The organism is Streptomyces sp. NPDC088812 (assembly GCF_044750285.1).
GTDB lineage: Bacteria > Actinomycetota > Actinomycetes > Streptomycetales > Streptomycetaceae > Streptomyces.
On the sequence record NZ_JBIVJP010000003.1, the window covers coordinates 232854 to 290245 of the forward strand.

Annotated in this window: 47 protein-coding genes, 1 tRNA gene and 1 pseudogene; 21 read left to right on the top strand and 28 right to left on the bottom strand. The window is 71.6% G+C overall.

Translation table 11 applies throughout. The features are described 5' to 3' along the window. The first annotated feature begins 129 nt into the window (after positions 1-129). Positions 130-369, top strand: coding sequence for a hypothetical protein (locus tag ACIP67_RS07210; protein ID WP_401688635.1), 240 nt, complete (start codon positions 130-132; stop codon positions 367-369). A gap of 72 nt (positions 370-441) precedes the next feature. Here ACIP67_RS07210 and ACIP67_RS07215 read toward each other — a convergent pair whose 3' ends face one another. The 4 genes from ACIP67_RS07215 to ACIP67_RS07230 form a co-directional block, all read right to left on the bottom strand. Further along, the gene (locus ACIP67_RS07215; RefSeq protein ID WP_401688638.1) at positions 442-1878 is read right to left on the bottom strand and encodes a GH1 family beta-glucosidase; all 1437 of its coding nucleotides are present in this window, start codon (positions 1876-1878) and stop codon (positions 442-444) included. Positions 1879-2014: 136 nt separating this feature from the next. Then, entirely contained in the window at positions 2015-2917 is a 903-nt protein-coding gene (locus ACIP67_RS07220) for a carbohydrate ABC transporter permease (RefSeq protein ID WP_401688640.1), read from the bottom strand. Positions 2918-2927: 10 nt separating this feature from the next. After that, positions 2928-3944, bottom strand: coding sequence for a carbohydrate ABC transporter permease (locus ACIP67_RS07225; RefSeq protein WP_401688643.1), 1017 nt, complete (start codon positions 3942-3944; stop codon positions 2928-2930). A gap of 5 nt (positions 3945-3949) precedes the next feature. Next, positions 3950-5278 (bottom strand): ABC transporter substrate-binding protein, encoded by a 1329-nt coding sequence (locus tag ACIP67_RS07230; RefSeq protein WP_401688646.1) that lies wholly within the window; start codon positions 5276-5278, stop codon positions 3950-3952. 459 nt (positions 5279-5737) lie between these two features. On the opposite strand from ACIP67_RS07230, the gene ACIP67_RS07235 reads away from it, so the two are divergent. After that, on the top strand, positions 5738-6793 hold the full coding sequence (locus tag ACIP67_RS07235; protein WP_401688649.1) for a LacI family DNA-binding transcriptional regulator: 1056 nt from the start codon (positions 5738-5740) through the stop codon (positions 6791-6793). 195 nt (positions 6794-6988) lie between these two features. Here the strand turns inward: ACIP67_RS07235 and ACIP67_RS07240 are convergent. The 3 genes from ACIP67_RS07240 to ACIP67_RS07250 form a co-directional block, all read right to left on the bottom strand. Beyond that, a tRNA-His gene (locus tag ACIP67_RS07240) sits at positions 6989-7061 on the bottom strand. A 106-nt stretch (positions 7062-7167) separates the two neighbouring features. Then, complete coding sequence (orn, locus tag ACIP67_RS07245) at positions 7168-7770, bottom strand: oligoribonuclease (protein ID WP_389512727.1); 603 nt, start codon at positions 7768-7770, stop codon at positions 7168-7170. A 362-nt stretch (positions 7771-8132) separates the two neighbouring features. Beyond that, positions 8133-9404, bottom strand: coding sequence for a helix-turn-helix domain-containing protein (locus ACIP67_RS07250; protein ID WP_401688653.1), 1272 nt, complete (start codon positions 9402-9404; stop codon positions 8133-8135). 1173 nt (positions 9405-10577) lie between these two features. Here ACIP67_RS07250 and ACIP67_RS07255 point away from each other — a divergent pair. Beyond that, on the top strand, positions 10578-11105 hold the full coding sequence (locus ACIP67_RS07255; RefSeq protein ID WP_401688656.1) for a universal stress protein: 528 nt from the start codon (positions 10578-10580) through the stop codon (positions 11103-11105). A gap of 167 nt (positions 11106-11272) precedes the next feature. After that, positions 11273-11836 carry a GPR1/FUN34/YaaH family transporter gene (locus ACIP67_RS07260; RefSeq protein WP_401688659.1) on the top strand — a complete coding sequence of 188 codons (564 nt, stop codon included), beginning with the start codon at positions 11273-11275 and terminating at the stop codon, positions 11834-11836. A 123-nt stretch (positions 11837-11959) separates the two neighbouring features. Here the strand turns inward: ACIP67_RS07260 and glmS are convergent, their stop codons facing one another. Both glmS and ACIP67_RS07270 read right to left on the bottom strand, forming a co-directional pair. After that, on the bottom strand, positions 11960-13777 hold the full coding sequence (glmS, locus tag ACIP67_RS07265; RefSeq protein WP_401688662.1) for a glutamine--fructose-6-phosphate transaminase (isomerizing): 1818 nt from the start codon (positions 13775-13777) through the stop codon (positions 11960-11962). A 76-nt stretch (positions 13778-13853) separates the two neighbouring features. Beyond that, entirely contained in the window at positions 13854-14111 is a 258-nt protein-coding gene (locus ACIP67_RS07270) for a hypothetical protein (protein WP_389512878.1), read from the bottom strand. Positions 14112-14297: 186 nt separating this feature from the next. Between ACIP67_RS07270 and ACIP67_RS07275 the strand changes: the two genes are divergently transcribed. Then, positions 14298-15860, top strand: a complete 1563-nt coding sequence (locus tag ACIP67_RS07275; RefSeq protein ID WP_401688664.1) for a purple acid phosphatase family protein — start codon at positions 14298-14300, stop codon at positions 15858-15860. Positions 15861-15915: 55 nt separating this feature from the next. Here ACIP67_RS07275 and ACIP67_RS07280 read toward each other — a convergent pair whose 3' ends face one another. From ACIP67_RS07280 to ACIP67_RS07305, 6 genes are all read right to left on the bottom strand, one after another. Then, positions 15916-17685, bottom strand: coding sequence for an IucA/IucC family protein (locus tag ACIP67_RS07280; protein WP_401688667.1), 1770 nt, complete (start codon positions 17683-17685; stop codon positions 15916-15918). Beyond that, positions 17682-18233 carry a GNAT family N-acetyltransferase gene (locus tag ACIP67_RS07285; protein WP_401688670.1) on the bottom strand — a complete coding sequence of 184 codons (552 nt, stop codon included), beginning with the start codon at positions 18231-18233 and terminating at the stop codon, positions 17682-17684. The genes ACIP67_RS07280 and ACIP67_RS07285 overlap by 4 nt, the downstream gene beginning before the upstream one ends. Continuing rightward, a complete protein-coding gene (locus tag ACIP67_RS07290) occupies positions 18230-19516 on the bottom strand; it encodes a lysine N(6)-hydroxylase/L-ornithine N(5)-oxygenase family protein (RefSeq protein WP_401688673.1) in 1287 nt (428 codons plus the stop codon). Before ACIP67_RS07290 ends, ACIP67_RS07285 begins: the two co-directional genes overlap by 4 nt. After that, positions 19500-20942, bottom strand: coding sequence for a lysine decarboxylase DesA (gene desA, locus ACIP67_RS07295; protein ID WP_401688676.1), 1443 nt, complete (start codon positions 20940-20942; stop codon positions 19500-19502). Before desA ends, ACIP67_RS07290 begins: the two co-directional genes overlap by 17 nt. Before the next feature lie 172 nt (positions 20943-21114). After that, entirely contained in the window at positions 21115-22032 is a 918-nt protein-coding gene (locus ACIP67_RS07300) for a siderophore-interacting protein (protein ID WP_401688679.1), read from the bottom strand. A 148-nt stretch (positions 22033-22180) separates the two neighbouring features. After that, positions 22181-23230, bottom strand: a complete 1050-nt coding sequence (locus tag ACIP67_RS07305) for an ABC transporter substrate-binding protein (RefSeq protein WP_401688681.1) — start codon at positions 23228-23230, stop codon at positions 22181-22183. A gap of 246 nt (positions 23231-23476) precedes the next feature. Between ACIP67_RS07305 and ACIP67_RS07310 the strand changes: the two genes are divergently transcribed. Further along, positions 23477-24067, top strand: coding sequence for a DUF6232 family protein (locus tag ACIP67_RS07310; RefSeq protein ID WP_401688684.1), 591 nt, complete (start codon positions 23477-23479; stop codon positions 24065-24067). Further along, the gene (locus ACIP67_RS07315; RefSeq protein ID WP_401688687.1) at positions 24064-24402 is read left to right on the top strand and encodes a hypothetical protein; all 339 of its coding nucleotides are present in this window, start codon (positions 24064-24066) and stop codon (positions 24400-24402) included. The genes ACIP67_RS07310 and ACIP67_RS07315 overlap by 4 nt, the downstream gene beginning before the upstream one ends. A gap of 138 nt (positions 24403-24540) precedes the next feature. Here the strand turns inward: ACIP67_RS07315 and ACIP67_RS07320 are convergent, their stop codons facing one another. Together ACIP67_RS07320 and ACIP67_RS07325 are read right to left on the bottom strand one after the other, a co-directional pair. Continuing rightward, positions 24541-25110, bottom strand: coding sequence for a peptide deformylase (locus ACIP67_RS07320; protein ID WP_401688690.1), 570 nt, complete (start codon positions 25108-25110; stop codon positions 24541-24543). Further along, positions 25107-26057: a multiprotein-bridging factor 1 family protein gene (locus ACIP67_RS07325; protein ID WP_401688693.1), complete on the bottom strand. Its 951-nt coding sequence runs from the start codon at positions 26055-26057 to the stop codon at positions 25107-25109. Before ACIP67_RS07325 ends, ACIP67_RS07320 begins: the two co-directional genes overlap by 4 nt. A 259-nt stretch (positions 26058-26316) precedes the next feature. Between ACIP67_RS07325 and ACIP67_RS07330 the strand changes: the two genes are divergently transcribed. The 3 genes from ACIP67_RS07330 to ACIP67_RS07340 are packed head-to-tail and all read left to right on the top strand — an operon-like array spanning position 26317 to position 30205. Further along, complete coding sequence (locus ACIP67_RS07330; protein ID WP_401688696.1) at positions 26317-27363, top strand: glycosyltransferase family 1 protein; 1047 nt, start codon at positions 26317-26319, stop codon at positions 27361-27363. Next, complete coding sequence (locus ACIP67_RS07335) at positions 27360-28067, top strand: hypothetical protein (protein WP_401688699.1); 708 nt, start codon at positions 27360-27362, stop codon at positions 28065-28067. Before ACIP67_RS07330 ends, ACIP67_RS07335 begins: the two co-directional genes overlap by 4 nt. Continuing rightward, positions 28064-30205 (top strand): glycosyltransferase family 2 protein, encoded by a 2142-nt coding sequence (locus ACIP67_RS07340; protein WP_401688701.1) that lies wholly within the window; start codon positions 28064-28066, stop codon positions 30203-30205. The genes ACIP67_RS07335 and ACIP67_RS07340 overlap by 4 nt, the downstream gene beginning before the upstream one ends. On the opposite strand, the gene ACIP67_RS07345 is transcribed toward ACIP67_RS07340, so the two are convergent. Then, positions 30142-30678, bottom strand: a complete 537-nt coding sequence (locus ACIP67_RS07345) for an ATP-binding protein (RefSeq protein WP_401688704.1) — start codon at positions 30676-30678, stop codon at positions 30142-30144. The two genes, ACIP67_RS07340 and ACIP67_RS07345, sit on opposite strands and share 64 nt — an antisense overlap. 241 nt (positions 30679-30919) lie before the next feature. On the opposite strand from ACIP67_RS07345, the gene ACIP67_RS07350 reads away from it, so the two are divergent. Next, positions 30920-31306, top strand: a complete 387-nt coding sequence (locus ACIP67_RS07350; RefSeq protein WP_401688707.1) for an FkbM family methyltransferase — start codon at positions 30920-30922, stop codon at positions 31304-31306. A 94-nt stretch (positions 31307-31400) separates the two neighbouring features. On the opposite strand, the gene ACIP67_RS07355 is transcribed toward ACIP67_RS07350, so the two are convergent. From ACIP67_RS07355 to ACIP67_RS07370, 4 genes are read right to left on the bottom strand one after another with little or no spacing between them, the layout of a single operon-like run. Continuing rightward, complete coding sequence (locus ACIP67_RS07355) at positions 31401-32561, bottom strand: acyl-CoA dehydrogenase family protein (protein WP_401688709.1); 1161 nt, start codon at positions 32559-32561, stop codon at positions 31401-31403. Between the two features lie 5 nt (positions 32562-32566). Further along, positions 32567-33523, bottom strand: coding sequence for a hydroxymethylglutaryl-CoA lyase (locus ACIP67_RS07360; RefSeq protein WP_401689271.1), 957 nt, complete (start codon positions 33521-33523; stop codon positions 32567-32569). 17 nt (positions 33524-33540) lie between these two features. Beyond that, complete coding sequence (locus ACIP67_RS07365; RefSeq protein WP_401688712.1) at positions 33541-35463, bottom strand: acetyl/propionyl/methylcrotonyl-CoA carboxylase subunit alpha; 1923 nt, start codon at positions 35461-35463, stop codon at positions 33541-33543. Positions 35464-35474: 11 nt separating this feature from the next. Next, the gene (locus ACIP67_RS07370; protein WP_401688715.1) at positions 35475-37127 is read right to left on the bottom strand and encodes a carboxyl transferase domain-containing protein; all 1653 of its coding nucleotides are present in this window, start codon (positions 37125-37127) and stop codon (positions 35475-35477) included. A gap of 87 nt (positions 37128-37214) precedes the next feature. On the opposite strand from ACIP67_RS07370, the gene ACIP67_RS07375 reads away from it, so the two are divergent. The 4 genes from ACIP67_RS07375 to ACIP67_RS07390 all read left to right on the top strand — a co-directional run bounded on the left by ACIP67_RS07375 (position 37215) and on the right by ACIP67_RS07390 (position 40909). Next, positions 37215-37817, top strand: coding sequence for a TetR/AcrR family transcriptional regulator (locus ACIP67_RS07375; protein WP_401688718.1), 603 nt, complete (start codon positions 37215-37217; stop codon positions 37815-37817). 344 nt (positions 37818-38161) lie between these two features. Further along, complete coding sequence (locus tag ACIP67_RS07380) at positions 38162-39319, top strand: acyl-CoA dehydrogenase family protein (RefSeq protein WP_401688720.1); 1158 nt, start codon at positions 38162-38164, stop codon at positions 39317-39319. A 35-nt stretch (positions 39320-39354) separates the two neighbouring features. After that, entirely contained in the window at positions 39355-40230 is an 876-nt protein-coding gene (locus ACIP67_RS07385; protein ID WP_401688723.1) for an acyl-CoA thioesterase, read from the top strand. A gap of 319 nt (positions 40231-40549) precedes the next feature. Continuing rightward, positions 40550-40909, top strand: a complete 360-nt coding sequence (locus ACIP67_RS07390; RefSeq protein ID WP_401688724.1) for a hypothetical protein — start codon at positions 40550-40552, stop codon at positions 40907-40909. 96 nt (positions 40910-41005) lie between these two features. Here ACIP67_RS07390 and ACIP67_RS07395 read toward each other — a convergent pair whose 3' ends face one another. Next, complete coding sequence (locus ACIP67_RS07395) at positions 41006-41794, bottom strand: phosphatase (protein ID WP_401688727.1); 789 nt, start codon at positions 41792-41794, stop codon at positions 41006-41008. Between the two features lie 635 nt (positions 41795-42429). Between ACIP67_RS07395 and ACIP67_RS07400 the strand changes: the two genes are divergently transcribed. Next, positions 42430-44106: a thiamine pyrophosphate-binding protein gene (locus tag ACIP67_RS07400; RefSeq protein ID WP_401688730.1), complete on the top strand. Its 1677-nt coding sequence runs from the start codon at positions 42430-42432 to the stop codon at positions 44104-44106. Positions 44107-44204: 98 nt separating this feature from the next. Here the strand turns inward: ACIP67_RS07400 and ACIP67_RS07405 are convergent. After that, positions 44205-44558, bottom strand: a pseudogene (locus ACIP67_RS07405) (ATP-binding protein); the annotation flags it as partial. A 192-nt stretch (positions 44559-44750) separates the two neighbouring features. Between ACIP67_RS07405 and ACIP67_RS07410 the strand changes: the two are divergent. Next, a complete protein-coding gene (locus ACIP67_RS07410) occupies positions 44751-45509 on the top strand; it encodes a GntR family transcriptional regulator (RefSeq protein WP_401688733.1) in 759 nt (252 codons plus the stop codon). A 148-nt stretch (positions 45510-45657) separates the two neighbouring features. Here ACIP67_RS07410 and ACIP67_RS07415 read toward each other — a convergent pair whose 3' ends face one another. The 4 genes from ACIP67_RS07415 to ACIP67_RS07430 form a co-directional block, all read right to left on the bottom strand. Beyond that, positions 45658-46098 (bottom strand): hypothetical protein, encoded by a 441-nt coding sequence (locus ACIP67_RS07415; protein WP_401688735.1) that lies wholly within the window; start codon positions 46096-46098, stop codon positions 45658-45660. Positions 46099-46183: 85 nt separating this feature from the next. After that, the gene (locus ACIP67_RS07420) at positions 46184-46786 is read right to left on the bottom strand and encodes a hypothetical protein (RefSeq protein ID WP_401688738.1); all 603 of its coding nucleotides are present in this window, start codon (positions 46784-46786) and stop codon (positions 46184-46186) included. Between the two features lie 230 nt (positions 46787-47016). Beyond that, the gene (locus tag ACIP67_RS07425; RefSeq protein ID WP_401688740.1) at positions 47017-47823 is read right to left on the bottom strand and encodes an endonuclease I family protein; all 807 of its coding nucleotides are present in this window, start codon (positions 47821-47823) and stop codon (positions 47017-47019) included. A 198-nt stretch (positions 47824-48021) separates the two neighbouring features. Continuing rightward, entirely contained in the window at positions 48022-50430 is a 2409-nt protein-coding gene (locus ACIP67_RS07430; RefSeq protein WP_401688743.1) for an ArnT family glycosyltransferase, read from the bottom strand. Between the two features lie 534 nt (positions 50431-50964). Here ACIP67_RS07430 and ACIP67_RS07435 point away from each other — a divergent pair. From ACIP67_RS07435 to ACIP67_RS07450, 4 genes are all read left to right on the top strand, one after another. Then, the gene (locus ACIP67_RS07435; RefSeq protein WP_401688746.1) at positions 50965-51816 is read left to right on the top strand and encodes a serine hydrolase; all 852 of its coding nucleotides are present in this window, start codon (positions 50965-50967) and stop codon (positions 51814-51816) included. A 75-nt stretch (positions 51817-51891) separates the two neighbouring features. Beyond that, positions 51892-52908: an esterase-like activity of phytase family protein gene (locus ACIP67_RS07440; RefSeq protein ID WP_401688749.1), complete on the top strand. Its 1017-nt coding sequence runs from the start codon at positions 51892-51894 to the stop codon at positions 52906-52908. A gap of 125 nt (positions 52909-53033) precedes the next feature. Next, positions 53034-56750 (top strand): ABC transporter ATP-binding protein, encoded by a 3717-nt coding sequence (locus ACIP67_RS07445; RefSeq protein WP_401688752.1) that lies wholly within the window; start codon positions 53034-53036, stop codon positions 56748-56750. 103 nt (positions 56751-56853) lie between these two features. Beyond that, the gene (locus ACIP67_RS07450) at positions 56854-57243 is read left to right on the top strand and encodes a hypothetical protein (RefSeq protein ID WP_401688755.1); all 390 of its coding nucleotides are present in this window, start codon (positions 56854-56856) and stop codon (positions 57241-57243) included. Positions 57244-57392: the final 149 nt, after the last annotated feature.

Sequence of the window (57392 nt, forward strand, 5' to 3'; positions counted from 1 at the left end):
CGGGTCGCCTCCTGCACGGACCTGGAGATGCTGGGCACCTGGCTCGACCGCTCCCTGACCGCGTCGACGGCCGAGGAGCTGTTCGACGAGTCGTAGCGACACCCGGCCCGTGCACTGTGGAGGCAACTGATGGCCACGTACACCCCCCGTTTCCCCGGCAGCGGCACCATCATCGAGGAAGCTTTCATCGAGGGTGAGGCCCGGGGTGAGGCCAAGGCCATCATCCGCGTCCTCGAGGTGCGCGGGATCGAGGTCCCCGATGCCGCTCGGGAGCGGGTCGCCTCCTGCACGGACCTGGAGATGCTGGGCACCTGGCTCGACCGCTCCCTGACCGCGTCGACGGCCGAGGAGCTGTTCGACGAGTCGTAACCCGCGCCCGCAGGGACAGCGGGGCGCGGCACGCTCCCACGACGTGCCGCGCCCCTTCCCCGTTCCCCCGCGTCAGGCGGTCTCGAGGGCCGGCAGCGTGCCCGACTTCGCCGCCTGGCCGTACCACAGCGCGCTCGACTTCGGCGTACGGGCGAGCGTGGCGTAGTCGACGTACACCGCGCCGAACCGCTTCTCGTAGCCGTACGCCCACTCGAAGTTGTCCAGCAGGGACCACAGGAAGTAGCCCCGCACGTCCGCGCCCTCGGTGATGGCGCGGTGGACGGCCCGGAGGTGGCCGTGCAGGTAGGAGATGCGGTCCGGGTCGTGGACGCGGCCGTCCGAGTCGGGCTTGTCGTCGTAGGCGGCGCCGTTCTCCGTGATGTAGAGCGGCAGGCCGGGCGCCTCCTTCGCATAGCGCGTGATCAGCTCGTGCAGACCGGTCGGGTCGACCGTCCAGCCCATCTCGGTGCGCTCACCCGGCGTCTGGTGGAAGGCGACGTCGTCCGCGCCCGGCCAGGGGCTGTGGTCACTGGTGCCGTGGCCGTCCGACCGCGGGCCCTTCGGGTCGGCGTCCGACGCCGAGACCAGGGTGGGCGTGTAGTAGTTCAGGCCCAGCGCGTCCAGCGGCTGGTGGATCGCCGCCAGGTCGCCGTCGAGGACGTACGACCAGTCGGTGAGGGAGGAGGTGGCGGCGAGGAGCGTCTCCGGGTACGCGCCGTGCAGCAGCGGTCCGTGGAAGACGCCGTTGGCGAGGTCGTCGATCTTCCGGGCCGCGACCAGGTCCCCCGGCGACTGCGACAGCGGCCGCACCACGGACGAGTTGAGGCTGATCCCGACCGAGTTGCGGGCCGGCATCACCGACCGGAGAGCCGTCGTGCCCAGCCCGTGCGCCAGGTTCAGGTGGTGGGCCGCCCGCAGGGACGCCACCGGGTCCGTGCGGCCCGGCGCGTGCACGCCGGACGCGTAACCGAGGAACGCGCTGCACCAGGGCTCGTTGAGCGTCATCCAGTGCTCCACCCGGTCGCCGAGCGCCTCCCCGACGATCTGCGCGTACTCGGCGAACCGGTACGCCGTGTCGCGCTCCGGCCAGCCGCCCGCGTCCTCCAGCTCCTGCGGGAGGTCCCAGTGGTAGAGGGTGACCGCCGGCTTGATGCCCTTCGACAGCAGCTCGTCGACCAGGCGGCGGTAGAAGTCCAGGCCCACCTGGACCGCCGGACCGCGGCCGGTCGGCTGGACCCGCGGCCAGGAGATGGAGAAGCGGTACGCCGACAGGCCGAGCTCCGCCATCAGCGCCACGTCGTCGCGGTAGCGGTGGTAGTGGTCGACAGCGATGTCACCGGTCTCGCCGCCGGCGGTCTTGCCCGGCGTATGGCTGAAGGTGTCCCAGATCGACGGGGTGCGGCCGTCCTCCCGCACCGCCCCCTCGATCTGGTACGCGGACGTCGCGGCGCCCCAGAGGAAGGCGGAAGGGAAGGACACCGGGTTGACCGGCTGTGCGGACTCGGACATGGAAGCGCTCCCATGGGTGGTCGTCGAGGTCGTCGAGACCGACGGAGGATGGGGGGAAGAAGTGCGGGTGCAGAAAAAGGGGGCCGAGGCGGCGCTGACCCGGCCCCCGGGAAGTCGCTGGGATCGGCGGCGGGCGTCAGCCCTTCACGGCACCCTGCATGATGCCGCCCACGATCTGCTTGCCGAAGATCGCGAAGACCAGCAGCAGCGGCAGCGTGCCCAGCAGCGCCCCCGCCATGATCAGGGACTGGTCGGGTGTGAACCCGCGGCCCAGGCCCGCGACCGCCACCTGCACGGTCGGGTTGCCGGTCTGGCTCAGCACCAGGAACGGCCACAGGAAGTCGTTCCACGTCTGGACGAACATCAGCATGCCGAGCACCGCCATCGCCGGACGCGCCGCGGGGAACACCACGTGCCACACCACGCGCCAGCTGCTCGCGCCGTCCACCCGGGCCGCCTCGATGATCTCGTCCGGCAGCGCCTGGATCAGGTACTGCCGCATGAAGAACACCCCGAAGGCGCTCACCAGCGACGGCAGGATCACCGACTGGAGCTGGTCGGTCCACTCCAGCTTGGCGACCATCATGTACAGCGGGATGATGCTCAGCTGCGGCGGCACCATCATCGTGCCGATGACGATCAGCATCAGCGCGCCGCGGCCCTTGAAGCGCAGCTTGGCGAAGGCGAACCCGGCGATCGTGGAGAGGAAGACGATCGTCACGGCCGACGTCCCCGCCACGAACGTCGTGTTGACGAAGGCGGTGCCGAGGTTGGCGTCGTTCCAGGCCAGGTCCAGATTGTTCATGAGGTTCGAGCCGAACCAGAACGGTGGCGGCGTCTGCGCCAGCCGGTTGCTGTCGCGGGAGGCGGCGATCGCCGTCCACACCAGCGGGAACAGCGAGCCGATGGTGAACAGCGCCAGGATCAGGTAGGCGACCGGCCCGGCGTGCAGCGTGCCGCCGGCGCGGGCCGACCTGGGCCGCCGCCCGCCCGGGGACTTCCGCGGGGTCGTGTCCGGCGGGGTCAGTGTCGTCGTCACGGCCGTACTCCTAACTACTGGCGCGCAGCCGGCGCGAGATGACGTAGTTGACGATGCCGATCACGATCAGGATCAGGAACATCGTCCAGGCGATCGCGGAGGCCCGGCCGAGGTGCTGGTTGACCCAGCCCTGCTCGTACAGGTACAGGCCCAGCGTCTGGAACTGGTGCTCCGCACCACCGGACGAGCCCTTGTTCGCGTCGAACAGCAGCGGCTCGCCGAACACCTGGCTGGCGCCGATCGTCGAGACGACGACCGTGAAGAGGATCGTCGGCCGCAGCGACGGCAGCGTCACGTGGAAGAACTGCTTCCAGCGGCTCGCGCCGTCCAGCGCCGCCGACTCGTACAGATCCTGCGGGATCGCCTGCATCGCGGCCAGGTAGATCAGCGCGTTGTAGCCGGTCCACCGCCAGATGATGATCGAGGAGACCGCGAACTGCGACGGCCACTTGTCCTCCTGCCAGTCGACCGCGTCGATCCCGACCAGGTCGAGCACCCAGTTGACCATGCCGTAGTCGCGCCCGAAGAGCAGCACGAAGACGAGCGAGGCGGCCGCGATCGACGTCGCGTACGGCGCGAGCATCACGACCCGGTAGAAGGTCGAGGCGCGCAGCTTGTAGTTGAGGATGTGGGCGAGCCCCATCGCCATCAGCAGCTGCGGCACCGTCGAGATGATGCCGATGGTCAGCGTGTTCTCCGCCGCGTTCCAGAAGAACTCGTCGTCGAAGATCCGCGTGTAGTTGTGCAGCCCCACCCAGGTCATGTCGGTGGGCGCGGTCATCTCCACCTGGTGCAGCGACGCCCAGCCCGTGTAGACCAGCGGGAACATGCCGAAGGCGAGGAACAGCAGGAAGAACGGGGAGACGAAGGCGTACGGGCTCCAGCGGATGTCGCGCTGCCAGCGGCGGGAGAGCCGGGCGCGCCGGCGCTGCTCCGCCTCCGCGGGCGCGGCGCCCTGTAGCGGGCGGCCCGGGGCCGCGCCCCCCTCCTTCACGGGGGGCGCGGCACTGTCGTGACGGGTGGTCATAGGAGTCACTGGTCCAGGCTGTTGTCGATGGTCTTGGTGGCCGTCTTCCAGGCCTCCTCCGCCGACTTGCCCTTCGTCACGAGGATGACGCCGTTGTCGGTCAGACCCTGCTGGATGATCTGGTCCTTCGGGCCGATCACCTGTTCCGGGGCGGCCTTCGCGGCCGCGGCGAAGATGGTGCCGATGGGGGCGTCACCGGTCATCTCGTTCTTGGCGCCGGTCACCTCGGGCATCGTGTACGCGCTCGGCGCGCTCGGGAAGGAGCCCTGCACCTTGAACAGCTTCGCCTGCTGCTCCGGCGCGGTCAGCCAGGCGACCAGCTTCTCGGCCTCCTTCACGTTCTTGCCGCTGGAGGGCACGGTGAGGAAGGAGCCGCCCCAGTTGCCGGACTTCGGGGCCACCGCGACGGCCCACTTGCCGACGGACTCCGGCTTCGACTTCCCCTTGAGGGTGCCGAGCATCCACGGCGGACACGCCACCGTGGCGAACTTGCTGTTCGCGATCGTCTGGTCCCACGCCGCCTGGAACTGCGTCGTGGACTGCACCAGGCCTTCCTCGGCGGCCTTCGCGGTCAGGTCGAAGGCGGCCTTGACGGCCGGGTTCGTCTTGTAGATGACCTCGCCGGAGGAGTCGTAGAACTTCTCCGTCTCACTGCTGAGAACGGCATTGATCAGACCACCGGGGGAGTCCATGAAGTACACGCCCTCGGGCGCCTTCTCCTTGAACTGCTCGCCGACCGACACGAACTTGTTCCAGTCGCCCGCCCACAGCTTGCCGACCTCCGCCGGGTCGGTGGGCAGACCTGCCTGCTCGAAGAGGTCCGTGCGGTAGCAGATGGCCATCGGGCCGATGTCGGTGCCGAGGCCGATCGTCTTGCCGTCCTTGGTCGTGGCCTGCGCCCACTTCCAGTCCACCCAGTTGCTCGCCTTCACGCCCGAAACCTTCGACAGGTCCTGGAGCTTGGCGCTCTGGGTCGACGTGATCTCGGCGATGTTGGCCACCTCGACGGCCTGCACGTCCTGCAGCCCGCTGTTGGTGGTGAGGTGGTTGAGGAGCGGCGGGTAGTAGTTCTCGTTCCGCTCGATGACCGTCTCGGCGATCTTTATGTTCGGGTTGAGCTTCTCGTACTCCGCGTAGAGCCCGGCCTCCTTGAAGCCCATCGTGCCGAAGAGTCCCAGCGTGATCGTGGTCTTGCCCTTGCCGTCTCCGGACGACGAACCATTGGAGTTCTCGTCGCCGCCGTCGTCGGCACAGCCGGCCAGCAGCCCGGCGCCCAGCGTCGCGACGGCCGCCAGGACCACCACCCGACGGGAGGTTCGGGTACGTGCTCGCATTACGTCCTCCTGTTGCCCTGACGTGCCGACCCCCCGGCCAACTGCATTGTTGGGCCCGTTAGTTTCTCGCTGCGGCTCGGGCGGGGAACGTGCGGGATGTGTATGTGTCAGGTACTGTGGGAGCGCTCCCACAGGTGATGTGTTGAAGAGTCGCCGGTTCGAGCGGGGGTGTCAAGGGCGGGGGTGCGGAGAGTTGCGTTCAGTTATCCGGCTGTTAGCTAACTCCCGGACAGCGATGCTTTTCGGCCGGGACGGCGGTCCCCCGGGGGTGGTCGTACGGCGTACGGCGGGCGCGGGTGGACGGCGTCCGGCGCGTGGGCGTGCGGGCGTCCGGGGCGGTGGGCGTGCGGCTTCCGGTGCGCGCCCGTGGGGGAGCGGACGCGGTGCCCGGCCGTGTGAACAGTGGGGACTGTTAGATTCCAGGCCAGCGTGATGACGAACGGCGGGAAGGCGGAGCCCATGGCAAGCCACGGAGCGCGGGGCCGGAGCGGTGGCCGGCCGACCCTCGAAGAGGTGGCCGCACGCGCCGGTGTGGGCCGGGGCACGGTCTCCCGGGTGATCAACGGCTCACCCCGGGTCAGCGACGCGACCCGCGCCGCCGTGGAGGCGGCGGTCGCCGAGCTCGGCTACGTCCCCAACACCGCCGCCCGCGCCCTCGCCGCCAACCGGACGGACGCCATCGCCCTCGTCGTCCCCGAGCCGGAGACGCGGTTCTTCGCCGAGCCGTACTTCTCGGACATGCTGCGGGGCGTCGGCGCGGAACTCTCCGACACGGAGATGCAGCTGCTGCTGATCTTCGCGGGCAGCGACCGGGAACGGCAGCGGCTGGCCCAGTACCTGGCGGCGCACCGGGTGGACGGCGTCCTGCTGGTCTCGGTCCACGCGGACGACCCGCTGCCGGACCTGCTCGCCCAGCTGGAGATCCCGGCCGTGATCAGCGGCCCCCGTTCCGCCGCGGAGACGCTTCCCTCGGTGGACTCCGACAACTACGGCGGCGCCCGTTCCGCCGTGGAGCACCTGCTGGGCCGGGGCCGCCGCCGCATCGCCCACATCACCGGCCGGCTGGACGTGTACGGCGCCCAGCGCCGCGTCGACGGCTACCGCGACGCCCTGCGCGACGCCGGGTGCGAGGTGGACGAGGGTCTGATCGAGCTGGGCGACTTCACCGAGGAGGGCGGCCGCCGCGCGATGGCCGACCTGCTCGCCCGTACGCCCTCGCTGGACGCGGTCTTCGCCGGTTCGGACGTCATGGCGGCCGGTGCCCGCCAGGTCCTGCGCGAGGCGGGCCGCCGCATCCCCGAGGACGTGGCCCTCGTCGGCTACGACGACTCCGCCATCGCCCGTCACATGGACCCGCCGCTGACCAGTGTCCGCCAGCCCATCGAGGAGATGGGCCGCAGGATGCTGGACCTGCTGCTCACGGAGATAGCGGATCGTCGTCCGGCGGTGTCGCGGGGGTTGGAGCGGCGTCAGGTGGTGCTGGCCACGGAGCTGGTGGACCGGGCGTCGTCGTAGTCGCCGTCGTGGCGGCGGAGGCCGTCGGCGGCCGGGCGGACGCCTTCGGGCGAGCCCGGCCGTCCCGGCCCGCCGGTACGGGAGAGCGGCGTGCCGGTATGGGAGAGGGGCGTGGGGGCGGCGGTGCTGCACCGCGGACGCCGGAAACGCATCAGCCGGTGACCTTCCTCGGAAGGTCACCGGCCGATGACTCAGGGTGAGTGACGGGACTCGAACCCGCGGCATCCTGGACCACAACCAGGTGCTCTACCAGCTGAGCTACACCCACCATGACCGGCGGTTCACTGGGTGGTTCACCGACCGGCCGAGAAAAAGTGTACAGGGTCCGAAGGGGTGCTCGCGCACGCCTTTCGCCGGGGCGGTTCGCGGGCCGTCTACCGGGCGGGCAGGACGTGCTTCGCGGCGATGGCCTTGGCGGTCTCCGAGTCCGGGCCGGGCTGCGGGACGAAGACGGCCTCGCGGTAGTAGCGCAGCTCGGCGATGGATTCGCGGATGTCGGCGAGGGCGCGGTGGTTGCCGTTCTTCTCCGGGCTGTTGAAGTAGGCCCGCGGGTACCAGCGCCGGGCGAGCTCCTTGATGCTGGAGACGTCGACGATCCGGTAGTGGAGGTAGTTCTCCAGCGTCGGCATGTCGCGCAGCAGGAAGCCGCGGTCGGTGCCGACCGAGTTCCCGCACAGGGGGGCCTTGCCGGGCTCCTTCACGTGCTGCCGCACGTACGCCAGCACCTGCTCCTCGGCGTCGGCCAGGGTCGTGCCGGCGGCGAGTTCGTCGAGCAGGCCGGACGCGGTGTGCATCTGACGCACCACCTCCGGCATCGTCTCCAGCGCCGCGTCGGGGGGCCGGATGACAATGTCCACACCTTCGCCGAGCACGTTCAGCTCGGAGTCGGTGACGAGGGCGGCAACCTCGATGAGCGCGTCGTCGGACAGCGAGAGGCCGGTCATCTCGCAGTCGATCCACACCATGCGATCGTTCATGCGACCACCCTAAGGCTGACGTCCCCCGATGGGCTGCCCCCGGTTCTGCCCGGACGAGGGGAGGACCGCCTCACGGCGTCTCCCGGTCGCCTCACGGAGGCTCCCGGCCGTCTCGCGGAGGCTCCCGGCCGTCTTACGGTCGCCTCATGGCGCCTCCCGGCCGTCTCACGGCAGCTGCCGGTCGCCTCATGGCGCCTCCCGGCCGTCTCATGGCGCCTCCCGGCCGTCTCATGGCGCCTCCCGGCCGTCTCATGGCGCCTCCCGGTCGCCTCACGGCGCCTCCCGGCCGCTTTCCCGCCAGGACGGCACGGCAGCGGGGGCGGCGAGGGCGTCGTCCGCCCCGCCGCCCCCGCCCGTCGGTCTCACATTCCGCTGCGCGGCCCCGGCAGCCCCGCCCGCGATCCCGCGTAGTCCCGCGGGTGCTCCGCCGGTCCGGCGGATCCGGCGCCGGTGGACGCCGACGCGGTGGAGCCCGCGGCCGCGCCCGCCGCCGTCCTGCGCACCTGGGGCGGCACACCGGGCTCGGGATGGAGGGCCGGTCCCGTCGTCAGTCCGCCGGCCGGGAGTGCCGCGACCGGCGCCGTCGGCTCGCTGTCGGCGGGCGGACGCTCGCTCTGTGGCCGGCGGGCCCGGTACGCCGCCCGGTAGGCGGCCGGCGAGGAGCCCAGCTGCCGGCGGAAGTGTCCCCGCAGGGCCACCGGCGAGCGGAAGCCGCACCGGCCGGCGACCTCGTCGACGGAGTAGTCCGAGGTCTCCAGCAGCCGCTGGGCCTGGAGCACCCGCTGGGTGATCAGCCACTGGAGCGGGGCGCTGCCGGTCAGCGACCGGAAGCGGCGGTCGAAGGTTCGCCGGCTCATGTAGGCGCGCGCGGCGAGCGTCTCCACGTCGAACTGCTCGTGGAGGTGCTCCAGCGCCCAGGCGACGACCTCGGCGAGCGGGTCGGCGCCGATCTCCTCGGGTAAAGACCGGTCGAGGTAGCGTTCCTGTCCGCCCGAGCGGCGCGGCGGGACCACCAGGCGCCGGGCGAGCGCGCCGGCCGCCTCGTTGCCGTGGTCCGTGCGCACGATGTGCAGGCACAGGTCGATCCCGGCAGCCGTGCCCGCCGACGTCAGGACGTCGCCGTCGTCGACGAACAGCTCCCTGGGGTCGACGTGCACCGACGGATAGCGTTTGGCCAGCGTCGGTGCGTACATCCAGTGCGTGGTGGCCGGACGGCCGTCCAGCAGGCCCGCAGCCGCCAGCACGAACGCGCCGGTGCACAGGCCCACGATGCGGGCGCCCTCCTCGTGCGCCCGGCGCAGCGCGTCGAGCGCCTCCGCCGGCGGCGGTGAGGTGATCGAGCGCCAGGCCGGCACGACGACCGTGCCCGCCCGCGAGATCGCCTCCAGGCCGTGTGGCGCGGTGAGTTCCAGGCCTCCCGTCGTCCGCAGCGGACCGTCCTCGCCGCCGCACACCAGCAGGCGGTAGCGCGGTACGCCGGCGTCCTGGCGGTCGATGCCGAAGACCGACAGCGGGATGGAACTCTCGAAGATGGGGCCGCCGCTGAACAGCAGCACGGCGACGATCTCCTTGCGGCGTCGCCCGGACAGCTTCCGGGCCGCGGCTTCCGGCGCGGCAGTGGAGTCGTGGCTCATCCTGCTAAGCCCCCCTCGGTGGTCGCGGCTCCTCGGTTGTGTCGCTCCTGCACGTTTCCCCTCGGTCCTGCACGAGTCCCCCGCCGTAGACAGTCAAGATCGAATCTACTGTGTCGTGTGATGCGGGAGTGGCCAGTTCAGCACCCGGCACATTGTCGACATGGCAACTTGGCGTGAAGCATTCGATCACGAAGGGTTGCACTCGTGGGGGGCGCAGGGAAGTGCGCCTCGTGGCGGTGGCCAATCTGCGTAGGGTGCACAGGGGCTCCGAGGCCCTTTCCGTGCAGGTGGAACGGTGCGTGGGGGGTGGTCGCGGCAAGGGATGCGCGGTATCCGGAAGTTGGCTGAAAAGATACGGGCGCGTGCGTGAAAACCGGTCAGCCGACCGGTGAGCTTCCGCCGTTGTGACGACCGCCACGGTGTGACCCCGTGCCACCGCGCCGACGTCGTCCCCCGGGGGCCGCGTGCGGGCGCCGGGTGCCCGGCGGGGCAGGTGATACGCCTGATGCCGGTGATCCATGAGACGCCTGTGAGACACCTGATGCGGAGCAGGAGGCGTCGGGCGACGGGACCCGCGCGCCTCGCAGGGCGCCCGGCGTCCCCGGGGCGCGGGAAGCGTGCGGTTCGTGCTCGTGCTCGTCCGCGGGCGCCCGCGCCGCGCACCGCTCGGACCGCCGCAGCAGCACCCGGCACACGGCCGTGACGGCGGCGAGCCCGAGGGCGGCGCCGGCGGCGCCGGCCGGGGAGGTGCCGTAGCAGAGGAGGACCGACGGGACCAGGACGCAGCTGAAGGCCGCCCAGCGGATGAGGACGGTGGTGCTGTCACCGCCGGGGCGGGTCCCGGGGGAGGGGCGGGACGAGGGCATGGGGCGGGCTCCTCCCTGGGCGATGGTCACCGCGTTCAACGCCTGTCCGGCCCGGTCGGTCACTCACACGGTGAACGGCGGACACATGAATCCTGTGCAAACCGCCTGTACGGGGCAGCAACCATTGCGTTACGGGCGCCCCCTCGTGCATGCTCCCTGGAACCCCCAGCGGACCACGCGCGGGATCTGGGCCGACGAGGCGTGCCGCCGTACCCTTGGGGGTATGGGGTCGGGAAGACGATTCCCGGACACACCTCCGCCGCCCCAGCTCGTCCCCTCGTCTAAGGATCGATACGCCGAGACAGCCATGGCCGGTCACGAATTCTTCGAACCCGCGGACCGCAAGCGGCCGGTCGCCGACCCCACGGCGGCCGATCCCCTGGCGGCGGAAGAGGCACGCCACACCTGCGATCCCGCCTTCAAGCACGGCGTCGTCGTCGGCTTCGACGGCTCCACCTCCAGTGAGCGCGCCCTCGCGTACGCCATCGGCATGGCCCATCGCTCCCGCGCGGGCCTGATCATCGTGCACGTCGCCAACCGGCTGCCCACCACGGTGTGGGCCGGCTGCGAGCCGCCGGTCTTCGTCGACGTGCCGGACCACCGCACCGAGGTGCTCGGCCTGGAGCTCGCCTGCGCCGAGTACCTCGCCGAGGTGCCGTGGATCCTGGTCGAGCGCGGCGGCGACATCTGCCACGAACTCGAAGAGGTGGGGCGGGAGTACGAGGCCGACGCGATCGTCGTCGGCTCCACGCACGGCATCGTCGGGCGGATCTTCGGCTCGGTCGCCGGGCGGCTCGCCAAGCGGGCGCAGCGGCCCGTCGTCGTCATCCCGTGACGCCCCTCTCGGCAACGCCCCGCCCTCCCGCGGGAGATGAGCCGGCGGCGCCCCGGGGAACCCCTTTGTGCACACGTGAACCTACTCGCGCGTAGAGGTGTTTGTGCTCTTGTGAAGGGCATATAACGCTCACCGCACAACTGCACAAAGGATGAAGGGAGCCCGCCGTGGACAACGACGTCTCTGCGGGAAGCACCACCACGATCGTCGGCCGACTCGCCCTGGGCATCACCCTGTTGGCACTCGGACTCGGGTACACCGACCTGATCGACGGCGTGACGGCGGCGGACGCCGTACCCCTCGCCCACTACGTCGGCGGCGTCGCGCTGTTCGTCGCCGGCCTCTTCGCCTTCCGGGACCGCGACACGGTCACCGGCACCTCCTACGCGGCCCTCGGCGCCCTCTGGTTCACCTGGGCGGTCTCCGCCGGGTCGCCGGTCTCCGACAACGCCGCCGGACTCTTCCTGCTCCTGTTCGCCCTCGTGGCGCTCTCCCTGACCGCCGCCGGGGGCGATCCCCTCGGCCGGGCCGCCTACGGGCTCCTCACCGTCGCCCTCGTCCTGCTCGCCGTCGCCCGCTTCGCGGACAGCGGCGCTCCGGCCCGGGCCGGCGGCTGGTTCGCCGTCGCCGCGGGAGCGGTCGCCTGGTACGCGGCGACCGCGGCCCTGGCCCACTGGCCGACCGCACTGCCCCGACGCGCTGCCGGCCGGGGAGTGACGGCCACCGGCTGATCGCAGCGGCGGGCCGGGGCGATCGGACTCCCCCCGGTCCCTACAGGGAACGACCCCCGTGGAGGTGGCCCACGGGGGTCGTTCACGTTCGGGCGGCCGGAAGTCCGCGTCGGACCGGTGGACCTACTCCACCGTCACCGACTTGGCGAGGTTGCGCGGCTTGTCGATGTCCCGGCCCAGGGCCTTCGCCGTGTAGTAGGCGAGCAGCTGGAGCGGGATGCCCATGAGGATCGGGTCGAGCTCGTCCTCGTTCTTCGGGACGACGATCGTCTGGTCGGCCTTCTCCTGCTCCTGGTGGGCGACCGCGAGGATCCTGCCGCTGCGGGCCTTGATCTCCTCCAGGGCGGCGCGGTTCTTCTCCAGCAGGTCGTCGTCGGGGACGATCGCGACCGTCGGCAGGGCCGGCTCGATCAGGGCCAGCGGGCCGTGCTTGAGCTCGGAGGCCGGGTAGGCCTCCGCGTGGATGTAGGAGACCTCCTTGAGCTTCAGGGAGGCCTCACGGGCCACCGGGTAGCCCCGGACACGGCCGATGAAGAGCATCGAGCGGGCCTCGGCGAACTGCTCGGCCAGCTTCTTGATGTCCTCCTCGCCCTTCAGGATCTCGGCGATCTGGGCGGGCAGCTTGCGCAGGCCCTCGATGATCCGCTTGCCGTCGCGCACGGACAGGTCGCGGGTGCGGCCCAGGTGCAGGGCGAGCAGCGCGAAGGCGACCGTGGTGTTGGTGAAGCACTTCGTGGAGACGACGCAGACCTCGGGGCCGGCGTGCACGTAGACGCCGCCGTCGGCCTCGCGGGCGATCGCCGAGCCGACCACGTTGACCACGCCGAGGACCCGGGCGCCCTTGCGCTTGAGCTCCTGCACGGCGGCCAGCACGTCGTAGGTCTCACCGGACTGCGAGACGGCGATGTACAGGGTGTCGGGGTCGACGACCGCGTTGCGGTAGCGGAACTCGGAGGCGGGCTCGGCGTCGGCGGGGATACGGGCCAGCTCCTCGATCATCTGGGCGCCGATCATGCCCGCGTGGTACGAGGTGCCGCAGCCGAGGATCTTCACGCGGCGGATCTGGCGTGCCGCGCGGGCGTCCAGGTTGAGGCCGCCGAGGTGCACGGTGGAGAAACGGTCGTCGATGCGGCCGCGCAGCACGCGGTCCACGGCGTCGGCCTGCTCGTGGATCTCCTTGTGCATGTAGGTGTCGTGGCCGCCCATGTCGTAGGAGGCGGCCTCCCACTCCACGAGGGTCGGCTCGGCGGTGGTGCGGGTGCCCTCGGTGGTGTAGGTGCGGAAGTCGTCGGCCTTGAGGGTGGCCATCTCGCCGTCGTCCAGCGTGACGATCTGACGGGTGTGGGCGACCAGGGCGGCTATGTCGGAGGCGACGAACATCTCCTTCTCGCCGATGCCGAGGACGACCGGGGAGCCGTTGCGGGCGACGACGATGCGGTCGGAGAAGTCGGCGTGCATCACGGCGATGCCGTAGGTGCCCTCGACGACGCGCAGCGCCTCGCGGACCTTGTCCTCCAGCTTCTCGGCCTCGGAGCGGGCGATCAGGTGGACGAGGACCTCGGTGTCGGTCTCGGAGAGGAACTCGACGCCGTCCGCCTCCAGCTTGCGGCGCAGGTCGGAGGCGTTGTCCACGATGCCGTTGTGGACGACGGCGACCTTGAGGTCGGCGGACATGTGCGGGTGGGCGTTGACGTCGGAGGGGGCGCCGTGGGTGGCCCAGCGGGTGTGGGCGATGCCGGTGGTGCCCTTGAAGCGGGCCGGGACCTTCGCCTCCAGGTCACGGACGCGGCCCTTGGCCTTGACCATCTTCAGGCCGGCCGTCTTCGGGGAGGTGACGACGATGCCCGCGGAGTCGTAGCCGCGGTACTCCAGGCGCTGGAGCCCCTCCAGGAGCAGGGGGGCGACGTCACGCTTCCCGATGTATCCGACGATTCCGCACATGTATACGTATTCCTCAAGTCCCGTTGGATGGTGCCGGCCGTGATGCCGACCGTGGTGGCGGCCCTGATGCCGGCCGTCAGCCGTAGACGATGCGCCGCAGCTGCCGGAGCGTGAGCTCGGGCGGGGCGACCGCTCGGTAGTGCAGGTCCGCCTCGATCCGTTCGAAGATCTCCGCGTTGACCAGGCCCTGGGTCTGGAGTTCGCGGTGGCGGCGACGGACGTAGTTCTCGGTCGTCTCGTCGAAGTAGGCGAGCACGTCCTGGATCACCCGCAGCGCCTCGCCCCTGTTCAGGGGGGAGGAGCGGGTCAGATGATCTACAAGTTCGTCGTGCACCCGGTAGATCCTGGGGTACCGCGGCGGCTTTCGCAAGATTCCTGCCCGAAATCGGGCAACCGCCTGTTAATGATCTTTGGGCGAACGTTGAAACTCTCATGAGGGTCTGTTCTTGAGCCGTCCATCCCCGCGCCTGCGACCCGTTGCTCGAGGAGACCAGTTTCAGACGCCATGGACATTCCTCGCATGGGCGTACCCGAGCAGCTCGCCGGACGCATGAACATGGCCGAGCAGCACGAGTACCTGCGCTCCCGCTTCTCCCGGCGCACGATGATCCGGGGCGGCGCGGTCACCCTGGGCGCCGTCACCGGTGGCGCGTTCGTGACGGGCGCCACCGCACAGGCCGCCCCCCGGACGGCCACGGCCACGAGCGCCGAGAAGGTCGACGGCGCCCTCGTCGCCCCCTTCGGCCGCCACCTCGCCTACGGCGCCGACGCGCGCACGGAGATGACGATCTCCTGGCAGGTGCCGGTCGCCGTGGACAAGCCGTTCGTCCGTATCGGCGCCCACCCCTGGGACCTCTCCCGCAAGATCGAGGCCGAGATCCGTACGCTGTACACCCCGGCCGGCGTCGGCGCGAGCGGCGACCACACCCAGTACTACGTCCACGCCAAGCTGGCCCGCCTCCAGCCCGGCCGTACGTACTACTACGGCGTCGGCCACGCCGGCTTCGACCCGGCCGCCCCGCACCTGCTCGGCACGCTCGGCACCTTCACCACCGCCCCCGCCAAGGCCGAGCCCTTCACCTTCACCGCCTTCGGCGACCAGGGCGTCAGCTACCACGCCCTCGCCAACGACGGCCTGATCCTCGGCCAGAACCCGGCCTTCCACCTGCACGCCGGCGACATCTGCTACGCCGACCCCTCCGGCGCGGGCAAGACCACCGACACCGGCTACGACTCGCGCACCTGGGACCTCTTCCTGGCGCAGACCGAGACGGTCGCCAAGCAGGTCCCGTGGATGGTCGCGTACGGCAACCACGACATGGAGGCCTGGTACTCGCCCAACGGCTACGGCGGCGAGGAGGCCCGCTGGGTCCTCCCCGACAACGGCCCCGACCAGGCGAACCTCCCCGGCGTCTACTCCTTCGTCCACGGCAACACCGCGGTCATCTCCCTCGACGCCAACGACGTCTCCTTCGAGATCCCGGCCAACCTCGGCATCTCCGGCGGCACCCAGACCACCTGGCTGGAGGCGCAGCTCAAGAAGTACCGGGCGGCGAAGGACATCGACTTCGTCGTCGTCTTCTTCCACCACTGCGCCTACTGCACCTCCACCGCCCACGCCTCCGAGGGCGGCGTGCGCCAGGAGTGGGTGCCGCTGTTCGAGAAGTACACCGTCGACCTCGTGATCAACGGCCACAACCACGTCTACGAGCGCACCGACGTCCTCAAGGGCGGCGAGGTCGTCAAGAAGCTGCCGATCGGCGGCACCGCCTACCCCGAGACCGAGGGCGTGGTCTACGTCACCGCGGGTGCGGCCGGACGCAGCCTGTACGCCTTCAGCGCCGACCAGTCCTACGAGGGCCACGAGAAGGACCTCGAGGCCGTCTCCTCCTACGTCGTCCAGAAGGGCGGCAAGCAGACCGAGACCGTCGCCTGGTCGCGGGTGCGCTACCTCGACTACTCGTTCCTGCGGGTCGACGTCACCCCCGCCGCGAAGGGCCGCTACGCCACCCTGAGCGTGAGCGGCATCGCCGAGACCGGCGAGCGGGTGGACCACTTCACGGTGGCGCGCCGGGCCAAGTAGCACAGCACGACGGGCGCCCCCGAGGACCGTACTCGGGGGCGCCCGTCCGTCCCTGTCAGAACCCCGCGATCGGGTTCTTCAGCGTGCCGACCAGCTGGAGGGCGCCCGACGGGTCCGCCAGGTCCACCATCTGCTTGTTGTTGCGCAGCTGGAGCCGGTTGAGGCAGGACAGCGCGAACTCGGGGGCGAACATGTCGTACTGCCGGAATTTGTCGGCGAGTTCGGGCGTCGCCTCCTGGTACGCGCGGGTGACCTCGGCGACCGTGCGCCAGAAGTCGTCCTCCTCCAGGATTCCCTCGGCGGCCAGGTTCGCCGCGAGGAAGCGGAAGAAGCAGTCGAAGACGTCCGTGAAGATCGACAGGAGTTTCTTGTCCTCCGGGACCTCCACGCGCAGCCGCTCGACCGTCGGCGGCAGCACCGCGTCCGGGTCCATGACCGCGATCTCCTCGGCGATGTCCTTGTACACCGCCCGCTGCACGGCCCCGTCCTTCAGCACCAGGATGGTGTTCTCGCCGTGCGGCATGAAGACCAGGTCATAGGCGTAGAAGCTGTGCAGCAGGGGCGTGTAGTACGCCTGGAGGTAGGCGCGCAGCCACTGGGTCGGGGACTGGCCGGACCGCTCGATCAGCGCGCCGGCCACCGACCTGCCCTCGTGGTCCAGGTGGACCAGCGAGGCCATCGTCGCGAGCGTCTCTCCCTCGCGCAGGGAGGGCACCGGGCTCTCCCGCCACAGCGCGGCCAGCATCTTGCGGTACGGCGAGTAGCGGTCCGTCGCCGCCTCGTACTCCAGGTGCCGGTAGCCCACGGCCGCCCGCTCCCGGATGATCGACAGGCCCGTCGACTTCAGCACCGGGTCGTTGTCGATGAGCTGCGCCAGCCAGTCGTTGATCGCCGGGGTCGCCTCCATGTACGCCGCCGACAGGCCGCGCATGAAGCCCATGTTGAGGACGGACAGGGCCGTCTTCACGTAGTGCTTCTCGGGGTGCGAGGTGTTGAAGAAGGTCCGGATGGACTGCTGGGCCAGGTACTCGTCGTCGCCCTCGCCCAGGCACACCAGGTTCCTCCGCGCGATCTCGGCGGCGAAGGTGACGGACAGCTTGTTCCACCACTGCCAGGGGTGGACGGGCATGAGGAGGTAGTCGGCCGGGTCGAGGCCCTGCTCGCGCAGGACGCCGTCGAACCGGTCGACCGTCGCCTCGCCCAGCTCCTGCCGGACGAACGACTCGTACGCGATGCCGACGCCCGCCGTGAACGCCGCCCGCGACCGGTGCGCGGCCAGCCACACCAGACGGACCGGGCTCGCGGTCTCCGGCGCGTACGACAGGTACTCGTGGATGCCGAAGCCGAGCCGCCCGTTGTTGGCGACGAAGCAGGGGTGGCCCTCGGTCATCCCCGTCTCGATCGCCTGGAAGTCCGCGCGGGCGAGCTCCGCCGAGGTCGCCTGCGGTTTGGTCAGCTTGTAGCAGGTGCCGGAGAGGGTGGAGGAGATCTCCTCCAGGTAGACCGGCAGGATCTCGTCGCTCAGCCCGAGCGCGGCGCGCAGCTCGATGAAGAAGTCCAGCGCCGCGACCGGCAGGTCGGCGCCGTCCCGGGTACGGGTGATCGAGCCGGCGTCGACCTGCCAGTGGTCCAGGGCGCGGCGCACGGCGGTGAAGCGGTAGGACGTCAGGCCGTCGTCGCTGCGCACGACGTACCCGTCGCCGTCCCGCTCGGGCGTGATCAGCCGCTCGTGGGCGAACTCGGCGAGGGCTTTGCGGACCAGGAGGCGGTTGGCCTTCTCCCAGCGTTCGGGGGTGAGGTGGGCCACGGCGTCGGCGAGGCTCACGGCTTCACCCCCGTGGCGGCGGTGAACCGCTCCCGCGTACAGAAGCTCAGCAGCGCTTTCTTCTCCGGCTTTTGGATCTCCCGCTCGGGGACGAAGCCGACGGCCTCGTTCAGGGCGTGGACGGCCTTGTTGGAGACGTCCGGCTCGACCACGACCCGCTCGACCGCCGGGTCGGCGAACAGGTGCGCCATCACGGCGGTGATCACCGCGCGGGTGAAGCCGTGCAGGGGCCGGTCGGTGGGGGCGACCAGGAAGTGCATGCCGACGTCGCCCGGCCGCGGCTCGTACAGGCCGACCAGCTCCCGGTGGGCCGGGTCGTAGTACTCCATCAGGAAGGCCGGCTCGCCGTCGTGGAGGCCGAGCAGGGCGTGGTGGTGCTCGTCCGCCGCGATCTCCATGTACGCGCGCTCGACGTCCTCCAGTTTCGCGTCCTGCATCATCCAGAAGGCCGCCTTGGGGTGGGTGACCCAGGCGTGCAGCACTTCGGCGTCCTCGATCGGGTCGAGGGGGCGCAGGGTGAGGGGGCCGATGGTCGTGGTGGTGGTCATACGGCGAACTCCTGGAAGGCGATCGTCTTCTCGACCGGGTAGTACTCGCCGCCGAGCAGCTCACGGATGATGCAGCTGTTGCGGTAGGCGCCCATGCCGAGGTCGGGGCTGGTGATGCTGTGCGTGTGCACGCCCGCGTTCTGCAGGAACACACCGCGGCCCGTGGTGTCGATGGCGTAGTTGCGGGCGACGTCGAAGTTGCCCCGGGAGTCGTAGCGCAGCCGGTCGCGGACCGGTGCGAGGAACTCGGGCTCGGCGTAGTGGTAGCCGGTGGCCAGGACCAGGCCCTCGGAGACCAGCTCGTAGTCCTTCTCCTGCTCCTCCTGGCGGAAGGACAGGGTGTAGGAGCCGTTGTCGTACGTGGCGCCGTTCAGGGACGAGTTGGTGAGCAGGCGGGTGGGGACCGGACCGCCGAGGTTCTTCTGGTACAGCAGGTCGAAGATCTCGTTGATCAGATCGCCGTCGATGCCCTTGAAGAGACCTTTCTGCTCCGCTGTGAGCCGGTAGCGGGTGGCCTCCGGCAGCGCGCGGAAGTAGTCGATGTACTCCGGCGAGGTCATCTCCAGCGTGAGCTTGGTGTACTCCAGCGGGAAGAAGCGCGGGGAGCGGGTGACCCAGTTCAGCCGGTAGCCGTGGACGTCGATCTCGGCGAGGAGGTCGTAGTAGATCTCGGCGGCGGACTGGCCGGAGCCGACGATCGTGATCGACCGCTTCCGCTGGAGCTCCGCCTTGTTCTGCACGTAGCGGGAGTTGTGGAAGAAGTCGCCGCCCAGGCCCTGGCAGGCCTGCGGGACGTGCGGCGAGGTGCCGGTGCCCAGGACCAGGTGCCGGGCGCGGTAGACGTCGCCGGCGGTGGTGCGCACGGAGTAGAGCTCGTCCTCGTAGGTCACCTCGGCGACCGTCGTGGAGAAGCGGACGCTGCTCAGTTTGTTCGCGGCCCAGCGGCAGTAGTCGTCGTACTCGACGCGCAGCGGGTAGAAGTTCTCCCGGATGTAGAACGAGTACAGCCGGCCCTTCTCCTTCAGGTAGTTGAGGAAGGAGTACGGCGACGTGGGGTCGGCGAGGGTGACCAGGTCCGACATGAACGGGGTCTGGAGGTGGGCGCCCTCGAGGAACATGCCGGCGTGCCACTCGAAGTCCGGCTTGGACTCCAGGAAGACGGCGTCGAGCTCCTCGATCGGTTCGGTCAGACAGGCCAGGCCGAGGTTGAAGGGGCCGAGCCCGATGCCCACGACGTCGTAGGCGTCTTTCGTGGTGTCGGTGGTCTCAGGAAGCGCGGTCAAGGGACTCTCCCAGGTACTGCTCGGCGTGGCCGGCGATCAGGTCGAGGACGGCGGCGATGTCGGCCGGCGTGGTCTCGGGGTTGAGCAGGGTGAACTTCAGGTACTGGCGGGCGCCGACCTTGGTGCCGGCGACGACCGCGTCACCGGAGGCGAACAGGGCCTTGCGGGCGTAGAGGTTGGCGCGGTCGATCTCGGCCGGGTCGGTGACGGCCTGCGGGATGTAGCGGAAGACCAGGGTGGACAGCGTCGGCTGGACGACGACGTCGAAGCGCGGGTCGGCGGCCAGCAGCTGCCAGCCCTCGACCGCGAGGTCGCACACCTCGTCGAAGAGCTGCCCGATGCCGTCGGCGCCCATCACGCGCAGGGTCATCCACAGCTTCAGCGCGTCGAAGCGGCGGGTGGTCTGGAGGGACTTGTCCACCTGGTTGGGGATACGTTCCTGCACCATCCGGCGCGGGTTCAGGTACTCGGCGTGGTAGGTGGCGTGGCGCAGCGTGGACGCGTCCCTGACCAGCACGGCGGAGGAACTCACGGGCTGGAAGAAGGACTTGTGGTAGTCCACGGTGACGGAGTCGGCGCGCTCGATGCCGTCGATGCGGTCGCGGTACTTCACCGAGGCGAGCAGTCCGCAGCCGTAGGCGGCGTCGACGTGCATCCACACGCCGTACTGGGCGCACAGCTCGGCGATCTCGGGCAGCGGGTCGATGGAGCCGAAGTCGGTGGTGCCCGCCGTGGCGACGACGGCCATGGGGATCAGGCCGTTGCGTGCGCAGCGCTCCAGCTCGTGGGCGAGGGCGACGGTCTGCATGCGCTTGTCGTGGTCGACGGGGATGGTCACCACGGCGTCCTGGCCGAGGCCGAGGAGTTTCGCCGACTTCTTCACGCTGAAGTGGCTGACCTCGGAGGCGAAGATGCGCAGTTTCGCCAGGGAGTCGCTCTTGGTCTCGTCGCGGGCGAGCAGCAGCGCCTGGAGGTTGGACTGGCTGCCGCCGGAGGTGAACACGCCGTCGGCCAAGGCGCCGAGGCCGATGCGGGCGGCCGTCCAGTCGATCAGTTTGCGCTCGATGAGCGTGCCGCCGGCCGACTGGTCCCAGGTGTCGAGGGAGGAGTTGACGGCGGAGAGCACCGCCTCGCCGAGCACGGCCGGGATGACGACCGGGCAGTTGAGGTGGGCGAGGTAGCGGGGGTGGTGGAAGTAGATGGCGTCGCGGAGGTAGACGTCCTCCAGCTCGTCCAGGACCGCCGCCGTGTCGTACAGCGGCTTGTCGAGGTCGATCTCCTCGATGCGGGGGGCGAGGGCGTCGACCGTGACGCCGGTGAACGGACGGTCGGTGGCGGCGAGTTTGGCGGCCACCCGCTCGACTCCTTCGGTCACGGAGCGGCGGTATTGCTCCGCGGTGGTGTCGTTGAGCAGGTGCGAGCGCATGGTGGGGGTCCTCCGATGGGGACGGTCCGCTGCGGTTACGGACTCAGGGGCGGAACCTCAGGTTCAACTTAGGTTAGCCTAACCTAAGTAATGTGATCGCAATCCAGCCGTGACGGTGACAGTGATCACGTTTGCACTCGGTGGTCGCGGGCCGGTGGGATCGCGGTGGTCGTCACCTCTGCTCGCGCAGCTGTTCCTCCGTCAGTCCCTGCCGCCAGTAGCCGACGAAGGTGACCCGGTGCCGGTCCATGCCGCGCTCGCCGACGAGATGCCGGCGCAGCTGCTTCACACAGGACGACTCGCCCGCGATCCAGGCGTACGGGGCCCCCGCGGGCGGGAGTTCGGCATCCCGCAGGACGCCCAGGGCGACGGGGGCGCCGTCCTCACCGGGTCCCTCGCGGCCGTCCTCGCCGGGCCCGTCGCGGCCGTCCTCGCGGACGAGCCAGGTGATCTCGGCGTCCGCGAGGGTCATCAGGTCCTGGACGTCCCCGGCGTCCCGCACCTCCAGCCACGCCCGCACGCGCAGGCCGGCCGGCAGTGACTCCAGGATCGACGAGATCGCCGGAAGGGCCGTCTCGTCGCCCCACAGCAGCACCAGATCGGTGTCCGCCGGCGGGCGGAAGCGGATGGCGCGGTTGTCGGCGACGGCCGGCCCCAGCAGCACGACCCGGTCCCCGGCCACCGCCCGGGCGGCCCAGGCGGAGGCCGGACCGGCCGGAGTGTGCAGCACGAAGTCGATGTCGATCCCGGTGGTCCGGCCCAGCGCGTCACGGCGCAGCGAGCGCAGCGTGTACGAACGCATCACCGCCCGTACGTCGGCGGGGAGTTCGCGCCAGGCCTGCCACCAGCCCCGCCCGCTCCCGGCTTCGCCCGAGCGAGGGGGCTCCCAGCCGAGCTCGTGGGGGATCTGCGGCTCGCGCTGCCCCGGGTGCGGCAGGAACAGCGACAGCGACTGGTCCTGCCCGTCGGAGAGGAAGTGCCTCAGGTCCTCCCCGGCGAAGCTCACCCGGACCAGGGACGGACCGAGCCGCCTCGTCGTCACGACCTGGAGGGAGAAGAAGCGGAACGGGGCGGCTACGGCCGTGGTCATGGGGGCTCCTGGGGCGTGGGGGAGGGGGCCGGCTCAGGGGCGCGGGGCGGTGCCGCCCCGCGGCCGGGTCCTGTCGTCGAACTCCCGTCGACGCCCGCGGGGCGGCCGGACCGCGGCCGGCCGGCGGCCCCTCAGCGCCCTCGGGGGGTCAGGCGACCTTCTTCGCGTTCTCGAGAGCCTCGGCGAGGGTCTCCAGCAGCGGCACGCACTTGTCGTACGACAGGATCGGCTCGGGCGAACGGGAGATGATCTGGTTCGCCTTCACGGCGGGGAGCTGCTTCCACGTCGCCTTGGTGATCGCGGAGGCCTGGAGGGCCGAGGAGCGGTCGTCCAGCATGATGATGTCCGCCGCGTACTTGTCGACGTTCTCCCAGCTCAGCGACTCGTACCAGCCGCCGCCCTCGGACTTGGCGCTCTCCGGCGGCTCGACGAAGTTCACGCCGAGGGCCTTGAAGTACTCCAGGTCGATGGAGAGGTTGGTGCCCGAGACGTAGAAGATCTGGTCGCTCGCGGAACCGGCGAGCACCTTGATGTCGGGCTTGGCCTTGGCGGCCGCGCGCAGCCGGGTGGCGGCCGTCTCGAACCGGGTCTTGGCGTCGGTGACCTCGGACGCCGTCATGTCCGCGCCCAGCGACTCGGCCAGCTCCCACATGCGCTCCAGCGGAGCGGTGAGCTGGCGGTCGTAGACGGAGACGCCGACGCTCGGGGCGAGCTTGGCGATCTTGTCCTTGGAGGCCTCGGGGACGTACCAGAGGGTGCCGGCGTCGTCGAACATGGTGGAGATCAGGACCTCGGGGGCGAGCGCCGCGTACTTCTCGACGTTGAACTCGTCCCAGACGTTGCCGAGGATCTCCACCTTGGTGATGTCCATGTCGCCGGCCTGGACGTCGGCCTTGCCGTCGGCGGTCTTGGTCGGGCCGAAGACGCCCTTGACCTGGATGCCGTAGTCGTACAGCGCGGCGGCGACACCCGTGAACGCGACGATGTTCGCGGGGATCTTGTCGAGCTTCACCGTGGTGCCGCGGTCGTCCTTGAACGTCCAGGCGCCGGACTTGGCGGAGGCGTTCGCCGACGCGTCCGAGCCACCGCTGCTCGCGTCGTCGTCGCCGCAGGCCGCGAGAACGGCACCGAGGCCGAGGGCGCCGCCGGCGGCGAGGATGCCGCGGCGGGTGAGGTGGGTGGCTCTGGCGTTGGGCATGAGTGTGGCTGCTTTCGAACGTGCGGATACCGCCTGACAATTCGAAGGTAGGTTAGCCTAACCTCAGGTCTTGTCCAGAGGTGTGGTGGTGTGATCCACATCTTGGGGGAAGCGTGTTTCGAGTCCCCCTTCGGCCAAAGTGTCCGAGTTCTCGGGTAGTTGACCGTAAACAGCCTCTCGCTGAGCCGCCCCCGGGTGCTAAATGGTCCTCATGTGCGCGCCGGTGCACATGCGACGGGGGGACTGGTGGAGACCCAGGGAACGCTCGGTTCGTCGCTGCCGGTACCACCGCCTCCGCGTGGCAGGACCGGCGTCGACCTGAAGGTCAGCAGACGGCTGCTGTGGGTCGGCGAGGCCGCCTACCCGCTGCACAACATCACCCGCGTGCACACCTTCGTGCTCAAGCCGAAGCGGATGGAGGCGCTCAGCGACTTCCTGAAGTGGACGGCCGTCGTCGTGGTGGCGCTCGCCGTCCTCCGGGCGGTCAACCGGAGCGCCTCCTCGTACAGCAGCCGGGACGACAGTGAACAGGGCCTGTGGATCCTGGGCGTCGTGGTCGTCACCTGGCTGTTCCTGCGGATGCTGAAGGTGTGGACGGCGCCCGCCGAACACGTGCTGGCCGTCGAGACGAGCAGCGCGTCCACCGCGCTGGTGACGCTGCCCAACCCGGAGCAACTGCGCCAGCTGGTCCAGTACATCGTCCACTCCATCGAGAACCCGGGCGCCGAGTTCCAGGTGCGGGTCGAGCGGCTGCTGGTCAACCCGAAGAACTACCACTTCGGGGACAACGTGAACATGTACGGCGGACTGTTCAACACGGGGGTCGTGAAAAAGTGAACACCTTCAACTTCCACCACAGCGGCCCCGGCGACAACGTCAACATGGTCGGCGGCACGGGCAACCAGGGCATCGTCAAGCTGGGCGGGGCGACCGCGGCCGACCAGGCGATCGAGGAACTGCGCAGACAGCTCCAGGAGCTGCGCGCGCACCTCGGCCCCGGGGAGGCGCGGACGGTCGACGACAACCTGCCCGTCCTCGCCGACCCCGCCCGCACCCCCGAGGACCGGCGCGCGGCCCTCGTCGCCCTCTCCGGCGTCGTCGCGGCCCTCGGGGCGGCGGCGACGCCGGTGCTGGACCTGATCGAGGGGGTGCGGGGGCTGCTGGGGGGTTAGGTTCCGTCGTCGGACGCGGACTCCCTTTTTGTTCCTGATGTCATGAATGCTCCCCCACGGCCTGTCTTGCTGCCGATTGTTGATGATGTGGGTGACCTTCAGGAGCAGTCAGCTTCGTAGCGGCGCAGCGGGCCTTGTTCAGGAGCCGTCGTAGGCCCAGACCTGGCCGGTTTGCCGGTACTCCTCCACGGGGATCGGGGCGACGCCGGTCCTCATGCGGGCGGTGTACAGCAGGCCGTCGAGGTGGTCGATCTCGTGGTGGATGAGGCGGGCGAGGCCGCGTTCGTACACGGTGGTCACGGTCTCGCCGGTCAGGGCCGTGGTCTCAACGGTGATCTTCAGGGGCCGGGGGACGAGGCCACGGACGTCGAAGAAACTCAGGCAGCCCTCGTACTGCTCGTCCATCTCGTCGGAGAGGTCGATGATCCGCGGGTTGAGCAGGATGATGGCAGGCGCGTCGCCGGGCGGCTGGACGACGGCGGAGGTACGACCGATGCCGATCTGCGGGGCCGCGATGCCCATGCCCTTGGCGAACGGGTGGACCTGGCCGATCCGTTCCATGGCGGCGAAGAGCTCGTCGGTGATGCGCTCGGCCTCGTCGCGCTCTGTGGGCAGGTTGAAGGCGCGGGCCGGTTCGGCGAGGATGCCGGCGCCGTGCTGGACGACGCCGAGGTCTCGCATCTGCTGGCTGGGCCGCACGTCAGTCACCTGAACTCCCTTTGATCGGTGTCGCGTTCGGTTTTCGCCCGAAACCGCCACTCCAGACGGTACCGAGCGTGCAGAGCGGGTGTGGTCGTGATCCACGTGAATTGCCGTAGCTCACCGTCGTCACTGCGGACAGGCGGGGTCCGCAGCGGAGACGCTTCGGCGGTCATGGAGGTCTCGGTGCCCCACACGACCGGGTCGAGCGCAGTGGGGAAGACAAGTTGGACTTCGAGCTGTTCGGTGGGCAGGCGGACGGCCCGCTGGAACCAGTTGCCCCACTTGTCGTCGCCGACGGTGTAGGCGTACTCGATCCACACGGATTCACCCGGGTAGAGCGGGAAGCGGCCGTGTTCGTTGTCGAACACCAGCCAGACTTCCTTGAAGGCGTCGCGGTCGTGTTTCACCTGCCAGCTCATTGCCTCGTCCCGGCAGGTCGCGGTGAGGGCGAGTTCGTTCCAGGTCAGCGGGTGGGCCCGGTAGTGGGCGTTGGAGTGCTCGGGGTCGCCAGGGTAGCGGTCCACGGAGATCCGGATCAGGTACCGGGTCACCGGTTCATCGCCGGTGTTCCGCAGCCGGCGGCGCATGGTCAGCCGGTACTTGCTGCCGTCGTACTGGAGCCGTGCCGCGTCGTGTTCGACGATGAGGGCCGATCCGGTCGCGTACGGCTGCTCGGGCCTGCGCTGGGCAGGCGGCGTGGCCGCCGGACGCCGAGCACGGGCTTTCGCCTGCTCATAGTCGCACCAGCGCCGCCAGATTGCCTTCCCTGCGTTCAGGGCTTCGTCGGCAAGGCGTGAGAACTCCTCGGTGGGCTTGTGACGGCCCGACTCCACGTGGCTGACGTAGGACGGGTCGAATCCCATGGCCTGTGCTAACGCCCGCTTGGACGTGCCGCGTACTTCCCGCCACCGCGCCACCTCGGCCGCGTAGTTCTCGGCCGCCTGAGCGCTCATCAAAGGCCGCCCCCGCGTCACTCGTTGGTGAGCATGAATGAACCATGAGTGATCCAAGTTCACCATTCCGTCACGGCGCGCGTCGCCGGTTTCCTTCCCTCACCGGCCCGGATCGACCCTCCGGGCAGTATCAGGGAGGCGACGCACATGCGCGTGTTGTACCTGCTCAACATCTCCAACCCCGACCGGCTGTCGGCCGACTCGGGGTGGATCTTCGCGGACCTGCTCGCTCCGGCCCTGGCGGATGCGGGGGGCCGAAGTGACCGTCGCGGCACCGGCGGCGGCCGGGGATGCCCGCTGCGGCTTCCACCAGACGAAGGTACCGGGGACGAAGTACCGTGCCCGGTTCTCCGCGGACATCGACGAACTGGTGGCACTGATCCGGGCCGAGAGGCCGGACGCGGTGGTGGCCAACCAGATCGAGGAGGCCCCGGCGATCCGCACGGCCCTGCTGGAGGCCGGATCGGACGCACTGCTGGCCGGGTACTGCCACTACCTGCCGTTCTCCTTCAGCGGTGGCGGTCAGCTCCTGCTGGATCCGTCCCTGAACGACGCCGGTCTCGGGCGGCCGGTGCTGCTGGCGTTCGTCGCCGGGCTGGCCGCCTGCGACCGGGTGATGGTCCACTCCTCGACGGCCGCCTCCTGGGTGTCGGCCGCTGCCGTCCGGATGACCCTGGACCTCGGCGAGAAGCTGCGGGTGGTGCCCGCCCCGCGCGACGACCGCCTGGTCTGTCCTCCCGCCACCATTCAGCCCGTTTCCGGCGCCGGGGCGATCGGCATCTACAACCACAGGCTGTACGCGCACTACGGCACCGAGCAGTTCGTGCACCTGGCCCGTGACCTGGTCGCCTCCGGCCGCCTCCGGCTACGGGTGATGGACCTGTTCGGCCGGCGCCGTCCCGAACGGCAGGGCTTGGACAACAGCCCGGAGAAGATGCGTGAGCAGCTTTCCACGCTGCCGCACGTCCAGATCGTCTCCGACCGGGGCGACCGCGTCCGCTACAAGAACCTGCTCGCCGGCGCCTGCTTCGGCATCGCCCCCTTCCGCCCCGGCTGCCCCTGGTCCATGAGTGTCATCGACTGCCAGGGCATGGGCCTGCCGGTCATCTCCCCGCGCCTGGGCTGGCTCGCCGAGCACATCGACGCAGAACTGTGCTTCGACACCCCGGCCGAGGCCGTCACGCTGGCCGAACGCCTCGCCGACGACGACGAGTTCCACGCCTTGCACGCCAAGCGTGCTTACGCCTCCACCGCCGGCTTCGCCCCCGCCCTGGTCGCCGCCCGCTACCTGGAGGTTCTCTCGTGACGACCAGGTACGACGCGGTGTTCCTCTCCTACGACGAGCCGATGGCGGGCTCCCTCCACGCCCGCCTGCAAAGGACGCTCGGCGGCACGGTCAAGCGCCTGCACGGCGTACACGGGATGCGCCGGGCCTACCGGCTGTGCGCCGAGGTCGTCGACCGCGAGCAGTTCTTTCTCGCCGACGGCGACTTCGCCATCGACACCGACTTCGCCCCCGCCATGGTCGAACCGCTGGACGAGGGCGTGTCCATGCGGGTGTGGCGGGCGGTCAACCCCGTCAACGGCCTGACCTACGGCTACGGCGGGCTGAAGCTGATCCGCCGCAGTGCCCTGCGCGAGATGGGCGAGGCGGTGGACGTGCTCGCCGCCCTCCCGGGCCGCATCGAGTTCGCCGAACAGAGCGCGGGCGTCACCCGGTTCAACCAGAGCCCCTTCCACGCGTGGAGGGCCGGTTTTCGAGAGTGCGCGATGCTCGCCCGTGGCAGCGAGTACGGCATGGCCGACGACGATGCCCGAGAGCGGGTGGAGGCGTGGGCCATGAGCCGGGACGGCGAGTTCGCCGCCTACGCCGCCGCCGGAGCCCAAGAGGGCGTCGCCTTCGCCCTTGGGGCCGCCCGCGCCCCCAAGCTGTTTGACCACCTCAACGACCCCACCTGGCTGCGGGCCCGCTTCACCACCGCCCACGGGGACCAGGCGGTCTCGGGATGACCGGTCCGCTCGTGCTGATCGAGCCGTACGCGAACCGCCTGGGCGGCCACCACCAGCGCACACTGGTGGCGCTCGCCCATGCCCGGCCCGGCAGCCTGGCCATCGCCCCGCACGGGATCGCCGACGAGACGGTCACGCTCCTGCGCGAGGCCGGCGCCCGGCTGGGTACCGCCCCGGCCGGGCGAGCGGCGGCCGTCCTGCTGGCCGCTTCCCGCCTTATGGCCGGGCTCTCCACTGCCGGGCAGCGCATCTTCCGCTCACGCCGATGGCCCCGCCGCCTGCGGCGGCTGCCGCACCAGGTCACCCTTATCGCCCGCTGTCTGGCCGAGGCATCGGCCCTGCGGACCGCCCGCCGCCTTCAGCCCGGTGCCGGGGCGGTAGTGATCCTGACCGCGAGCGAGGCCCTGCACGGGGCCGCCGCCCTCCTCGGCGGACAGCCGCACCTGCGGTTCGTCCACGAACAGGTCACCACCGAGGACGCTCCCGTACGGCTCCTCGGGCGGCTCGCCCGCAGGGGCGAGCGACGGGTGATCGCGGTGTATCCGACGCGGGCGGTGGGCGATCAGACGGCGACGGCCTTCCCGGATCTGCCTGCGGTGGTGCGGGCCTTCGCGGTCGACGACGGCCGCCGCCTCACCGACGCGGAACGCGAGGGCGGCCGGACGGCCTTCGGTATCCCCGCCGCCGAAGCTGTGGTGTGCCTGGTGGGCGGCTGGTGGCCCTACAAGGACATCGCCGTCATCGATACCGCCCTGGCCCGGCTGACGGAACCGCTGCACCTCATCAGCACCGGGGCCCCGCTCGACGAAGCCGTTCTCGAGCGGTGGCGGGCCCTGCCCGGCCTGCGCCTGCACACTGTGCCCGGCCCCGTCACAGACAGCGTGCTGCGGCTGGTCTACGCCGCCGCCGATGCCGCCCTGGTAGCGCGGCATCCCGGCGTCGGCAAGGAGTCCGGGCTAGTGATGGACGCCGCCTGCCTCGGCGTCCCCCTGATCGTCTCCGACCACGACCCCGTTCTCACCGGTCGGCTTCGCGGTCAGAACCTTCCCCGCCGGCGACCCGGACGGCCTCGCCGACGTCCTGCACACCGTCATCCACCAGCCGCCCGCCCAGCCCGGCACCGAAGCACCCCGCCTGCTGGGCATGCGGACAGCCGACGAGCAGGCCGACTTCCTCATCCACACCTTCGCCTCCCTCCGTACGAAGGAGTCACGATGCTGATCACACCTCCGCCGCTGGTCTCTGTCATCGGCCCCGTCGAAGTCCCGCTGCTGGCCGCCTGGGTCCGCCACTACCGGCTCCTGGGCATCGAGCGGTTCCTCGTCGCCTTCCACTTCCCCGAACACGTCCCCGACCAGCGGCGGCACGAACTCCAGGCCGCCAGCCGCGAGCTGGGCATCATCCCCACCGCCACCAGCAGCGGCCCGTGGCACGAGCACACCAACGGCGAACTCAGAGACGCCCTGCGGCAGCAGGCCGGGCGCGGCTGGCACCTGCTCGCCGACGCCGACGAGTTCCAGCAGCACCCCGTCCCGCTGGACGAGATGATCGCCCAGGCGGAGCACGACGGGCACCGCGTGGCGGGCGGGCTGATGCTCGACCGCGTCACCACGGACGGCTCCCTGACCGGCTGGGACCCGCGGACGGGCCTGGACGCGGCGTATCCGCTGGGCGCCTTCCTCACCCACCAGCTCCTGGGCGGCGACCCCCGCAAGATCGTGCTCGCGCACTCCAGTGTCGCCGTGGCCTCCGGCAACCACCGCGCCGAGGGCCACCGCCCGGCGAACCGGCCACCGGTTGCCGTCCACCACTTCAAGTGGCGCGATGGCGTACGCCAGGACATCGAGCGGCGGGCCGTGCACTCGTCGGACGGTACCTGGAAGGCCGCCTCCCCGGCCCGGCTCGCCGAGGCCCGCCGCCTGCTCCAGCACCTTCACCGGCACGGCGGCCGAATCGCCGTCGACTCCCCGCGCCTGGGCTTCCGGCCCGTCTCGCTCCAGACCATCCCCAACTGGTGGGCGGCGCAGGCGACACGGCTGGTGACCACCTGGTGGCCACCGATCTCAAGGGAGGGTCAGAACCAGCCGGGCTCGATGATCTCCTCACCCTCGCCCACGGGCGGTTCGAACCGGGCGTAGAAGTCGTCAAGCGCCGAATCCGTCACGGTCAGCGCGTTGGCGTCCTCACGCAGGTTGCGCTCCTCCAGACGCCGCAGCAGCTCGGTCCGCTCGACAGGGAAGTACAACAGCTGCGGCCGGCCGCCCGCCTCCTCGACGAGCTTCTTCCACTCTCGGCGGGCCGATCGCAGCCACAGGCCGTGGTCCAGTACGACGTCCCGGCCTGCTTCAACCAGCTCCACCAGGCGCTCCCGGACCTCGGCGACCACCGGCGCCTCCAGGGCGAAGTAGTCCCGTTCCGGATAGTCCACGCCGTAGCTGCCGTGCCGGGCGTGGACCAGCTCATCCACCGACAGCCGCACCGCTCCGGCCGGCTCCAGCTGCCGCTGGGCGTACGTGGTCTTGCCCGACCCGGTCAGCCCGACCAGCAGATACACCACCGGCCCGGTCTCCCGACCGCGGTCAGCGGTCCGGCTGGGCTCCACCGCCTTCACCCGCGCTCTCCTCCTCGCGCTCTGAGGATTGCTCCTGGAGCCCAGCCTGCCACCCTTCCGCCCGTAGCGCGGCCGAACGGCCGCACCCCACCCCAGGGAGTTCTGCCGTGATCCCATCGTTCATGTTCGGTATGCGCCCGACTGTCCGCACCCGTATCGGCACCGTCTTCCCCGTGACGACCAGCGATGTCATGCAGCGCTACCTCTGGCTGTTCGGCGCATGGGAGCCGGACCTGACCGCATGGATGCACAACCGCATCCCCCCGGGGACCTCGTGGTCGACGCCGACGCGCACACGGGCTACTTCACGCTGCTGGCCTCCCAGCTCGTCGGCCCCACCGACCGCGTCATCGCGATCGAACCCTCCCCGGCCTTCTACCGGGCTCTGACGGCGAACATCGAGGCCAACGGGTGCACCAACGTCCGTACGGTGAACGCCGCGGTGTCCGACGCCGCGGGCCGGATGACCTTCTATCTGGAGCGCTCCACCAACCTCGGCGACACCACCTCAGTCCTCCCGCGCACCGTGGTCTCCTCGTTCGAAGCGGACGCGGCACGTCGGTCTGCCGGCCGAGCACCTCGTCGAGGTCCTGGCGTGGGCCGCGAGGTTGCCCGTCGCACGGGCTGATGACGCAGACGTCACGCGTGAAGCCGAGGCCGCGTAGCGCAGACACCCGAGTGAGCCCAGCCGGTCCCGGGCCCCTGGCCGTACAAGGTCCTCCTCAGCCCACCAGCCCCAGCTCCCGCGCGATCAGCATCCGCTGCACCTCGCTCGTGCCCTCGCCGATCTCCAGGATCTTGGAGTCGCGCCACATGCGGGCGACCGGGTACTCGTTCATGAAGCCGTAGCCGCCGTGGATCTGGGTGGCGTCGCGGGCGTTGTCGACGGCGACGGTGGAGGAGTAGAGCTTCGCGAGGGCCGCCTCCTTCTTGAAGCGCTCGCCGGCCACCAGGCGGCTCGCCGCGTCCCGCCAGGCCAGGCGGGCCGTGTGGGCCTTCATCTCCATGTCGGCGAGCTTGAACTGGATGGCCTGGTTGGCGCCGATCGGCCGGCCGAAGGCGTGGCGTTCGCGCGCGTAGCGCACCGACTCGTCCACACAGCCCTGGGCGAGTCCGGTGGCGAGCGCCGCGATGGCGATGCGGCCCTCGTCCAGGATGCGCAGGAACTGGGCGTAGCCGCGGCCCTCCTCGCCGAGCAGGTTGGCCGCCGGGACCCGGACGTCGGAGAACGACAGCTCGCGGGTGTCCGAGGCGTTCCAGCCGACCTTCGAGTAGGGGGCGGCGACGGTGAAGCCGGGGGTGCCGGACGGGACGACGATCGCCGAGATCAGCGGCTTGCCGTCCGGCCCCCGGCCGGTCACCGCCGTGACCGTGACCAGGGCCGTGATGTCGGTGCCCGAGTTGGTGATGAAGCACTTGGTGCCGTTGATCACCCATTCACCCGTCGCCTCGTCCAGCCGGGCCGTCGTGCGCGTGGCGCCCGCGTCCGAGCCGCCGTCGGGTTCGGTGAGCCCGAACGCGCCCAGCGTCTCACCGGAGCAGAGCCGGGGGAGCCAGGCCCGCTTCTGCTCCTCCGTGCCGAACAGGTGGATCGGCATCGCGCCCAGGGAGACGCCCGCCTCCAGGGTGATCGCCACGGACGAGTCGACGCGCGCCAGCTCCTCCAGCGCCAGTCCGAGGGCGAGGTAGTCGCCGCCCATGCCGCCGTACTCCTCGGGGAACGGCAGCCCGAACAGGCCCATCCGGCCCATCTCGCGGACGATCTCGTACGGGAACTCGTGCCGCTCGTAGAAGTCGCCGATCTTCGGCGCGACGACGTCGTGCGCGAACTCCTCGACGGTGCGCCGGAGGTCTTCCAGCTCGGGGGAGAGTCGGTGGTCCATGGCGGTCACTGCTCCTTGCGGGCCTCTCGGCCCTCTCGGCCCCGGAACTCCTCGTGGGACAGGGCGTGGACGGTGCGGGACGGGCTGGGCCGGCCCAGCCGCCCGGCCATCCACACGCTGGTGGCGACGAGGCGGCCGAGGTCGGCCCCGGTCTCGATGCCGAGGCCGTGCAGCATCCACACGAGGTCCTCGGTGGCGAGGTTGCCGGTGGCGGACTTCGCGAACGGGCAGCCGCCCAGGCCGCCCGCGGAGGCGTCCACGGTGGTGACGCCGTACTGGAGGGCGGCCAGGGTGTTGGCGAGGGCCTGGCCGTAGGTGTCGTGGAAGTGCACGCCGAGCACACCGGCCGGGACGCCCTGTTCGCCGAGGGCGGCCAGGAGCGCGAGGACATGGCCCGGGGTGGCGACGCCGATCGTGTCGCCGATGCTCAGCTCGTCGCAGCCCATGCCGAGCAGGGCCCGGCACACCCGCACCACCTGTCCGACCGGCACCGCCCCCTCCCACGGGTCGCCGAAGCACATGGAGAGGTAGCCCCGCACATGCACCCCGCCGGCCTTCGCCCGTTCCACCACCGGCTCGAACATGGCCAGCGCCTCGTCCACCGTGCGGTTCAGGTTGGCCCTGGCGAAGGACTCGGTGGCGCTCGCGAACACGGCGACCCGGCGCGCACCGAGCGCCATGGCCCGCTCCAGGCCGCGCTCGTTCGGCACCAGCACCGGCAGCTCCACCGGCAGCCCGGAGACCAGCGGGAACAGCTCCTCGGCGTCCGCTAGCTGCGGCACCCACTTCGGGTGGACGAAGCTGGTCGCCTCGATCGTCGTCAGCCCCGCCCCGGCGAGCCGGCGCACGAACTCCGCCTTCACCGCCGTCGGCACGGTCGCCCGCTCGTTCTGGAGCCCGTCGCGCGCGCCGACCTCGTGGATCCGGACCCGCGCGGGCAGCCGGCCGGCCGGTACCACCATCGGCAGTCCCCGCCCGGTCACCGGGCCGCCTCCTCGTGCGGGGCGACGACGGCCAGGACCTGGTCCATGGCGACCGTCGTGCCCGGGGTGACGTCGAGTTCGGCGACCGTGCCGGCGTGCGGGGCCGAGATGACGTGCTCCATCTTCATCGCCTCCACCACCAGCAGGCTCTGGCCCGCGGCCACCTCGTCGCCGACGGCGACCTTCACCACCGTCACCGTGCCCGGCATGGGCGCGGTCAGCGAGTCGACGCCGGTGCGCGCGGCACCGGTCAGGGACGCGGCGACCGGATCGTGGTCGCGCACCTGCCAGGCGTCGCCGTCCCGGCCCAGCCAGTCGCCGGCCCGGTGGAAGGTGTGCCGGACGCCGTCGAGGGTGACGGCGACCCGGTCGTCGGTGACGGTATGGGCCCCGCGCACCTGGTGAGTGACGGGTTCGAGTCCCGTCGCCCGCAGGTCGAAGGCCACCGGCCGGTGCGCCCCGCCCAGCCGCCACCCGCTCGGCACGGAGAACGGGTCCGTCCACCCCCGCTCCCGGGGCCTGAGCCCGTCCAGGCGTACGGCCGCGGCGGCCTCGTAGACCTCCTCCGGCACGCCGTCCGGGACCAGCTCCGCCACCACCCGCTCGACCAGCCCGGTGTCCAGCTCGCCCGCCACGACCGCCGGGTGGGCCAGCAGCCGGCGCAGGAACCCGGCGTTGGTCTGCACGCCCAGCGTGACCGTCTGAGCCAGGGCGGCCCGCAGCCTCCTGAGCGCGGTCGCCCGGTCGGGGCCGTACGCGATCACCTTGGACAGCATCGGGTCGTACAGGCTGCCGACCTCGCCGCCCTCGCTCAGGCCCGAGTCGGTGCGCACCCCGTCACCCCGCGGCTCGCGCAGCCTGAGCACCGTGCCCCCGGAGGGCAGGAAGCCGCGCGCGGGGTCCTCGGCGCAGACGCGGGCCTCCACCGCGTGCCCGGTGAGCGTGATGTCGTCCTGTCCGAAGGGCAGGGCCTCGCCGGCCGCCACCCGCAGCTGCCACTCCACCAGGTCCACCCCCGTGACCAGCTCGGTCACCGGGTGCTCGACCTGGAGGCGGGTGTTCATCTCCATGAAGTGGTACGACGTCGGATCCTGGCCGGGGACGATGAACTCCACCGTGCCCGCGCCCCGGTACCCGCAGGAGCGGGCCGCCTGCACCGCCGCCTCGCCCATCGCGGCGCGGGTGGCCTCGTCCAGGAGCACGCTCGGCGCCTCCTCGACGATCTTCTGGTGCCGGCGCTGGAGGGAGCACTCGCGCTCGCCCAGGTGGATCACGTTGCCGTGGCCGTCGGCCAGCACCTGGATCTCGATGTGCCGGGGCCGGTCGATCCACCGTTCGACCAGGAGCGTGTCGTCGCCGAAGGAGGCGCGGGCCTCACGGCGGGCGGCGGCGATCTCGTCCTCCAGGGCGGTGAGGTCCCGGACCAGCCGCATGCCCTTGCCGCCGCCACCGGCGCTGGGCTTGAGCAGCACGGGGGCGCCCAGCTCGCGGGCGGCCCCGGCCAGTTCGGGGTCGCGGCCGCCGGGCACGACCGGCACCCCGGCCGCCCGCACCGTCTCCTTGGCGCGGATCTTGTCCCCCATGAGGGAGATCGCCTCGGCGGGCGGCCCGATGAACACGAGCCCCGCCGCGGCGCACGCGCGCGCGAAGCCGGCGTTCTCCGCGAGGAACCCGTAGCCCGGGTGGACGGCCTGGGCGCCGGTGCGGGCGGCGGCCTCCAGGAGCCGCTCGGCGGACAGATAGCTCTCGGCGGCCGGCGCCGGGCCGATCCGTACGGCCGTGTCGGCGTCGCGGACGTGCCGGGCGTCGGCGTCCGCGTCGGAGAAGACGGCCACCGAGCGCACCCCCAGCGACCGCAGGGTGCGGATGACGCGGACGGCGATCTCGCCCCGGTTGGCCACGAGCACGGTGTCGAACAAGGGTCCCCTCCTCACATCCGGAAGACGCCGAACCCGGGGTCCCCCAGGGGCGCGTGGGCACAGGCGGTCAGGGCCAGGCCGAGTACCTGGCGGGTCTCCAGCGGGTCGATGACACCGTCGTCCCAGAGCCGGGCGGTGGCGTAGTAGGCGCTGCCCTGACGCTCGTACCGCTCCCGGATCGGGTCCTTGAAGGCCTCTTCCTCCTCCGGCGGCCACTCCTGGCCGCGCGCCTGAAGCTGGTCCCGCTTGACGGTGGCGAGGACGGAGGCGGCCTGCTCGCCGCCCATGACGGAGATCTTGGCGTTCGGCCACATCCACAGGAAGCGGGGGGAGTAGGCCCGGCCGCACATGGAGTAGTTGCCGGCGCCGTACGACCCGCCGACGACGACGGTCAGCTTGGGCACGCGCGTGCAGGCCACGGCGGTCACCATCTTGGCGCCGTGCTTGGCGATGCCACCGGCCTCGTAGTCCCGGCCGACCATGAAGCCGGAGATGTTCTGGAGGAACACCAGCGGGATCCCGCGCTGGTCGCACAGCTCGATGAAGTGGGCGCCCTTCTGCGCGGACTCGGAGAACAGGATGCCGTTGTTCCCGACGATCCCGACCGGGTGGCCGTGGATCCGGGCGAAGCCGGTGACCAGGGTCTGCCCGAACTCGGCCTTGAACTCGGCGAAACGGGAGCCGTCGACGACCCGCGCGACGATCTCCCGTACGTCGTAGGGGGTGCGGGAGTCGACCGGCACGGCGCCGTACAGCCCGTAGGGGTCGGCCTTCGGCTCGACGGCGGGCCGCACCTCCCAGGGGAGCGGTCCGCGGGCCGGGAGGGTGGAGACGATCGTCCGCACGATCCGCAGGGCGTGCGCGTCGTCCTCGGCGAGGTGGTCGGTGACGCCGGAGGTCCGGGAGTGCACCTCGCCCCCGCCCAGCTCCTCCGCGGTGACGACCTCACCGGTGGCGGCCTTCACCAGCGGGGGCCCGCCGAGGAAGATCGTCCCCTGGTTCCGCACGATGACCGCCTCGTCGCTCATCGCCGGGACGTACGCGCCGCCCGCCGTGCACGAGCCGAGCACGGCGGCGATCTGCGGGATGCCTGCGCCGGACATCCGGGCCTGGTTGTAGAAGATCCTTCCGAAGTGGTCGCGGTCGGGGAAGACCTCGTCCTGCATCGGCAGGAAGGCGCCGCCGGAGTCGACGAGGTAGAGGCACGGCAGCCGGTTCTCCAGCGCCACCTCCTGCGCCCGCAGGTGCTTCTTCACCGTCATCGGGTAGTACGTGCCGCCCTTGACGGTGGCGTCGTTGGCGACGACGACGCACTCCCGCCCGGAGACCCGGCCGATCCCGGCGATCACCCCGGCCGCCGGGGCCTGCCCCTCGTACATCCCGTCGGCGGCGAGCGGTGCCAGCTCCAGGAAGGGCGACCCCGGGTCGAGGAGGGTGTCGACCCGGTCCCGCGGCAGCAGCTTGCCGCGCGCGGTGTGCCGTGCCCGCGCCGCCTCGCCGCCCCCCAGCCGGGCCGCGGCGAGCTTGCCGCGCAGCTCCTCCACGAGGGCGAGATGGGCCTCCTCGTTGGCCCGCCAGGCCTCCGACGCGGGGTCGTCCCCCACGCTCGAAAGGACTCGCGCGGGGGCACCCCCGTCGCTCGTCGGCTCCGGTGCCTGCTCCATCCCGCGGTCCCCTCACCTTGTTAATGAGCGTTAACGCATGCCCCTTCAGGTTAACGACCGCTAACCGCCCTGTCTACAATTGCCGCCATGACCACCAGAACCGACGCCCCCACCCGACGCGACCAGATCCTCAAGGAGGCCGCGCGCCTCTTCGCCGAGCGCGGGTTCCACGGCGTCGGCGTGGACGAGATAGGCGCCGCCGTCGGCATCAGCGGCCCCGGTCTCTACCGGCACTTCCCCGGCAAGGACGCGATGCTGGCGGAGCTCCTGGTCGGCATCAGCGGCCGGCTCCTCAGCGGCGCCCGGCGCCGCGTCCAGGAGGCCGACGGCGTCGGCCCCGAGGTGCTCCTCGACTCCCTCATCGAGGGCCACATCGACTTCGCGATCGACGACCGGCCCCTCATCACCCTGCACGACCGGGAGCTGGACCGCCTCCGCGACAGCGACCGCAAACTGGTGCGCCAGCTGCAACGGCAGTACGTGGAACTGTGGGTGGGTGTGGTCCGCGAGACGTACCCGGACCTGGCGGAGCCGGCCGCCCGGTCGGCGGTGCACTCCGTGTTCGGCCTGCTGAACTCCACCCCGCACCTCGGCCGGTCCGGCTCCCTGCCCGGCCGCGGGGCCACGGCGGCGCTGCTGCACCGGATGGCCCGGGGCGCCTTCGCGGCGGCGGTGCCCCCGGCCGGGTGAGGCGGGGGCCGGACGGACCGTGCGGGCGCGCGGACGGGCGGGCGGTGCGGGCCGTGCGGGTCGGACGGGCGGGCGGTGCGGGTCGGACGGGCGGGCGGTGCGGGTCGGGGCGCGCGGACGGGCGGTGCAGGTCGGGGCGCGCGGACGGGCGGGCCGTGCGGGCCGGACGGGCGGGCGGTGCCGCCATCGGTGCGTACCCGTGCGCCGCCCGGCCGCCCGGCCGTTCGGCGTGACGAGCGTTACGGCGGTATCTGGTCCGGCGGTCTGGACGGCGATCCCTACCCATCGGTACCGTGTGCTCTGAGCAAGCGCTTAGACATGCCGAGGTACGTGGAGGTGGCGGCGTGCGCCGTACGGTGTTCAACGAGGATCACGAGGCGTTCCGGGAGACACTTCGCGCCTTCATCGAGGCCGAGGTCGTCCCGGTCTACGACGAGTGGTTCGCGGCCGGCCAGGCGCCGCGCGACTTCTACCACAAGCTCGGCGAGCTGGGTATCTTCGGCATCAACGTGCCGGAGGAGTACGGCGGCGCGGGCCTGGACAGCCACAAGTTCGAGGCCGTCCTCTACGAGGAGACCGCCCGCGCGGGCGTCCAGTTCGGCGGCTCCGGCGTGCACGTGCTGCTGGCCCTGCCCTACATCAAGATGCTGGCCACCGACGAGCAGAAGAAGCGTTTCCTCCCGAAGTTCGTCTCCGGCGAGGAGATGTGGGCCATCGCGATGACCGAGCCGGGCACCGGCTCCGACCTCGCGGGCATGAAGACCACCGCCAAGCTGAGCGAGGACGGCACGCACTACGTCCTCAACGGCGCCAAGACCTTCATCACCGGCGGCGTGCACGCCGACAAGGTGATCGTCTGCGCCCGGACCTCCGCGCCGACCGCCGAGGACCGCCGCTTCGGCATCTCCCTGTTCGCCGTGGACACCAAGTCCGAGGGCTACTCCATCGGCCGCAAGCTGGACAAGCTGGGCCTTCGCACCTCCGACACCGCCGAGCTGGCGTTCGTCGACGTCAAGGTGCCGGCCGACGACCTGCTCGGCGAGGAGAACAAGGGCTTCTCCTACCTCGGCCACAACCTGGCCTCCGAGCGCTGGGGCATCGCCTTCGGCGCCTACGCGCAGGCCAAGGCCGCCGTCCGGTTCGCCAAGCAGTACGTCCAGGAGCGCACCGTCTTCGGCAAGCCGGTCGCCCACTTCCAGAACACCAAGTTCGAACTGGCCGCCTGCCAGGCCGAGGTCGACGCCGCCGAGGCGGTCGCCGACCGCGCGACCGAGGCCCTGGACGCCGGTGAGCTGACCCCGGCCGAGGCGGCCTCCGCCAAGCTGTTCTGCACCGAGGTCGCCCACCGCGTCATCGACCGCTGCCTCCAGCTCCACGGCGGCTACGGCTACATGAACGAGTACCCGATCGCCCGCCTCTACGCGGACAACCGGGTCAACCGCATCTACGGCGGCACCAGCGAGATCATGAAGACGATCATCGCCAAGGACATGGGCCTGTAACCCGGCCGCGCCTGCCGCCCGGTACAAAAGTCCCCATGAGTCAGGCACTGCACGATCTCCTCGATCTGCTCGACCTCGAGCAGATCGAGGAGAACATCTTCCGCGGCCGGTCCCGCTCCGCCGTCGTCCCGCGCGTCTTCGGCGGCCAGGTCGCGGCCCAGGCGCTGGTCGCCGCCGGGCGCACGGTCCCCCCGGACCGGCACGCACACTCCCTGCACGCGTACTTCCTGCGCGCCGGCGACCCGGGCGCGCCCATCGTCTACACCGTCGAGCGCATCCGCGACGGCCGCTCGTTCACCACGCGCCGCGCGGTCGCGGTCCAGCACGGCCGCCCGATCTTCACCCTGTCGGCGTCCTTCCAGACGTACGAGGACGGCCTCGACCACCAGGCCGTGATACCGCCCGCGCCCGACCCGGCGACCCTGCCCACCTCCGAGGACCGCCTGCGCGGCTACGCCCATCTGGACCCGGCCGTCGTCGAGAAGTTCCTGGAGGCCCGTCAGGCGATCGACCTGCGCTACGTCGACGAGCCGCCGTTCGGCCGGTTCGGCGAGCCGCGCGAGCCGCGCTCGCAGGTCTGGTTCCGCACCAACGGCAAGCTCGGCGGTGCCGTCGACGTACCGCTCCTGCACGTCGTCCTGGCCACGTACGTCTCCGACATGACGCTGCTGGACTCGATCCTCCTCGCGCACGGCCGCGGCGGCTGGGCGGTCGGTGACGTCGTCGGCGCCTCCCTCGACCACGCCATGTGGTTCCACCGCCCGTTCCGGGTCGACGACTGGCTGCTGTACGACCAGGAGTCGCCGTCGGCGTACGGCGGCCGAGGCCTGGGGCAGGGCCGCATCTACACGCGCGACGGACGGCTCGCCGTCTCGGTGATCCAGGAGGGCGTGGTCCGGGTCCCGCGGTGACCGGCCGGCGCGGCCCGCCACGGCTGATCGTCCGAGGGGCGTCCGAGATGCCGATCTGTCGGGGCGGCACTAGTCTCAATGAGTGAACGCCGCATGCACGGCACGCCCGGCCGGCCGGTTCCCGATCCGAGCGGACCAAGGCCACAGCGATCGCCCGCGAGCAACGACGGGCGGCCTGGAGGCGTCGGCGGCCGAGACCGTGCTCCCGGTGCGGTGATACCGGAAGACCCTGTCGCAACTTCGTTTGCGGCTGCGGCCATCCATTCCCGAGCTGCCCCCCGGGGGAGCGCGGGAGACGATGGAGCGAAAGGTAATCCTCATGCGAGTACAACGCGCCAAGCGTCTCGCTGCGGCGTCCGCCGCAGGGCTGCTCATGGCCGGTGGTATCGCGGTGGGCACAGCGGGCACCGCTTCCGCGAACGACCACCGCGGCTACAGCCACAACTACTACTGCGACGACGACTCGTGGTGGAACGACTGCGACGACGGTTACGGCCACGGCGGCTACGGCGACCACGACAACGGTCGCGGCGGCTATGGCCATGGTGACCATGACAACGGTCGCGGCGGCTACGGTGGCGGCCACGGCGGCGGTCACGGCGGCGGTCACGGTGGTGGCCATGGCGGCGGCGGTCACGGTGGCGGCGGTCACGGTGGCGGCGGCGGAGGCGGGCACTGATCCGACACCCGAAACGGCGCGATGCGCGGCTCCCGAAAGGACCGCGCATCGCGCTGTCTCCCGGCTCGCCGGCCGGGTCCCCGCCGGACCGGCCGACTACGCCAGGCCCGCCTCCGCCAGCAGATACGCCGTCATCGGGTCGTAGTGGCGCGGGCTGACCACGTGGTCGTCGAGCGGGACCGTCACCTGGACGGTGCCCTCCGCCTCGGCGATGAACAGGGCCGGGTCGTTGCAGTCGGCGTACCCGACGGAGTCCACGCCGTGCTGTCCGGCGTAGCCCGCCCAGCCGTGGTCGGCGACGACCAGGTCGGGCAGCGGGCGGCCCTGGCGCTCCAGGGCGGTCAGGATCGCCCGCATCGGCTCGCCCGAATGGGTGTGCCAGAGGGTGGCGCCGTGCTCCAGCACCGCCACGTCCGCGAACTGCATGACGTACCCCTCGTCGGTCTGGAGCCCGTCCGGGATCACGACGATCTCGCAGCCGGCCGCGCGCAGGGCGGCGGCGGTGGCGCGGTGGACGTCGAGCAGACCGCCCGGGTGGCCGGTGGCGAACAGCACCCGCTGCCGGTCCTCGGCCGCCTTGCGCAGCCGCCCCGCCAGCCGGTCCAGGGCGTCGACCGTCAGCTCCGGGTCGATGGTGTCCTGGCCGTATCGGTACTCGGGGTCGTCGTTGACCCCGACCCGCTCCGCCATCACCGCGAGCACGTCCTGCTCGTCGGTCCAGCGGTCGCCGAGCTCCAGTCCGAGCCAGAAGTTGCGGACACCGTTCGCCAGCTGACGGTAGTGGGAGAGGTTGTTCTCGCGCGGGGTGGCGACGTCCCCCGCGATACGGGTCCTGACGAGGTGGTCGGCGAGCTCGGCGCGGCTGGGGGTCCCGGGTATCGGCATGGAGTCCATTGTGGGGCAGCCGTCTGTGGGCGTACCCGCAGTTCCGGACGCTGGGACGCGGGTCACTCGCCCCGTCCGCCCCGGTCCGCCACCGTCGCCCCGGTCCGCCACCGTCGCCCCGGTCCGCCACCGTCGCCCCGCCCGCCCCGGCACGCGCGGCCCGCTCCCGGCCGGCGCGGGGAGGAGGACCCGGACGACGCCGTCGGCGAGGCCGGTCGGCGGCGGGCCGGGGGGCCGTGCCCGGCCCGGAGGCGGCCACGGCGTCCGGCGCGCCCCGGCCCGTGCCACCGCTCCCCGCCGGGCGGCGGCACGACCGCTTCCGGCACGACCGCTTCCGGCACGACCGCTTCCGGCGCGGCCCCGGCGGCAGACGCACCAGGGCCGACGAGCGGGCCGCTCCCGTGCTGCCGCTCCTGTGCCGCTCCTGTGTCGCTGCGGTGCCGCTCCGGTGTTCGCCGGTCAGGGGGAGGGGGGCAGGACGGCGGCGACGGAGGCGATGCGCCGACGGCGTCGAGGTCGCCCCCGCGTACGATCACGCGGAGATCACGTCGGTGGGCCGCGTCGGTGGCCGCGTCCCACTCGGCGTACGAACTGACCACGATCACGTCCCGTCGGATTGCGGAGGCCCGCGCGCAGTGACCCACGACCACGACCTGGTGCTCCGTCCGACCCCCGCCCAGACGGAGGCCGCCCTGAACCCTCCCCCGGGCCGCACCGGCGGGGACCTGGTCGTGGAGACCCTGGCCGGTCTTGGCGCGACGACCGTCTTCGGCCTGCCCGGCCGGCCCGCCGCCGGGCTGTCCGACGCCCTGCGCCGCTCCGGCCTGCGCTACGTCGGCCTGCGGGCGGAGAACAACGCCGCCTTCGCGGCGGACGCCTACGGCCGGGTCACCGGTGAGGCGGCCCCGCTGCTGCTGTCGGCGGGGCCGGGCGCGCTGACCTCGCTCGCCGCCCTCCAGGAGGCGGCGGCGGCCTCGGCTCCCGTGCTGGGGATCAGCAGCCAGATCCCGACGGCGGGGCTCGGCGGCGGGCGCCACGGCTACCTCCACGAGCTCCCCGACCAGGCGGCCTCGTTCCGGGGCGTGGTCAAGTCCGTCCACACCGTCCGCACCCAGTCCCAGATCCCTTCCGCGATCGCGGAGGCCTGGAAGTCGGCGCTGACGGCACCGCACGGCCCGGTGTGGGTGGAGATCCCGCAGGACGTCCTGCGGGCGCCGACGCCGATCCCGGTGGTGACGGGTGTGGACGCGACCCCGGAGGAGCTGGTGCCGCGCCCCGAGCTCACGGCGGTCACCGCCGACCTGCTGTCGAAGGCCGCCCGCCCGGCGATCGTCGCGGGCGGGGGAGTGGTCCGGGCGGACGCCTCGAAGAAGCTGCGCCGGCTCGCGGAGCTGCTGCGGGCGCCGGTGGTGACGACGTTCGGCGGCAAGGGCGCGTTCCCCTGGACGCATCCGCTGTCGCTGCGGTCCTGGCTGGAGGACCGCGGCACGACGGACTTCCTGGAGGACGCGGACGTCCTGCTGGTGGTCGGCTCCGGGCTGGGCGAGCTGTCCTCCAACCACCACACCTTCCGGCCCCGGGGCCGGATCGTCCAGATCGAGGCGGACCTCGGCAAGCTGGAGTCCAACCACCCGGCCCTGGGCATCCACGCGGACGCCCGCCTGGCGTTGCAGGCGCTGCTGGAGACGGTCACCGAGCGCGAGGACCCCGCGGCCCCCGAGCGCGTGCGCACCCTGCTCGCCGAGGTCGCCGGCCGCATCGCCGCCCAGGACCTCGCCGTGGAGCAGGAGGTGCTGGCGTCGGTGCGCCGGGCGCTGCCCGCCGACTCCCCGTCCTTCTGGGACATGACCGTCCTGACCTCCTGGGCGTGGTCGGCCTTCGACGCCAAGGGCCCCAACCGGATGCACTCCGCGCAGGGCGCCGGCGGTCCCGGCTACGCCTTCCCGGCGGCCCTCGGCGCGGCGGTGGCGGACCCGACCCGCCCGGTGCTGGCGGTGTCGGGCGCCGGCGGCGCGCTGTACTCGGTCGCCGAACTGGCGACGGCCCGGCAGTACGGGCTGAACGTCACCTGGATCGTCGTCGACGACGGCGGCCCCGGCGCGTTCTCGGCGGACGCCGTCGTCCGGGCGGCAGCGGCGGAACCGACTCGCCCCGACTATGTGGCCCTGGCCGAGTCGTTCGGGGTACCCGGGATCCGCACGACACCGCAGACCCTGGAGGCCGACCTGGCGAAGGCACTGGCGTCGCCCGGTCCGTCGGTGGTGGTGCTGCCGGCGGTGCTGCGGCTGTTCGCACCGACGCATGCGGGGTGAGGGGTGCTTTCCCGGGGGCGCGGGAGGTGAAGTTCGGCCCATGTCGCCTTCCCGACGCCGTGCAGACCGGGGCAGCACCCCCACCGCCGGGCGAGGGAGGCGATGAGGAAGAGCCCGCGGCCGCCTTCGTCCTCGTCGGTGACCGTCCTCGGCTCCGGCCGGGCGTTGTCGCCGTCGGCGACCTCCACCCGTAGGCGGGAGCCGTACCGAGCGACGCGTACGCCGATCTCCCCTCCGGCCGGAACCCCGGCGTGCCGGAGCGAGTTCGTGACCAGCTCGGTGAGCAGCAGCTCGGCCGTGCCGGCGACTTCGCCGTCGACCTCCCACTCCGCGAGCTGACCGCGCAGCAGGTCTCGGGCCCGCCTCGCGCTGCGAGGGTTCTGCGGCCGCCGCCACCGAACCTCCGCGACGCCGGGACGTGCGGGCTGCTGTGGCATGGCGGGGACTGACATGAGGACCTCCGGGGCGCCTTCGGCAAGGGTTGGTTCCACTCATCTCTAGAGATGAGTGAAGCACTCGTCCTCCGACAATTACCCGCCTCTCTAGAGATGTGAGCGAAATTGCCCGGATGGAGTCGCCGTCCGGCTGTAGAGGCTGACGATCGATGCCTAGGATGCCTAGAGATGATCAGAGGAGAGGCTTGGATGAGCAGCCGGGGATCGGGGCGTCAGCCCAAGTACCAGCGCATCGCCGCCGATATGCGTGCGGCGATCGAGGCTGGCGAGTACGGCCCCGGTGAGCGGCTCCCCGGTGAGAACGACCTCATGGCGACGTACGGCGTGGCGCGTATGACGGCCCGGCAGGCTCTCGGGGTCCTCCGGGCGGAAGGGATCGTCGAGGCGCGCAAGGGTGCCGGAGTGTTCGTCCGGGACTTCAAGCCGATCCGGCGGCGGGGTGTCGAACGTCTCGCCCGTGCCCAGTGGGGGGAGGGCCGGTCCGTCTGGGAGGCCGATGCTGCCGGCCGTGAACTCGTCATCGACGGGGTAGAGGTCGGCGAGGAGGACGCCACACCTGTCGTTGCGGGGGTCCTGGACCTGGCGGCGGGCGAGAGGGTCTGTGTCCGTCGGCGCCGCTACACCCTCGATGGCAAACCGGTCCTCCTCTCCACGTCGTATCTGTCCGCCGACCTCGTCTCCGGCACGGCGATCACTCAGCCGGACACCGGCCCTGGCGGTGTCTACGCGCGACTTGAGGAGTTGGGGCGCAGGCCGGTCCGTTTCCGGGAGGAGATCCGCTCTCGCATGCCGAGCGGGGACGAGGCCGAACGGCTCGCCCTGCCGCCCGGTGTCCCCGTCGTGCTGGTGGCCCGTACCGCTTTCGACGCCGACAGTGCTGCCGTCGAGGTGAATGAGATGGTGCTGGACTCGGCGGCGTACGTGCTGGAGTACGGATTCGAGGCGTGAGTCGATGCCGGGCGATGCGGATGGTCGCTCAACCGTCAGCGGCCGGGCAGGGCGTATGTGCCCGCCTGGTTCCCGACGGCCTCGGTGTATCCCCTGAGGTTTCCCCGCTGGGCGGATGCGACAGCGATGAACCTCCGCTCACGGCACGTCAGTACGGTGCCATCACCAAGTCGCCGATCACCCGCAATCCCACTTGGGCCGCCAGCCAAGGTGCGCGTTCGGCCTCGACCTGCTTCACGTGGACGAAAACCGTGTGGCAGGTCGCAGGATCCTCGAGGTCGAGGTCGCGGGCATGAACACACAGCGTGACGAACGCGCCTCTGGTGCCTCCCACCCCCAGCGCTGCCTCCGGAGCCTCGGGCCAGGCGTTGAAGTCCCATCGCACCGTCGCCGGGCTGTCGCCCACCGCGGAGAGGAACGGCTTCACCGTCTCCGGCGCCCCAGCCCAGCGCCGCAACCGGACAGGCGGGAAGGCCGACGCCTCGTCCCCTCTCGCTGACGAACCACTCCCCGCCTCTTCCGCCCACCATTCGGCATCCGGCAGCAGGGCCGGCACTGCCGAAAGGCAGTGAGCCGAGGAGATCCGCACATCGGGTTCATCGTGACCGGCCCGGCCTGGCCAACGGCCTGCTCGCCGCCCGGTCCGGCGGCCGGGCCGTCCGTTTCGCTGTCGGTCAGGAACGGAGCTTGGGCAGCAGGGTCCGGACGGTCTCCGTCATGGCCGGCCAGGCCGCCGTGACCTGTTGGCCCGTCAGGAGGGTCAGGCTCTGCACCTGGACCTCGCACCCCAGGTTGCTGTCCCGGACCACCAGCCGGAGGTCGCTGGGGAACGCGGCCTCCTCGGCACTCTCGTAGCGGAAGGCCCCGCCGCCGAGACCCGACACCTGCGCCACCGAGTCCTGGGCCTGCTTCGACGCCGAGGACAGCACGTACTCGTACTGCTTGATCGCGGTGGCCACGTCCTTCCACGCGGTGCAGTAGACGACGGAACGGCCGTTCGCGCCCGTCCCGGTCGTCCCGAAGCCCTGGAGGCAGGCGGCGCCGCTGCCCTCCGCCGGATCGGCGCCGGTCCGCTGCCCCTTCGGTGAACCGTCCGCCGGCGCGACGGCGGCGGTCAGCGGGCCGAAGTCGAGCTTCGGGCAGAGATCGGTCGGCGGACGGTAGTCGCCCGGCCCGTTCGCCGGTTCGGCAGCCGCCGTCGGCGTGCCTCCGGCGTCGGCGGACGCCTTCCCGTCCCCGCCGCCGCACCCGGCCAGTGAGCCGAGGGCGAGCACCACGCCCGTACCCCATCTCGCTGCGCGAAAGCCCTTGGCTGTTCGAGACAATGCCACGCCCTCTCCCCTGAGTGCCGGCCCGTTCACGGCCGACGGCGGCACCACCATCGCAAAGCGCGGCCCCGGAGCCATCGGGGAAATTACCTAAGCCTCTACGGACTGAGCGGGACGGAGATCGTCGTTGAGCTGAGCTCCCCGTCGTGGCACGGGGAGCTCAGCCGGGCCCACGCCGTCTACCAGATCGCCTCGACCCACTCCGGGTGGTCGATGAACGGGTTCCGGTTGTGCTGGTAGGTGTCGTAGATGACCTGGTTGCGCTTCTCCTCGAAGGCGCTCGGCGGGTCTTCGTCGTTCCACTGCTTGAGCACGGACAGCTTGCCGATGTACGGGTTGCTGCCGTTGCCCACCTTCTCGTTGGGCTCGAGGTCGGCCCAGCCGTCGTCGCCCTCGTACCGCACGGCCATGTAGAGGATCATGCGGGCCACGTCGCCCTTGTCGGCGTCGCGCGGCTCGAAGGAGTCGGAGTCGACGAGGCTGCCGCCGCCGTTGGTGACCGTGCTGCCGCCGTTGTCGAAGTCCAGGTTCCCGCGGATGCTGTTGACCTGGACGTCGGCGGGGCGCAGGTGGTGCAGGTCCGTGCCGGGACCGGTCGCCTCGCCGAAGTCGCCGTGCGACTTGGCCCACACGTGCTCGCGGTTCCAGTCGCCGACGTCACCGCCGTTGAGGGACTTGGCCCGGGAGACGCCGCTGTACAGCAGGATCACGTTGCTGCTGTTGTTCGGGTCCTGGTCGGTGGCCTTCAGGGCGTCCCAGACCGCCGAGTACGAGATCTTCGACTGGCTGCTGATGATGGTGTGCAGCGAGGACTTCAGGCTGGTGCCGGTCTTTCCGATCGCGTTCTTGTAGTACGTCGAGTCGTAGGCCGTGGTGGTCGCCGCGGCCGGGGGCGCGGTCAGCAGGGGGGTGGAGAGGCCGGCCAGTACCGCGGCGGTGGCGAGTGCCACCGGCTTCCATCGGGGTGTCCGTCGTGTCGCCAGCATGTGGGGGTTCCCATCTACGCGGGTTGATTGGAGGCGGCACTCGGGAGAGTGGCATGGACATGAGGCCTTGTAAATGAATCCGGCATGTCGATCACGTGACGAAGACCGGCAAGTCGGGCGTGTTCTACGCGAGTTGACACACGGAACGGCCCCCGACCGGTGTGTCGGGGGCCGTCAGGGCCGTCAGGGGTGGGTCCGTCAGCTGACGTCCGAGGGGTCCAGGCGGTAGATCGTCGACGTGCTCGACTGGCCGTCCTGCGCGGTGCCGGAACCGGACTCGGACGTGTCGGAGGAGTTCGACGAGTTCGACGAGTCCGACGTCGAGCTCTTGCTGTACTCGCTCTCCTCGACCGCCGTCCCGTTCTTCTGCACCCACTCCGTCACCTCGGAGCTGAGGTCGGTGTCACCGCTCCGGCCGCCCATGCCCTGGCTGCTGATCTGGATGTAGTGCAGCTTGCCGCTCTTCACCAGCTCCTTGAGCCGGGCCAGCGTCATCGCCTTGTCGCTGCCGGTCCAGCCCCACATGGAGATGACCGGCTCCCCGCTGCTGAGGATGAGCTGCGCGGCGCTCTGCGAACCGGACACCGCCAGCAGCCAGGTGGCGCCGTCCTGGTGCTTCTTCAGGTACGCGATGAGCTCGCTGCTCGTGTCGCCGCCGCCCATGCCACCGCCGCCGGGAGCGCCGCCCGTGCCGCCGCCGGGCTGCGTGCCGCCGGAGGCGCCGTCCTCGGACGTGCCGTTCCCGGCGGTACCGTTCGGGGGCGTGCCGCCGCCCGGCATCTCGCCGCCGCCGCCCGGCATCTCGCCGCCGCCGCCCGGCATCTCGCCGCCGCCGGGGAAGCCGCCCTCGGCCTGACCGCCGGCCTGGCCGTTCTGCCCGCCCTGCTGCGTGCCGCCGGGTCCGCCGGTGCCGCCGCCCGGGAAACCGCCCCGGCTGCCACCGCCACCGCCACCGCCGCCGAAGCCGCCGCTGCCCGTCGTGGGACCGGCCGTCGGGTTCGTCCCGCCCATGCCGCCGCCGGAGCCGGACGGCACCGACCAGGCGTACGCCGCCGGACCCGCCACCGCCGCGACGACCGCCGCCGCCACGGAGGCGGCCAGCAGCCGCACCCGGCCGCCGGGACGGAAGCGGAAGACCAGCAGGCCCGCGACGGCGAGCGCCATCACCACGCCGATCGCCGGCCACAGCCAGGTGTTCCAGCCGTCCGCCCGGCGCAGCAGCACGATCGCCCAGACCGCGGTGACGACGAGGGCGAGCGGTAGCGCCCACGCCCACCGCTTGTCGGCGCGGAACGCGCGCAGCAGCATCGCGCCGCCGCCTCCGCACAGGGCCGCGATGCCGGGGGCGAGCGCGGTCGTGTAGTACGGGTGCATGGTGCCCTCGGCCATGCTGAAGGTCAGGTAGTGCAGGATCGTCCAGCCGCCCCACAGCAGCAGCGCGGCCCGGGTGAGGTCGGTGCGCGGGGCGCGGCGCCCGCACAGGACCAGGCCGGTCACCAGGGCGATGCCCGCGAAGGGCAGCAGCCAGGAGATCTGGCCGCCGAGCACGTCGTTGAACATCCGGCCGATGCCGGCGGTCCCGGAGAAGCCGCCGCCCCCGCCGCCTCCGCCCCCGCCGTTGCCCTCGCCGCCGAGGACCCGGCCGAGGCCGTTGTAGCCCATGATCAGGTCCCAGGCGCTGCCGTCGGTCGAACCGCCGATGTAGGGCCGCTCGGAGGCCGGCACCAGGGAGACCGCCGCCGCCCACCAGAAGCTGCTGACCGCGAGCGCCACGCCCGCGAGCAGCAGGTTGACGATCCGCTTCACCAGGCGGGGCTTCGCCGCGTACAGGTACACCGCGAAGACGGCGGGCAGCGGGATCCAGCCCTGGAGCATCTTGGTGTTGAAGGCGAGGCCGAAGCAGGCCGCCGAGCCCAGCAGCGGCAGCACCTTGCCGCCGTGCACCGCCCGCAGGGCGAGCGCCACGCCAGCCGCCATCAGGCACACCAGCAGCGTGTCGGGGTTGTTGTCCCGGTTGATGGCGACCGTGATCGGGGTGAGCGCGAGGACCAGCGCGGCGACCGTCGCCGCGCCGTGGCCCCAGACCCGCTTCACGGAGTCGTGCAGGACCCAGATCGTCCCGAGGGCCACCAGGATCATCGGCAGCATCATCTGCCAGGTCCCGAAGCCGAACACGCGACAGGACAGGCCCATCACCATCAGGGCGAACGGCGGCTTGTCGACGGTCAGGAAGTTCCCCGCGTCCAACGAGCCGAAGAACCACGCCTTCCAGCTCTGCGTGCCGCTCAGCACGGCGGCGCTGTAGAAGCTGTTGAGGCCGGAGCCGGAGAGGTTCCAGGAGTAGAGCACCGCCGCCAAGGCCATGATCGCGATCAGCGCGGGGAGCGACCAGCGCGGGGCCCGGTCCGGTGGCGATGCCACGGGAGCCGCCGCCGACGACGGCGAGCCGGTGGCCGCCGCGGGCGCGCCGGGCGCGGGTGCGCCGGACACGTCGGGCGCGGGTGCGCCGGGCGCGGCCGGCCCGGCGGAGGACTCGGCGGATCCGGTGGCCCCGGCGGACCCGGCGGACCCGGTCGGGTGGGGGAGGGGATCGGTGGCAGATGTCACCCTCCGCATGCTGGCCGCCGGGTGTGAGGGGCCGCTGTGCCCAAGCTGGCCGTCACCTGTGAAGCAGCACAGGCCTCGGTAACGCCCTCCCCATGCTTTGGCAACCGGTCCCGCCCGGGTTCCGCCCCGGGTTCCGCCCCGGGTTCCGCCCCGGGTTCCGCCCCGGGTTCCGCCCCGGTCCTGGCCCGGTCGTGTTCCGGTCCTGCCTTCGCCCTGCTCCGGTCCCGCCCGGTCCCGCCCGGTCCGGCCCGGTGCCGCCCGGTCCGGCCCGGTGCCGCCCGGTCCGGCCCGGTGCCGCCCGGTCCGGCCCGGTGCCGCCCGGTCCGGCCCGGTGCCGCCCGGTCCCGCCCGGTGCCGCCCGGTCCTGCTCCGGTCCCGCCCGGCCCTGCTCCGGTCCCGCCGCCGTCCCACCCGTTCCGGCCCCCGTCCCGCCCCACCGTCCGGCGATGCGGCCTCCCCCCGGTCCGGGGCGTCACGAATGTGACCCCGCGAACAGGAGTACAACCCTCGCTCGCTCGTGTGAGTCAACCTGGCATGACTCACCGGACCTCCGCAGGCAGGAGAGGGCTGGTCGCCTCAGCGCTCGGCACCGGCATCCTCATATCCGTCCTGGCCGCCGCTCCCGCCGCGGCCGCCACCCCCACCGTCAGCTGCACCTCGGCCGAGGCCGGGCTGGCCGCCAAGCTGAAGAAGGACATCACGGCCGCCCTCGCGGGCCGCAAGGGCACGGTCGCCGTCGGCCTGTACGACCGCAGCACCGGCACCACCTGCACCCTGCGCGCCTCGACCGCCTACGACTCGGCGAGCGTCGTCAAGGTCACCGTCCTCGCCGCCCTGCTGTGGGACGCGCAGAAGAACGGCAGGGCGCTGACCGGCCGTGAGAAGACCCTCGCCACGGCCATGATCACCAAGTCGGACAACGCCTCCACCTCCACCCTGTGGAAGCAGCTCGGCCTGACGAAGATCAAGGGCTTCCTCGCCGCCGGGAAGATGACGCAGACCAAGCCGGGCGCCAACGGCTACTGGGGCCTGACGCAGATCACCGTCACCGACGAGCAGAAGCTGCTCAAGCTGCTCACCGCCAAGAACACGGTCCTCACCGACGCCTCGCGCGCCTATGTCAACAAGCTGATGGGCCAGGTCGTCTCCGCGCAGCGCTGGGGCACCCCCTACGGGAGGCCCGCCGGGGTCACCTGGCACGTCAAGAACGGCTGGCTGTCGCGGGCCACGCACGGCTGGCGGGTGCACAGCGTCGGCACCTTCAAGGGCGGTGGCCACGACTACCAGATCACCGTCCTCACCCACGGCAACAGCACGATGAACTACGGCATCACCACCATCCAGGGCGTCGCCAAGGTCATCCACAAAGACCTCGCGGCCTCCTGAACCCGCCCGGTCCACGCGGCGATCATTAACGGGGTGTCCCACCGGCCGTCATCCACCCGTCCTACGGTGACGGCCATGCGCCTGCGAACCGTACTCGCCACCTTCACCGCCGGCCTGGCGGCCGCCACCTCTCTCGTCGCCGCCGGGCCCGCGAGCGCCCAGCAGAACAGGGCCTGTTCCCCCGCCGTCACCCTCGACGGCTTCTCCGACGCCCTCGACAAGACCTCCTACGACGGCACCTTCGTCGGCAACCTCTCCGCGCTCGCGGTCGACCGGGACGGCTCGCTCGCCGCCCTCTCCGACCGCTCCGCCCTCCTCGGCCTGGACGCGAGGACGCTCGCGCCGGAGTCGGCCGTTGCGCTCGCCGACGAGAGCGGCGCCGCGCTCGACTCCGAGGGCCTGGTCGTCGACCGGGACGGCACGCGCCTGATCACCTCGGAGACCGAGCCGTCCGTACGCCGCTACAGCGCCACGGGGGAGATCCTCGACCGCCTGCCCGTCCCGGACTCCCTCCGGGTCGCCCCGGCCGGCCGCGCCGTCTCCAACGGCACCTTCGAGGGCCTGACCCTGCTGCCCGGCGGCCGCACCCTGCTGGCGTCGATGGAGTACCCGCTCTCCGGCGACGGCGCGGACACCGTCCGCTTCCAGACCTGGAAGCGCACCTCCACGGGCTTCCGGCTCGCCGCCCAGTACGCCTACCGCGCCGACGCCGGCCTCGGCGTCCCGGAGGTCCAGGCGATCCCCGACGGCCGCCTCCTCGTCCTGGAGCGCGGCTTCACCTCGGGCGTGGGCAACACCGTCCGCCTGTACCTGGCCGACCCGCGCCGGGCGACCGACACCAGCGGCATCGAGAACGTGACCGGCCAGGACGGCGTGCGCCCGGTCGCCAAGACCCTCCTCGCCGACCTCGTGACCTGCCCGACCCTGGGAGCGACGGCGAAGCAGGCGCAGCCCAACCCGCTCCTGGACAACATCGAGGGCATGGTCGTCACCGGCCGGAGCGGCGGCGCCCTGAAGGTGCTGCTGGTGAGCGACGACAACCAGAACGCGGCGCAGACGACCCGCTTCTACTCCCTGCGGGTCCGCGTCTGATCCGGTGTGCACCTGTTTCCTTGGGTTTTCCCGGTTCCCGCCCCCGAATTGTTGCGGAGGGATGAAATCCGCTTCGGTCCACGTTGGTGCCTTCTGGTAGATCAGGACGAACGGAAGGCACCGGCGTGGCGGCGCAACGGGGATGGGCACGACGACTGGCGGGTTACGCATGGCGCCATCCGGCGGACGTCGTCCTCGCCCTCGGCTCCTCCCTCGGCGGCATGGCCGTCATGGCCGTGGTGCCGCTGTTCACCAAGGTGATCATCGACGACGTGATCGGCGACCACAGCCGCGCCATGGCCCCCTGGGCCGGTGCCCTGATCGGCGCGGCCCTGGCCGTCTACGCCCTCACCTACGTCCGCCGCTTCTACGGCGGCCGGCTCGCCCTCGACGTCCAGCACGACCTGCGCACCGACATGTACGGGACGATCACCCGGCTCGACGGGCGCCGTCAGGACGAGCTGTCCACCGGCCAGGTCGTCGGCCGCGCCACCAGCGACCTCCAGCTCATCCAGGGCCTGCTCTTCATGCTCCCGATGACCATCGGGAACGTCCTGCTCTTCCTGATCTCCCTGGTGATCATGGCGTGGCTGTCCCCGCCGCTCACCCTGGTCGCGCTCGCCGTCGCCCCCGCCCTGTGGTGGATCGCCCGCCGCAGCCGGACCAGACTCCACCCCGCCACCTGGTACGCGCAGGCCCAGGCCGCCGCCGTCGCGGGCGTGGTCGACGGCGCCGTCACCGGCGTCCGGGTGGTGAAGGGGTTCGGGCAGGAGGAGCAGGAGACCGGGAAGCTGCGGGAGGTCGGCCGCCGGCTCTTCGCGGGCCGGCTGCGCACGATCCGGCTGAACGCCCGCTACACCCCGGCCCTCCAGGCCGTGCCCGCCCTCGGCCAGGTCGCGATGCTCGCGCTCGGCGGCTGGCTCGCCGTCCGCGGGCACGTCACGCTCGGCACGTTCGTCGCCTTCTCCACCTACCTCGCCCAGCTCGTCGGCCCGGTCCGCATGCTCGCCATGGTCCTCACCGTCGGCCAGCAGGCCCGCGCCGGCACCGAACGCGTCCTGGAGCTGATCGACACCGAGCCCTCGCTGGCGGACGGCACCAGGGAGCTCCCGGCCGACGCCCCCGCGACCGTCGAGTTCGACGACGTCTCCTTCGCCTACGAGGGCGCCTCCGGCCCGGTCCTGGAGGGGCTCACCCTCGAGATCCGCGCCGGCGAGACCCTCGCCCTGGTCGGCTCCTCCGGCTCCGGCAAGTCCACGGTCTCCCTGCTCCTGCCGCGCTTCTACGACGTCGGCAAAGGCGCCGTCCTCGTCGGCGGCCACGACGTCCGCGAGCTCACCCTCGACTCGCTGCGGGCGGCGATCGGCCTGGTGCCCGAGGACTCGTTCCTCTTCTCGGACACCGTCCGCGCCAACATCGCCTACGGCCGCCCCGACGCGAGCGACGAGGAGATCGAGGCCGCGGCCCGCGCCGCCCAGGCCGACCGGTTCATCGCCGAGCTGCCCGAGGGCTACGCCACCGAGGTCGGCGAGCAGGGCCTGACCCTCTCCGGCGGCCAGCGCCAGCGCATCGCCCTCGCCCGGGCCCTCCTCACCGACCCGCGCCTGCTCGTCCTCGACGACGCGACCTCGGCGGTCGACGCCCGTGTCGAGCACGAGATCCACGAGGCCCTCGCCCGCGTCATGGAGGGCCGCACCACCCTCCTGATCGCCCACCGCCGCTCCACCCTCAACCTCGCCGACCGCATCGCCGTCCTGGACGGCGGCCGGCTCGCCGACCTCGGCACCCACGAGGAGCTCCAGGAGCGGTCGGCGCTCTACCGCCGCCTGCTCACCGACCCCGACGAGCTGGGCGGCGTCTCGCCCGGACACGCCCGGCCCGCCGCGCCCCGCGAGGACACCTCCGTCCGGGACGAGCTGGACGCCGAGTTCGACGCCGAGAGCGGCGTCACCCCCCGCCTGTGGACCGGCGACCGCGTACCGAAGGACACGGCCCTGTCCGGCACGCCGGCCACCCCCGAGCTCCTCGCCCGGGTCGACGCCCTCCCGCCCGCGACCGACACCCCCGACGTCGACGAGAGCCGCGCGGTCACCCCCGAGGACTCCTACGGCCTGCGCCGCCTCCTGCGCGGCTTCGGCCCGCCCCTCCTGGTCAGCCTCGGCCTCGTCGCCGTCGACGCGGGCATGGGCCTGCTGCTGCCGGTGATGATCCGGCACGGCATCGACGACGGCGTCACCCGCGCGGCGACGGCCGCCGTCTGGACGGCCTCCCTGCTGGCGCTGCTCGCCGTCCTGGTGCAGTGGGCCGCGCAGACCGGCGAGATCCGGATGACCGGCCGCACCGGCGAACGGGTCCTGTACACCCTGCGTCTGAAGATCTTCGCCCAGCTCCAGCGGCTCGGCCTCGACTACTACGAGCGGGAGCTGACCGGCCGGATCATGACGCGGATGACGACGGACGTCGACGCGCTCTCCACCTTCCTCCAGACGGGCCTGGTCACCGCGTTCGTGTCGGTGGTCACCTTCTTCGGCATCATGGCCGCCCTGCTGGTGATCGACCTCCAGCTCGCCCTCGTCGTCTTCGCGACACTGCCCCCGCTCGTCGTCGCCACGTACTTCTTCCGCCGGGCCAGCGTGAAGGCGTACGAACTGGCCCGGGAACGGATCTCGGCGGTCAACGCCGACCTCCAGGAGTCGGTGGCCGGGCTGCGGATCGTGCAGGCCTTCCGGCGCGAGCGGGACGGCGGGCGCCGGTTCGCCGAGCGCAGCGACAGCTACCGCAGGGCCCGCATCCGGGGCCAGCGGCTGATCTCGGTCTACTTCCCGTTCGTGCAGTTCCTGTCGTCGGTAGCCGCGGCGGCCGTCCTGATCGCCGGCGCGGGCCGGGTCGACGAGGCGACCCTGACGACCGGCGCGCTGGTGGCGTACCTGCTGTACATCGACCTGTTCTTCGCCCCCGTCCAGCAGCTCTCCCAGGTCTTCGACGGCTACCAGCAGGCCACCGTCTCGCTGGGCCGCATCCAGGAACTGCTGAGGGTGCCGACGTCCACGCGGACCGCCGACGACCCGCTGGAGGTCGCCTCCCTGCGCGGCGAGATCGCCTTCGAGCACGTGCACTTCCGGTACGGCTCCGCCGACGAGCCCGAGGATGCGCTGACCGGGATCGAGCTGCGGATCCCCGCCGGGCAGACCGTCGCGTTCGTGGGGGAGACCGGCGCGGGCAAGTCGACCCTGGTGAAGCTGGTGGCCCGCTTCTACGACCCCACCTCCGGGCGGGTGCTCGTCGACGGCCGTGACCTGCGCCGTCTCGACCTCACGTCGTACCGCCACCGCCTGGGCGTCGTCCCGCAGGAGGCGTACCTCTTCCCCGGCACCGTCCGCGACGCCATCGCCTACGGCCGCCCCGACGCCACCGACGCCCAGGTGGAGGCGGCCGCCCGCGCGGTCGGCGCGCACGACGTGATCGCGACGCTGGAGGGCGGCTACCTCCACGAGGTCGCCGAGCGGGGCCGCAACCTCTCCGCCGGGCAGCGCCAGCTGATCGCGCTGGCCCGCGCCGAACTCGTCGACCCCGACGTCCTGCTGCTGGACGAGGCCACGGCCGCCCTGGACCTGGCGACCGAGGCCCAGGTCAACCAGGCCACCGACCGCCTCGCGGGCCGCCGTACGACACTCGTCGTCGCCCACCGTCTGACCACCGCGGCCCGCGCCGACCGGGTGGTGGTGATGGACCGCGGCCGGGTCGCCGAGGACGGCACGCACGAGGAGCTGCTGGCCCTCGGCGGCCGGTACGCGCTGCTGTGGCGGACCTTCGTGGGGGAGCCGGTCGGCACGGCGTCCTGACGGCGCCCCGGCTTCGCAACCATCCCGCGTACGCCGCGCGTCCGTACACCAGTGCGTCCGTACACCAGTACGGCGATGCGGGGAGCGTGGAAGGGGACGGACCGTGGACAGGGGTGCCACACGCCGGCGGCCGACGGCCGCCCTGGCCGTGCTCATCACGTCCGCCCTGCTCGCGCTGACGGCACCGGCCGGCGCCGAGGCCGCGGGCTCGCCCTGCCCCGGCCGGAAGGCGCGGACGCTGACGTTCTCCGCCGGCGCGGTGCACGTCTACCGCGGCAACGGCTCCGTCTGCGCCTTCACCCTCCGGGCGCGACCCGGCACGCGCACCCGGATGTCGGTCAGCGTGCAGGCGCGCGGCCACCGCGCGGTACGGCAGGAGGGCAGCCGGACCCGACGCATCGGCCCGGTCGACGTGTACGCCGGGCACCGCTGCGTGTGGGTCGAGGGCTCGGTCGGGCCCGCCGCGGTCAGCTCGGGCTGGATCCTGTGCTGATGGCTGATGGCTGATGGCTGATGGCTGATGGCTGGCGGCTGGCGGCTGGCGGCTGGCGGCTGACACGCTGACCGGCTCTGGCCACAACCCCCTCTGGTGTGACGGGTGTTGCTCCGATAGCTTCCGGCGCACATCTGTCTCACAGGGAG

Coding starts and splice junctions, on each gene's coding strand:
- ACIP67_RS07360 (WP_401689271.1), bottom strand. CDS start 33,523: ATGGTGGTACCGGCCGGCCGGCTGCCCGCGCGGGTCCGGATCCACGAG.
- ACIP67_RS07305 (WP_401688681.1), bottom strand. CDS start 23,230: ATGCCCAACGCCAGAGCCACCCACCTCACCCGCCGCGGCATCCTCGCC.
- ACIP67_RS07435 (WP_401688746.1), top strand. CDS start 50,965: ATGACTCACCGGACCTCCGCAGGCAGGAGAGGGCTGGTCGCCTCAGCG.
- ACIP67_RS07325 (WP_401688693.1), bottom strand. CDS start 26,057: ATGAGCGCTCAGGCGGCCGAGAACTACGCGGCCGAGGTGGCGCGGTGG.
- ACIP67_RS07410 (WP_401688733.1), top strand. CDS start 44,751: ATGAGCAGCCGGGGATCGGGGCGTCAGCCCAAGTACCAGCGCATCGCC.
- ACIP67_RS07440 (WP_401688749.1), top strand. CDS start 51,892: ATGCGCCTGCGAACCGTACTCGCCACCTTCACCGCCGGCCTGGCGGCC.
- ACIP67_RS07375 (WP_401688718.1), top strand. CDS start 37,215: ATGACCACCAGAACCGACGCCCCCACCCGACGCGACCAGATCCTCAAG.
- ACIP67_RS07275 (WP_401688664.1), top strand. CDS start 14,298: ATGGGCGTACCCGAGCAGCTCGCCGGACGCATGAACATGGCCGAGCAG.
- glmS (WP_401688662.1), bottom strand. CDS start 13,777: ATGTGCGGAATCGTCGGATACATCGGGAAGCGTGACGTCGCCCCCCTG.
- ACIP67_RS07385 (WP_401688723.1), top strand. CDS start 39,355: ATGAGTCAGGCACTGCACGATCTCCTCGATCTGCTCGACCTCGAGCAG.
- ACIP67_RS07255 (WP_401688656.1), top strand. CDS start 10,578: ATGGCCGGTCACGAATTCTTCGAACCCGCGGACCGCAAGCGGCCGGTC.
- ACIP67_RS07300 (WP_401688679.1), bottom strand. CDS start 22,032: ATGACCACGGCCGTAGCCGCCCCGTTCCGCTTCTTCTCCCTCCAGGTC.
- ACIP67_RS07215 (WP_401688638.1), bottom strand. CDS start 1,878: ATGTCCGAGTCCGCACAGCCGGTCAACCCGGTGTCCTTCCCTTCCGCC.
- ACIP67_RS07340 (WP_401688701.1), top strand. CDS start 28,064: ATGACCGGTCCGCTCGTGCTGATCGAGCCGTACGCGAACCGCCTGGGC.
- ACIP67_RS07390 (WP_401688724.1), top strand. CDS start 40,550: ATGCGAGTACAACGCGCCAAGCGTCTCGCTGCGGCGTCCGCCGCAGGG.
- ACIP67_RS07250 (WP_401688653.1), bottom strand. CDS start 9,404: ATGAGCCACGACTCCACTGCCGCGCCGGAAGCCGCGGCCCGGAAGCTG.
- ACIP67_RS07210 (WP_401688635.1), top strand. CDS start 130: ATGGCCACGTACACCCCCCGTTTCCCCGGCAGCGGCACCATCATCGAG.
- ACIP67_RS07395 (WP_401688727.1), bottom strand. CDS start 41,794: ATGCCGATACCCGGGACCCCCAGCCGCGCCGAGCTCGCCGACCACCTC.
- ACIP67_RS07355 (WP_401688709.1), bottom strand. CDS start 32,561: ATGGACCACCGACTCTCCCCCGAGCTGGAAGACCTCCGGCGCACCGTC.
- desA (WP_401688676.1), bottom strand. CDS start 20,942: ATGCGCTCGCACCTGCTCAACGACACCACCGCGGAGCAATACCGCCGC.
- ACIP67_RS07370 (WP_401688715.1), bottom strand. CDS start 37,127: ATGGAGCAGGCACCGGAGCCGACGAGCGACGGGGGTGCCCCCGCGCGA.
- ACIP67_RS07230 (WP_401688646.1), bottom strand. CDS start 5,278: ATGCGAGCACGTACCCGAACCTCCCGTCGGGTGGTGGTCCTGGCGGCC.
- ACIP67_RS07285 (WP_401688670.1), bottom strand. CDS start 18,233: ATGACCACCACCACGACCATCGGCCCCCTCACCCTGCGCCCCCTCGAC.
- ACIP67_RS07350 (WP_401688707.1), top strand. CDS start 30,920: ATGGATGCACAACCGCATCCCCCCGGGGACCTCGTGGTCGACGCCGAC.
- ACIP67_RS07425 (WP_401688740.1), bottom strand. CDS start 47,823: ATGCTGGCGACACGACGGACACCCCGATGGAAGCCGGTGGCACTCGCC.
- ACIP67_RS07225 (WP_401688643.1), bottom strand. CDS start 3,944: ATGACCACCCGTCACGACAGTGCCGCGCCCCCCGTGAAGGAGGGGGGC.
- ACIP67_RS07235 (WP_401688649.1), top strand. CDS start 5,738: ATGGCAAGCCACGGAGCGCGGGGCCGGAGCGGTGGCCGGCCGACCCTC.
- orn (WP_389512727.1), bottom strand. CDS start 7,770: ATGAACGATCGCATGGTGTGGATCGACTGCGAGATGACCGGCCTCTCG.